Origin of the sequence: Acinetobacter sp. 8I-beige, assembly GCF_902505955.1 — a bacterium.
Classification (GTDB): Bacteria; Pseudomonadota; Gammaproteobacteria; order Pseudomonadales; family Moraxellaceae; genus Acinetobacter; species Acinetobacter johnsonii.
Genome location: NZ_LR732792.1, coordinates 1 through 57,671, shown reverse-complemented (window position 1 = coordinate 57,671; position 57,671 = coordinate 1). Strand labels below are relative to the sequence as shown.

Below are 57,671 nucleotides of genomic sequence, written 5' to 3'. Positions count from 1 at the left end.
TACACGCATGACTGATCCCTTACACACACTAGTTTATTTCACTAGTATATTTTTAGGTTAATAGTTTTTTTCACTGTTTTTAATATTATAATCTAGGTAAATCGCCATTTTTGTCGCGCTAAAATTCTAAACATAGGAAATTTATAATGCGTAAATTAGATCGGATTGATCAGCAGATTTTAGACATTTTACAGCGCGATGGACGAATTGCGATTAGTGAATTGGCCTCTCGCGTTAACCTTTCAACAACGCCGTGTTCGGAACGCGTCAAACGCTTAGAGCGCGACGGTATTATCATGGGTTACTACGCACGCCTCAATCCACAACTGGTCGATCGAAACTTATTGGTGTTTTTAGAAATTAAGCTATCTGCCAAGTCTGGCGATGTGTTTGATCAAGTGGCACGTGACTTGGTCGAAATTCCTGAGGTTTTAGAATGCCATCTGATCTCAGGTGAATTCGATTATTTGGTCAAAGCCCGTTTAAAAGAAATGAGTGCCTACCGACGCCTATTGGGTGATTTACTGAAAAAACTGCCCTCTTCAGCATCATCGCACAGTTACATTGTGATGGAAGAAGTCAAAGAAAGTTTTTATTTGGACATTCGCTAACAGCTTATTAAAAATACGCATTTTAAAAATGCATTCACTTTAAATATTTAAAACCTATCGATTCCCTATTGGAAGTTCTGCACCATGTTTAACAAACTCATGTCTAGCCTTGGCTTACAAGGCATTCAAGTCGATACTCGTCTACACACCACCGCACCACAAGCGGGTCAAGCCATTCAAGGTGAGGTTATTTTTAAAGGTGCTGCGTCTAATAAAATTATCAACGGTATTTATTTAAAGCTCATGACCACAGCCGAGGTTGAGTCAGACGATGCTGAGTACAATAGCGCGTTAAGTATTGCCGAATGGCACATTAGCGGGGCTTTTGAGTTACAAGCCCATCAGTCACATGCATTTCCTTTTTCGATTCAACTGCCCTTTGAAACACCAGTTACAGATGTGCCTTGCCGCATCAATAAAACCCGAGTGTGGTTACATACGCATTTAGATGTGGACTGGGGGCTCGATGCAACGGATAAAGACTATTTACAGATTTTACCGACACCGGCTATGCAGGCGTTTATTCAAGCCATGCAGCAATGCGGTTTTCAGTTGATGACCGTCGATGTTGAAAAAGGTCAACTACGAGGCAATGGCTTCCACTCAAGCATTGGTTGTTATCAAGAACTTGAATTTAAACCTACGCAATTGTTCAACAGCATCAATGAAGTTGAAGTGTCCTTTGTGGCAGAGCAACATCAAACCCATGTACTTTTGGAAGTGGATCGTAAATTTCGTGGTGATAGCTTCAACAGCCTTAGCATTCCGCATCAACAGGCCAATCCTGCACTGTTAGCAAATGAAATTAGACGTATGTTAGGCATTTAATTTTTAATCCCTGCGCACGACTGTTTCAATATAGAAAAGTCGTGCGCAGTCGAAAAAGACGTTATTTAAATCCTGTCCGAATTAAATTCTGTCTGCGTTAAATCAAGTCCAAGACATCGGCAAAGGTTTTAATTCGTGCTTTAGGTGCGGCTTCCGTCAACTCTTGATCAGAACCATAACCGTATTCCACCGCAATGGTTTCAATGCCGTTACGACGTGCACCCAAAATGTCATGCTCACGATCACCAACCATCAGACACTCTTCCGCTTTTAACTGCTCTTTTTCTAAAATATAAGCAATCAACTCTCCCTTATTGGTGCGCTCACCGTTCAGTTCACTGCCATAGGGATGGATAAAGTATTGCAGTAAATTGAAATGCTCTAAGATTTGACGTGCATAAATTTCAGGTTTTGCTGTCGCCAAATACAAGTGATAGCCCTCTTCGGTCAGTTTTTTTAAGGTCGGTTCAACATCGGCAAATAAATGGTTTTCATATAAACCTTTCACCGCAAAGCGCTCACGATAGCCCAATAAAGCTTGCTCTGCCAAAACATCGTCCACTGCAACATTTAAGAGTTTTGCCAAAGACGCTTTTAGGGGTGGCCCAATAATCCAGTCAATGTTTAGATCTTCAGCAATGGGGTGTCCGACTTTGTTTAAGCCATAACGCGCACTGGTGGTAATGCCAACTTTCGGATCTGTTAAGGTTCCATCTAAATCTAGCAAAATATGTTTAATCACAGCTGATCCTTCTTGGGCTTTAAATAAAATACTATCGAGAGTTCTGCTAAAGTTGCCTATACTATCGCAAATTTTCGCAACAAGGATATTTCTGTGCGCGCAACCGTACTGTGCTTTTCTGGTTTAGACCCTTCAGGTGGTGCTGGTTTACAGGCCGATATCGAAGCGATTGGTCAAAGTGGTGCGCATGCAGCCATTGCGTGTACAGCACTCACTGTTCAAAACTCGCAACAAGTGTTTGGCTTTGAAGCGACGTCAAAAGAATTGTTATTAGCTCAGGCGCACGCTGTTGTCGGTGATTTACCGATTAAAGCCGTAAAATCTGGCATGTTAGGCACCACAGATAATATTGCAGCACTGGCTGAGTTTCTACGTGAACATCCTGAGTACAAGTATGTACTCGACCCTGTTTTAGTGGCAAACAGTGGCGGTTCATTGGGTGATCAAACAACCTTAGTCAAAGCTTTTGTTGAACTGATCTCATTGGCGGACATTATTACCCCAAATACAGTTGAACTACGAGCGTTAACAGGTCTTGATGACTTAGATGCCGCAACACAAAAACTGTTTGAAATGGGTGCCAAAGCGGTACTGGTCAAAGGTGGTCATGAAGACACACCAGACTATATTCGTAATGCCCTGTTTGTGAATGGCGAGCTCATTTCTGAAACTCGCTGCCCGCGTTTAGCAGGCGAATATCACGGTTCAGGTTGTTCGCTGGCGAGTTTTATTGCAGGTCGTTTGGCGCAAGGTGACAGTGTTAAAGTCGCAGTACATCATGCCGAAACATGGCTCTTTGGCGTATTAAAACAGGCTGAAACACCTGTTGAAGGCGGTCAAAAAATTCCAAAGCGTTTTTAAGTTAGAAAAAAACTGCAAAGATAAAAGCCAGTCCATGAAGAAATGGACTGGCTTTTTTTAAATTCTAGATTTTATTTTCGGCACAAAATGAATCAGTCAGCTTTGAAATGGAGTATTTAACTATCTTGATGGCGTTGTTTTAAATGTGCCACATGCCCACGGTTGGTTTTCCATGACTTTTCTAACACTTCTTTTTCAATCCGAAGCTGAATCCGTTTCAGTTTCATCGCTGGAATCACTTCTGTGTTACATGGTTTACCACAAAAATTGTCTATGTATGCAACATTATGACGATGAAAGTTTCATCAGTACAAGTCCAGAAATGATTAAAACCGCTGCGAGCATCCGCATGGCATTGGCAGGTTCACCTAAAATCAAGATACCAACCAAAAATGAACCAATCGCGCCAATCCCTGTCCAAACCGTATAGGCAGTGCCCAAAGGTAAGGTCTTCATGGCATAAGACAGCAGCGCAAAACTGGCCACCATAAATACGAGGGTTAAAATACTCGGTGTCAGTTTAGTAAAACCATCCGATACTTTCATTGCATAGGCCCAAACCACTTCGAGTAAACCTGCAACTATTAAAATCACCCACGCCATACGCAAAACACCTTTTATTCCGAGCAGAAACAACAAAGCTTCAAACGAAGGATCGCTTGAAGCTCTACATATTTAAATGAATTTAGCTGGATGAGAGTTTCATCAAAATCAGTCCCGATACAATCAGCACCGCAGCAAACATCCGCATAGCTGTCGCGGGCTCACCTAAAATAAAAATCCCCACCAAGAAAGACCCTATCGCACCAATTCCAGTCCAAATGGTATACGCAGTCCCTAGCGGCAATGTTCGCATTGCATAGGCCAGTAAACCAAAACTTAAAATCATGAACACAATGGTGATAATGCTGGGTGTAAGTTTGCTAAATCCTTCAGACAGTTTCATTGAATATGCCCAAACGATTTCAAACAGACCCGCAAAGATAAGAAAAACCCAAGCCATGATACTGACTCCTCTTCACTAGAGTCAGGCCGTCCTGACGAATTTTCTCAATATGAGGGAGGTCGTTCCTCCTAAATATGCCTCAAATTATAGCAAAGAGCGCACCAAAATGAATTATTTTCATACTTAGAAATCATTAAAGCGCAAAAAAGAGTGATCCGAACCAGCAGATCACTCTTTCAGCACAATATTGGTGCAATCTCAGATATTTACTTTAAACCTAAACGTCCGACTTAAAACTTAAAGCGAATACCCATTCCATACTGCCAACCTTTCTCTTCGTCACTTTCAGCCTGCCAAGCCGTCGCTTCATTGCCTTTGCTATATTCATAGGCAATGTCCACATAAGGCATGACTTTTTTGCTGATCTCATAACGTGTCTCAAGACCAACGGCTGCACTACTGAGACCCGATTTTTTGGCATATTTAGAGTCATCACTGAAAATAATATTCATATCTAAATAAGGCTTGAAAATCAGCTTTTGGGTCAGTAACAAGTCCCGCTCAGCTTCTAAACTAAACGCAGCATAATTGTCTGCACCAGCATATACGTATGCATCAGTTTCAAAGAAATACGGCGCTAAACCATGTAAGCCAAGCACCCCATCCACTTTTTCTTCCGTATCCCATTCCTGCTGTTCATGCTCCACTTTTTCAGCTCGGTAACGTGCACCCGCCTGTACATCCCAAAAGTCTGAGATCATACGGCTATATAGCACTTTGGCATCATACTCAGCCTTATGCGATTCCTGCTTATCTGCATGTACTTTGATAAACAGCTTATTTTCATCTGTCCCGATACGGGTTTCAAACTCAGACTTTAAACCACCATCGCCGTCTTCATTCAGCAACCATTTGTTATCGACAGTGGTGACCGCATAAATTTGCGCGCCATGCTCTTTGCGGTGATCATGCGTATGTGCTGTTGAATCATGATTCATCTGCTGTACATGTTGTGCACTAGCCTGTGGAGCAGCTTGAGTTGGAGTAGTCATCGCCTGATGCTGTGTATGTTGTGACATCACAGGCTCAGTGGTCATGGGCATATTTGCATTTGCTTCAGCAGGCATATGATGCCCTTCATGCGCCATAGCCGCAGCACTCATCAACACGAAAGAACTGCTCACTATGCTTTTAGAAAAAAGATTAATGGTGTACATGATGATCTCCTTTCTGAGCCTTCGACTGTTTGCTTGATTGAGTCTGAGCTTGCTTCTCCGATGAAGACTGACTAACCGCATTTTTCTGTTTCAGCATCTGAGTATGCTCATCGGCACTATGCTGATGATGCTCATATGCCATATCTTTGGACTGAACTTGGCTTGTAGATTTGGCTTTTTGTTTTTCATGCTGTGCATGAGATTCGGCAGCCATAGCAAACGAACTCAATAAGACACTAACAACTAGGGCAAAACCTGAAAAAAGATTAGTGATGCGCATGTTCATCTCCTTTTGGTTCAGCTTGAGCTGCTGTTTTTTGCCCTTGAATTGGGGTGGTGGACACTTGACTATCACTCACATTGGCCACAATCAGTTTATTCATCATGCCTGAGCTCATGTGATACAGCAGATGACAGTGAATGGCCCATTCGCCTAACTCATCAGCAGTTAGTAAAGCAGTCACTGTTTTGCCCGGTGGCACAATCAACGTGTGCTTATTCGGCATATTAACGGCGGCTTGCCCATTTTCCAGTTGCATAAACATACCGTGCAAATGCATCGGATGCGCCATCATACTGTCATTAATAAATTTGATCCGAATACGCTCGCCGTACTTTACTTTCAACGGTTCAGCGTCGCTAAATTTTTTCCCGTTGATGGTCCACAAATAGCGTTCCATAGTTCCACCCAAACGAATCACCAACTCGCTCGTCGCCTCACGGGTATCTTTTTGAGGCTCTAAGGATTTCAGATCGCTATATTGCAATGCCTTGTCGCCTTTAGGGGTAGAGGCATTCGCCCAACCATACACTGGTGTAACAGCTTTCTGTACCGAACTTGCTGTCGTATTCTGTTGCACATGACCCATCTGTGTATGATCCATCTCAGACATGGTCTTATGATTCATCTTTGAATGATCCATACCAGCCATCGCCGCATGATTCATCTTCGAATGATCCATTTTAGGCATTGTTTCATGGTTCATCTGTGAATGATCCATACCTGAATGTTCTGAGCCGTGTCCCATATCGTCCATGGTCAACAATGAGCGTGGACGTGGCGCAGGCATATCTATGCTCTGTGCCATTGGGGTCAACTCATTGTGTAAAGTCCCAATGGCGTAGCCTGAACGATCAATAGACTCTGCTTCAATTTGATAATGCCCTGCTTTCGGCTCCACAATCACATCATAAGTTTCAGCAGTTCCAATCCGAAACTCATCCACTGGAACGGGCTTGACGGGTTGGCCATCTGCACTGACCACGGTCATTTTTAAATTAGGAATACGGATATCAAAAAAAGACATGGCGGAGGCATTGATAAAACGCAACCGAACCTTCTCATTCGGCTTAAACATACCTGTCCAGTTCTGCTCAGGCGTTTTACCGTTAATAAGGAAGGTATAACCCGTGACATCCGACAGATCAGTTTTTAGCATGCGCATTTGGTTCCACATGGAACGGTCTTGCCACGCAGTTTTTAAACCCTCGCGCTGTACTTGTTTCCACACGTCACCAACGGTTTCACGCTGATTTTGATAATATTCGGCAGAAATCTTCAAATTCTTCTGAATTTGTTCACTACTCTGCTCATGGAAGTCCGACAGCATCACCACATAATCACGCTCGGCTTTTTCATGCTGAGCTAAAGGCTTTTTGTCTTTGGGATAAATAACCAATGCGCCATACAGCCCATCTTGTTCCTGTCCTTTAGAATGCGCATGGTACCAATAGGTGCCACTTTGGCGCACTTTGAACTTATAGACAAATTCGCTCTTCGGCTGAATACCATTAAACCCGTTAAAACCAGGCACACCATCCATCAGCCCGGGCAAAAGCAAACCATGCCAGTGGATCGATGAATCCTGTTTTTTTAAGTTGTTTTTAACCCGAATGACAGCATCGTCGCCCTCCTCAAATTCAAGCAAGGGAGCTGGAAACTGTCCGTTGACACTAATCCGCTTGAGCGACTTGCCTGTTAAATTTACTGGACTTTCATCAATCACCAATTGGTATTCTTTAACTGCGGCAAAGCTCCAAGAAGATGACATCAGACATGCCCCAAGGATGAGGCTTTGTTTAAATTGAATAGACATGACTAAATCCTAATAATTTTAAAAATAAAGTTTTAAAAATCAGAATTAGGCTTTAGGAGGACGTAGAATTTCTTGCCAATAGCCCACTAAATGTTGAGCTTGATAACAAAAATGGGGGGATGATTGTACTAAAGCGGCTTCAAGCTGAACCACTGCAAGCGGTTCAACGTCTAAAAGCGTCAGCGTCGTTTGGCAGTGATACTGTGCACACTCCTGACACTGAACTTGCTTATTTTGCAGCATATCCGAGGCATGGCAGTTGCTCTTCGCTGTTATGTCGGTCTGAGCCATATGCATTTGATGTCCAGAGACTGGACTCGATGATTTCGTTTGATGACAGTCGAGCATGCTTTGCATACCTGCTTCATACGCTGAACTTTGCTCACTGGTTGCAGCCTGCATACTGAGCTGCATCATTTGATGCATCGGCGCTGCCGAAGCTTGGGCAATACCACTCCACCCCATTACCAAGGTAATGAGTAAGACAAACCAAGAATGTGTCTTGAGCAATGAACGCACAATCAATCCTATTTAGTCAGTGAAGAATGATATTTCAACGCAACAAAACGCTCTGTGCATGTAAATGCCTGACCTTTTGTTGCTGATCCCAATCAACAGGATAAGCAAAGAATGGCTTATACACAAGATTATAAATTTAAATTCAATTACTGCGACAGTTTAGCCACTACGCACACTTAAACAATAAAGTTATTTTTTAAACAGCGCTATTTTTAAGTAAAGATGAATAAAGCATCAGTAACAATCAGGCTTTCACACCATAAAAAAGGACTCAAATGAGTCCTTTTTATACATTTAACGTCTAAATACTAAACCATTGCTGTGTAAACGTTTGAATATTAATCAAGTTATCCATATCGTTATCAACATAGATATCCACCAGTTTATCCATAAAGTTATCCACAGTCTGTATAGCATTTATACCTATGAGCTTAAACCTTTACCGCACCCACTTTTGCAAGCTCTGCACGCATATCATCAATCACAGCTTTATAATCTGGTTTTCCAAAAATGGCTGAACCAGCAACAAACATATCTGCACCCGCTTCTGCAATCTCGCGAATATTTGCAGGTGACACACCACCATCCACTTCTAAACGAATATCACGCCCTGAAGCATCAATAATTTTGCGTGCTTCACGCAGTTTGTCTAAAGTCATCGGAATAAATTTTTGACCGCCAAAACCTGGGTTCACACTCATCAACAAAATTTGATCGACTTTATCGAGCACATAATCTAAATAATGTAACGGCGTTGCTGGGTTAAAGACCAAACCAGCTTTTGCACCGCCTGATTTAATCAACTGTAAAGAACGGTCGATATGGTCAGAGGCTTCTGGATGAAAGGTAATAATGTCAGCGCCTGCTTCTAAGAAGTCACCAATCATGCGATCGACAGGTTTGACCATCAAATGAACATCAATTGGGGCTTTGATGCCGTAGTTCTTGAGTGCCTTGCAAATACCCGCACCAAAAGTCAGGTTTGGCACATAGTGGTTATCCATCACATCAAAGTGAACCACGTCTGCACCTGCTGCAAGTACATGTTCAACGTCTTCACCTAAACGGGCAAAGTCAGCAGAGAGAATAGATGGTGCAATTAAATAAGGCTTGGACATGCGTGTACCTGGCTTATACAAAAGGGAATAAAAACATTATAGCAAATTCAGCTTTTGAACTGGGACTTGTGAAAAAAGAAAGCTTTAAGCTTTCTAAATTTGCAACGTAGCGTTGCAACATTCAACTTTTCATTTGGCTTGAAACTGTTATGGTTAATGATCAATCGACGAGGTAAATATGAAAAGTACTGCGGATATTGTCACGACAGATGCGGCTCGAATTGCAAAACGACTGGTGAATCATTGGAAACATAAGTTTGAAATCGAACAAGAACCCAGTAGTTTTACCATTATCATGCCTGAAGCACGGGTCCTTTTAAGTCCTCAAGCCGAACATTTACATGTCAGCATTGAGGCGAGTGAAGAAAAATTGAGTCACTTAGAACACGTGGTCTTAGACCACCTGATCCGTATGGGACAAACGCCACTCACAGCAACATGGACACAAGTTTAAGTCAGCGGCTGAATGAAATTAGTTTGATAACCGTTGCTGTTGGTTAAATTGGCGAATAGCAGCAATACGCTCTTGGGTCGCAGGGTGACTTTGGAAGAATGAACCAATGCCACCTTCCTCCTCTTCTTCAGACTTCCCTTGCGGCTGCTTTTCTTCCTCTTCGGCACGAGCATCGGCTTCCATACGTGCCAAGAAATTCGCTAAATGTAAGCTTGAAATCTGGTTTTTATCCAAGACATGCATGGCATACAAGTCCGCATCACTTTCAAAATTGCGTGAATAACTGGCACCAACCAAAGCCACAGGCAAAGTTGTAAATAAGGCCGAACTGTCCCCCGTCACCGCAATCAACAGCACACTAAAACCTAAACTGGATAAGGCTTGCTGTAAGCTATGTCGCTCGACCAAGTGCCCTTGCTCATGTGCTAAAACCCCAATAATTTCATGATCATCTTTGGCTAAATTAACCAGTTCATCGGTCAAAATAATGGTGTTGTTTGGCAGCGCTAAAGCATTCGTTCCAATTTGTCCACCTGCACGAAACAGTACTTTGGCAGGTTGCCCATTGGCAACAAGGTCTTGATAGCTTTGTATGATTTGTTTTTGACGTGCAAGAGGGATAGTCGAAGGTCCCGTCAGCTTAAACACTTGTTCTTGCGCTTCATCGCCGAGTTTATAGATGGTATCGGCAGGTAGTTGCATCGCGACATAATGTGCTGCGCTTGGAATACCCCATCTTAAAATGGCGAAGATAAAAGCGGCAACAAACACCACACTAAACAAGATGAGACTTGGTGAGCGTTCTAATTTCCAAATCGAATGCTGTACATGCTTTTTGTTCAGCTCAAACCAGTCAGGCAATGCTTGTGGAAATTCAATCCGTGCATCATCTTTCAACTCAATCACAGGTTGAATCTGCCCCAATGCCCCAATCAACTGCATATCTGCATAGTAATAACGACGTTGCTGCTGGTTATAACAGATCAACACCGTTTCGCTATCTATCGGTGCAATCGTGGCTGGATAAGGCTTAGAAATCTGCCCATCATAAAAGGTGATGTTTTGTTCCTGCATTTAAGCCTCGTTACAGCGAAATATCGATGTCAAAAATATCACTCAGCTCTTCAGCTATCGCATTTGGGTCATCTTGAGCCAAATTGTACATACGATCTGGATCATTTTTTAGGGTTAAAGTTAATGACTCAATTTGATACTGATACAAACGCACAGCAGCCCATGCCGATAACAAACCGAGCGAAAGAATTTTTAAAATCCAGTTGGTCATCACGATCCATGCATAATGCATTTGACCACAGTCCGTTTGGAAAGGACTACGCCCCAACGTGGCTTTATTCCATGTGGTAATAAAAATACGAGCCATCATCAGCGGCCAAATCATAAAAGCAGCAATCATATAAATCACCGCCACGATGATCCCAAACTGGGTTGGAGAACTGCTCCCCACTTGAAGGGTGAAGGCAACGAATAATCCTAAAACAAAGACAATTCCAATAAACAAAAACACGGGCACATACATGGCACGCATATAGTCAGGCCAATCGGCATGTAACTCAAAACGTAACTGCCCAAGTTGTAAATTATCCAGCGTATATTTTTTAAAATACCAAAACAGCACAGGGAAAAAGATCCCGAGGGTAAAGATGTAAATCAAAATGCCTTTCAGCGCCAAGATATAGGCTTCTTTGGTCGTGCCTGTAAAATAAAAGCGGCTATTACCAAATTTACTGTTTCTGGCACGAAAGCGAATAGTAGAACGTACCAACCACGGCACAAGTAGAAATATGATGAGGAAACCAATTAAAGAAGCTTGCCAAGATACCTGAGCCAAAGCTGAAGCGCCAAAGTACACGCCCAAAGCAATAATTCGACCAATCAGAATGCGTGTAGGTACACCCGTAAAATCAAACTTGCGGCGATAAAACACCGTGTTGCCATAAAAATAGCGTAAACGTCTAACCTTCGCCCAAGGTGCATATAAACTGAAGGTAACAATGGTCAATAAGATATTCACAATCCAAATGCCAAAGTACTCTCGGGCATTACCACGGAATTGGAAACGAAAGGTCTGTCCCAAATAGGCGTTTGGCTCATCCGTGGGAACGGCTGGTGGAGGTGGCCAGCTTGCTTCAAAAGAAGCCTCTACAGGTGGCAAAGATGCCTCTGAATTTTGCATGTATACCCTATCTATTATTTTACTGTTTTATTTTTTAAGAACAAAAAATCAATCACCCAACCATGTTAATGCCAGTGCTGAATGATTTCTAGTCAAAAATTAAGAATAAATATGACAAATCAAGATTTAAGCTTCGAGCTGTACGGCATGAAACTGTAGGTGATCATCAATAAAACTTTGAATAAAGTAATAACCATGGTCATAGCCTGCATGTTCGCGAAGCGTCAGTGGCTGGCCCACAGCCTGACAAGCTTGCTGAAATAATGCAGGATTGAGCTGGCTATAAAACTGATCACTCAAACCCTGATCAATTAAAATATCGGCAAAATGAGCTGTTTTTGTTTGGACCAAAGCGCTTGCATCATGTTTCAGCCATTCAGCTTGATCTGAACCTAAATAGTTTGAAAACGCTTTTTCGCCCCAAGGACATTGGCTTGGTGCACAAATCGGGGCAAATGCAGACACCGACTTAAACTTCTCAGGATGTTTCAAGGCCAAGGTTAAAGCGCCATGACCGCCCATGCTGTGCCCGAAAATCCCAATACACTCTGCTTGTACAGCAAATTGCTGAATCACTAAATCATATAACTCTTCAGCGACATAGCTTTCCATCTGGAAATGCTCAGCCCACGGCGCTTGGGTGGCATTGATATAAAAACCTGCCCCTTGCCCAATATCCCAATGATCACCTTGCGCAACCTGTTCACCACGAGGAGAAGTATCAGGCGTTACCAAAATCAGACCTAGCTGTGCTGCTAAACGCTGCGCATGCGCTTTAATGGCAAAGGTTTCTTCGGTACAAGTTAAACCTGCCAAATAAAATAATGTTGGGCACGCTTGCCCTGCTAGCGCTTGAGCCGGCAAATAAATGCCGAACTTACTCTCGCCTTGAAGGCTGATGGAATTAAATCGGTAAATACGCTGTTCACCATCAAAACTACGATTAGATTGTACTAATTCCATCAGGGTTCCTTTTTAGATCCAAATTAAGGGGTAGCAACAGCTTTAGGTGGAAACAAGCGCTGTTCAAGTTGTGGAAGCATCAGCTCCATATTTTTACCCATCGACCACTGTGGTTCAGACGGTTCAAAACCTTGTGCTGTTTCCCATTGACTCACAGTCTTTTGTGCTTGGCTAAAAGCAGTTTCTATACTGTTTTGTTCACGCATTGCTTGATCAAAAAACGCCCGACCAAAATAAGTATAATCGGCTTCATTGGTACAACCAAAAGACTGGCGGTCTGCCGCCGAAGCAGTAATGATCAAGGTATTGTCATTTTGCAGTGCTGGTACAAAGCTTCCAGAGAAACACGATGAAATAACAATCACACGCCAGCGAATGCCCGATGCATCTAAGGTTTCACGTAACCATTTCGGGTCGACCTGAGTTAAGTCTAAAGGTGCATTTTCCATTTCGAACTGGTTCGGTAAACCATGCGAGGTCATATATAAAAATAACACATCACTTTCACGGTTCATCTGCTGTCCCATACGACGCAGCGCCATTTCAATACTGTGTTTAGAAGCTATCGGAATTTCTGTCCGTGTAGCAGGGTTATTCACCAACATCATCGAACGGCCCAACGTACCAAAACGCGTATCGAACTGTTCTTTGATTCGCTCGACTTCTGAGCGAAATACATCTTGATAACTCGCTCCCGCCACACCAAGGAAATACCAATGTGACTGGGCAAATTCGCCATATTGCACAGACTCTAGAGCTTTATTCAGTAAGCGACTTTGTGCATAGAAGGCATCTTCTGCAAAGGTTGGTGGCGTTTCTTCTACTTTCCAAATCGGCTGACTGGTCACTGACATTTGCCAAACCACAAGGGTAAACAGCGTGGCCAAGACAATCAGGGCACGCTCCCACCAAGGCCATTTCAGCTCACGCGAAAACACCCACACCACCGCCAAACTCTGCCAAACAAACAGCACCATGAACACATTCGGCAGGTAGTCGTAGAAGAAATACGGCAGAACATCAATCATGCCCAAATATTGGATAAAACTTTGTAATAACGCGATATGCGTATCCAACACCAACCAAAGGAGTGCTGGTACCAACATCAAACGCGGATTATTCACCCGTTGAGACAGAAAAATCCCGACAATCAGGGCAATGAAAGGCCAAAGTGCGTAACTAACCAAACCTTGTGGGTTAAAGTCACCGATCTCTCCTGCGCTCAACCAGCTAAATAAAGTATTGGCTGAGCCACCTAAAATCCCCCAGAAGATGAGCTGCATAATCGAAGGATGGACAATTTGCAAAGAGCGTCGTGAACCTAGAAACAACCACATCCCCGCAGTTTGGTTGCTTTTAAAATCATGCCAAAAGTTGATGGAGGGTTTGAAGTCGATCATAAGATTCTAATTAAATTGTGACTTGCGTAGGGACACACTAAGTTTATGCTTGATCAGCATTTTATCAATGATGTTTTTAACTATATAACAAATCTTTGCATACTTTTGAAGCAATCTTCCACTTCAGTCTAAGCGTTCATGCTGAAAATAGGCATCAAAACGGCATGCATCCCCCAGCCACTGATGGGTGGTTTCTTGATTTGCCAAAAATACGGCCAAGCGAGGACGTTTGACCACCACCCGTTTTGCCACTTTTTGCGCTAAGCCAAGCAGATTATCACCCAAATCCATTTCACCATCTTCAGGCAATAACATATGTAAAAGTTGCATTTGCTTCTTCACTTGTGCCTGTTTTTTCACCGCTTGCTGATTTTGATCCCGTTGCGGAAACATCGGATCTAGATAAACCACATCGACCGTATTGCCCTGCTCTGCTTGTTGCTGCAAATACTGTGCGGAATCTGAAAAAACCAAGTCAATTCGAGTCACCACAGGGTTTAAGAATGCATCCTGTAAAGCCTGTTCCTTACTTGACTCTAGCAAGGTGAATAAAATGGGATGGCGTTCTACCAAAGTGACATTGGCTCCCAAATGTGCCATGAGCAGTGAGTCATGCCCAAGCCCTGCCGTTGCATCAATGAGCTTAGGTTTTTCAGTCAAGTGGCAAGCACGAGCAATCATTTCAGACTTTAACGATGCACGCTTTAAACGTGGAACTTCAGCTTTCCAATCCGGCTGCATTTTCATGCCATTGGCACACAGCCAAAGCCCATCGGCATCGGCACACAAACCCAGTTCAGGATGAAAACGCAAGAAACGTGCATTTAACTTTTCGGCAACTTCAATACTGACCTCGACACCACGAGAAAAAAGCACAGCAACATAGTGCTGTGCTTTTTCTAAATGCTCTTGTTCCACATATAAGCGCATTCGGCTTACCATAACGTCCAACCCGTAAAGGCAAACAATAGAATCACTAAGCCTGAAGCGATGCGATACCATGCAAAAATCATGAAATCACGCTTCGCCACATAAGCGACTAAAGCACGAATCAACAGTAAAGCCGAAACAAAAGAAACAATAATGCCTGTTGCCAATACGATCCAATCTTGTTGTCCGTCAAACACATGTGCGCTTTGGTATAAATCTAACAGACCCGCACCAATAATTACTGGAATACCCAAGAAGAATGAAAACTCAGTGGCTGCTTTGCGCGATACACCTAAAAACATCGCACCAATAATGGTTGCCCCTGAACGTGATGTCCCTGGAATTAAAGACAGCACTTGAATCAGACCAATCCAAATCGCATCTTTGATACTCAGGTCTTCAACTTCATGCACGCGCTCTTGTGGTGGATGCTTTTCAATCCAAATAATAATCAAGCCACCTACAATCAAGCCGATTGCAATGGCAATATCATTAAATAAAAGCTCTTTCACCGTTTGACCAAATGTCAGACCAATCAGCACAATAGGAATCGACGCTAAAATTAGCCCAATCCCAAGACGGCGACCTTGGGGTTCACCACTAAAAATCCCCGTTGCTGCTCCCCACAAACGTGCCCAATATTCATAAATGACGGCTGCAATTGCCCCCATTTGAATGGCGATCACAAAGACATCACTTTTTTCTTTGGTCCAGAAATTCATGAGTTCTGAAGCTAAAATTAAATGTCCAGTACTCGAAATGGGTAAGAATTCAGTAATACCTTCAACAATACCCATAATTGCCGCTTTGAGCAGCAGTAAAAGATCCATAAAAAACCCTAATTATGCTTTGCCCTGTTCCGGGATTTTTTTCCAAGCGTTATCACGTAAATAGACTGGAAGTGCAAGTTCAGCACTCACCCAGTGTTGTTGCTGTGCATTCTTGCGCGCAATTGTGGCAATATCTTGCGCGGTTGCACTTAAATCTTTGTATTGTATTTGTGATGGGTCAATTAAGGTTGCGCCTGAACCAACTAAAATAAACGGTGTACATTCAGTAGCCGCGGCATAGCTTAAAAGCTGCTCTTCATCAACTGCTTGCATGATGCCATCTGCATCTAATTGAAAGCTTGCAATATAGACTTCACTCATACGAGCGTCTAAAACTGCGGTGACTGTGGTTAGATCATGCACGCGATGTGCGGCTTGTGCGAGCGCTTGTAAGGTTGAGACAGGAACCACAGGCAAATCATTCGACCATGCCAAAGCTTGAGTCACAGCAGCATTAATACGAACACCGCTAAAAGAACCAGGACCTCGACTAAAAGCGATACAAGACAAATCTTCTGTCTTAATATCCAACTGTAAAAACCCTTGTTCAATCATTGGGAGAATCGTTTGCGTTTGTGCTTTTGCGCGCGTATCCAATTGGAAAAAAAGTTCTTGATTTTCATCTACAATAGAGACGGAACACTGCTCATTTGCAGATTCCAATGCTAGCACTTTCATGCACAACCTTAATGATTTAATCTATAAAAACGTGGCTATGATACTCCACTCAAAAGCACTAGGCGAGATGTTCTCAGAACAGAGCTAAAAAAGCCTAGAAAAATCTAGGCTGAATGGGAAAAAATAAGCTTATAACTGTGCCGGCTCTAAATCGATAAATTGTTTAAAGTGTTCTGCATAATGCAGCGCACTCATTTTCAAACGAGCCTCAGCCATTTCATCCAAAGTTTTGACGACTTTACCCGGTGAGCCCATGACTAGAGAATTATCAGGAATGACTTTCCCTTCAGGAATCAGTGCATTCGCGCCAATAATACAATTTTTCCCAATCACGGCATTGTTTAAAACGACAGCATTAATCCCAATCAGACTATTATCTCCCACAGTGCAACCATGCAACATGGCTTGATGCCCAATCGTGACATAATTGCCAATATTCATTTCAATCCCAGCATCGGTATGTAAAACCGCGTTTTCCTGAATATTGGTAAAGCCCCCTAAACGAATTTTACAATTGTCTGCACGTACGACCGCCCCAAACCAAATACTAACCTGTTGTCCCAATTCGACTTGACCGATCACTGTGGCATTTTCCGCAACCCAGCCATTCCATGGTTGATGCATTGCTTGTGGGGCATGACCTTTAAATTTGTACAACATATTTTTTCCTTAAAATACTCAACTTACTTTGGGAACCGAAAAGTCGGTGAATTGACTAAAAATGGCCACTCTTTATGGTAGCCCAGACCATATTGAAATAAGGCAACCAACATCCGTGCTGTCAGCCCCCAAACAATTTCATTTTCCACCCGCATACTCGGGAAATAGAGAGATTGATGGGCAAAACGAACTTCATAAGGCATCGCCGGCACTTCCATCAGCTGTTTGAGTGAAGCAAAGAAAATACGATCAATTTCAGTCGGCTGGGCAACCAGTTCAACTTCAGGCGGAATCAGCCCGACCACAGGTTTGACCAGCATGCCATTACGGGCCTTTTGCATCGGCAAATCACCGAGCAACTGTACATCAAAAGGATTCAGCGCGGTCTCTTCATAGGCTTCACGTAAGGCAACCACGATATTACTGGTATCTTGCGGATCTCTTTTTCCGCCAGGAAAAGACACTTCGCCAGCATGATTAGATAGGTAAACAGAGCGGCGGGTCAATAAAACTTTGGGATCGTCTTCATTGGTGATCGCGATTAACACAGCTGCATCTGCCGATTTAATTTTGCTTGAAAACCGTAACTGTTGCTGCAGTATGCGTGTTAATGAATGTTCATCCATTGAACGTCGTCCCCATCATTCTTTTTTTCATCATAGCTGAATTTGATACTGAAAAAAGAGAAATGATGCCAAAATTTAATTTTTAAGTTATGCTGAGTCTGAACTTTATCATTGATGATGAATATGGACTTTTGCAGCAATTGCGGACAAAAAACAACAGAACAAATCCCTCTTGGCGACCATCAATTGCGTCGTGTTTGCACCTCTTGTAGTTCTATTCATTATGTGAACCCTAAAGTGATTTGTGGTGCACTCGCACTTTGGGAAAATAAAGTATTGTTGTGCCGCCGTGCTATTGAACCGCGTTATGGGCTATGGACTTTACCAGCAGGTTACATGGAATTGTTTGAAACCATGGAACAAGGTGCTGCACGAGAAACCCGTGAAGAAGCTGAAGCGGAAGTTGAAATTGAACAGCTATATTGCATGTACAATATTCCGCGTATTGGTCAAATTTATGTGCTCTTTAAAGCGAACTTAGTGGATGGAATATTCGGTGCTGGTGAAGAAAGCATTGAATGTCGTTTATTTGAAGAAGATGAAATTCCTTGGTCAGAACTGGCTTTCCCAAGTGTCGAACATACCTTACGTCACTATTTTGCCGACCGTAAAAGTAATCAATTTAATCTTCATCTCGAAACCCTAGGTACACGCTTAGACCATACAGGTTAATGTTGCCTAATATCAAAAAAGCCCATCGATGATGGGCTTTTTTGTATTTACAACGATATTATTTTGCTAACACCTTATAGCAATCAGCAATGTCAATTGAAACCTCACCTTCACGGAAGTCCGCGGCCGCTCGATTGGCGATGCTATTTTTTTCATAATAGTTATTCAAATACGCTTTATAGATATTGGTCCACTTTACCCCTGCACCAGAAAAATCACTGAGGGAAATATAAGCACTTTCATTAACATTGGCAGACAATAAATTACCGAGATTAACGCGTGCCCCACCAATCACTGTAGAGGTCTGTTTTCCTTCACTATTCACATCACTCACAATATTGGTATTTGCACCAATAATTGCGCCATCAATTTTATCAAAGATAGGATTTGCCAAGAGGATACGGAAGGTTACAGCTTTATTTGAAGTATCTGTCGCACCCAGTGTTCCAATTCGGTACTGTACTTGATTGTTATCTGTCGTTAAGGTTGCACCCGTTGTTAGTAGTGGTGTACACGCCGTCGTTTTATTACTAGCAGACTGCATATCAGTACGAATATCACCCGATTCATCAATTGCAATGCCTAAAGCTATGGTATCACTAGAGTTTTTAGCCTTAAAAATTAAGTTGGCATACAGTGGAAAAATATACTTCTGTCCAGCCGCTACATTGCTCTTAGACTTAAATACATCATTATCTAAATAGCCAATTGGAAAAATTTTAAAGGCATCAAATGAACCTTTGAAGGTATCTGTGCCATAGTTTTGCTGCCATAAACCATAGGATGATGGGCTAGCATTCGGATCCTTGGTTAATTGTTTATAAAATTTTTCCGTCCCTGCAATCAAATAATCATTAAACAGTTTGCCTTGGGTAATGGTGAAATCATCCGAATTTGGATCTGTCAGATTAAACTTAAACGGTTGCTGAATACTTTTGGTCAAGGGATTAATCCAAGACGTTTGCGCTAAAGCATTCATTTTGGCAGGTTCAATATTTTTCAGTAAATCGACCGTCACACTGGTTGCCAAATCACTGCCTAATTGTTCTTTTAATGGCCCACGCCACTGTACACCTGAACCAAAGGTATAACCTTGTCGATCCGTTAGAATAATAAAGCTTCCAATTAAATGACGAAGATTAGCAGGACTGGTCTTACAGTCTGTAGCATTACAACCATATAAGCCTTGTGGTAAACCAATCCCTGTCTTGTCCGATAGGGCATTTGCAAAAATCGGGAAGTCCGCTTGATAGGTGGCAGAGTTATTCATGAGCACCAATGTTTGGACCACTTTAAAAGCATCCTCATTGCTGACTTGGCTGACATCAATCCATGGTCGGATTTTATCGACATACGCTCCTGAGGCATAATCTTCAGCACTAATTGATGCCAAGAGGAGTGATAAGTCTGCTTTTTTAGAGGCTAAAATACCAAAAGGTTGTACATCTCCAACCACCCCAGCACCACGCTCTAGACCTAAAGCTTGAAAAATTTTCGCCAAAGCCATCGCAATTTTTACGGTCTTATCGTTTGGACTCAAACTGGTTGCAGCCGTTCCACCATTTAACCCTTTTGCCATATCTAAAATACTGAGGCGTGGTAGTGAGGCTGAAACCGTACTCACATTGCCAATTTCAGACAAAGGAACTGTACCGAGTTCGACTTGTTTATCCGAACTTCCAGTCAACAAGAAGTGAATTTTGTCCCCTTCAGAGCATCGGCCTGTTGCCGCATTGGTTTTCGGCTCCATCAGAGTCATATACGTATTATCGGGGTCGCTACTACAGACAAAATTAATCCCATCAACTGGGTAATCCAAGGCAAACTCAACACAGTTTTTATCTTTCAGTAGACAGCTTCCGTTGACAGAATTCACTTGATTCGGCTCTGGATTCACATTGGCACTTTCTCCACCACAACCAGCTAAGGCAACAACCAATGTCGACAAGGTAAATGGCCATAAAATTTGTTTTTTCATTTTCATACTCTATTTATTTTTAGCGAATTGCGATTAATTTTAACTGACCATGATTGGTTAGAACTTTATGTTCGACGTCTACAGCAGAAGAGAGTGGTGTCAACAATAAATAATGACTTTGTTCAGGTACATGTAAAATACCTGCGATCATTTCATGCGATAACATAGAAGGTGAGTTTTCATCATTTTTAAACCCACCTACCCCTTCAAGCACACAGGCATTTTGGTCTAAGAACACAGCAAAAGGCCAATAAAATGTGGGATCATTTTGTGTAGATGCATACGAATTTAATTGAATATTTTGAATATTGCTGTCCACTTTGATGATTTCGAATTCAAAATTTTCTTTGATCGGCTTTTTCGGCCAAACATTAATATCGTGATTGGCTTGTAAGCTTTTTGCTTTTTTCAGCTTTTTATCCTTAAAACAGCTTTGTCCTAAGCTAGCGATCGTGTCTTGTTGTGACATTCGGTAATAGGTCGATGCTAAGGCAATCGGTGCTAAATTGTCTTTTTGCTTGGGTTTAAACATAGCGTTAAGGACAGATTTACTCACTCCTTTTTCTCGCTCAATGACCTGAAAGCGAGTCGCTCCAGTTTTATGATCAATCACCCCTTCAGGCATGGTATAAAAACGGCGTTTGCCTTCTAAGTTAAATTCACGGTCTTCTAAATATTCGTTGCGAACGTAATCAGTTCCATCCATTTGATTAAACATGTTTGAGGATGCAGTTGATTTCTCTGCACTTACCGAATCCGTATGCGTTATGCTTTGAGGCGTTGATGCAGGCTTAATGGTTTGAGTACTACTCACTGGGGCTTGCGGGATCTGCTGAGTGGTTTCAATCACTTTTTGTTGAACCAGCACCTTGGTTTCAGTTTTGCTTAATGGACGCTCAGCCTGAATCACTATAGAAAAAGTGACTTGCTTCTCAGCAGAAAGTTTCTTTTTTGGCGCAGGCTTTGTATCTGGTAAATGTGCCTTCATTTCGGTTACAGGCTGTATCGGCTGTGGTGCAAATTCCTGAGCGGGCATTAGTACTGGTACTCTGACCTCAGAGACTTCACGCGTTCCCTCTTCTTCCTGCTTACGGCCCTGTTTCACTTGCTTTTCTGGGGACTCACTGGCTTTGCCTTGTACCACCATCGGTCTACCATCTGGACCAATAATCGTAAAAAACTCTCCCGCAAAACTTGCACTCGAAATCCAACCCAATAAGCATAGTGATGAGGGCAATAAAATCCTTTTTATTGTATTCAATGTGCTTACCACCGTGTTCTATAGTTCAACCCTAAAATCGTAATGGTTGTATCTGTTTTTACATTTAAACCGGCATACGGGTTTAATAAAATATTATTTACCCCAGTTTGGTTCGCTAAGCTACTAGAATTTGCAGGAATTTTATCTCGGCTTTGCAAAAAACCAATCGATAGATCTAAATCAGTATCTGCATCAAAACGATAACCAACACCCAAACCAAACAAGCGTGCATTGTTAATCGGCACCATCGTATTCCGTTTATCATCAGGTATCGCACTGGTCCGTGGCTCATAGCCTGCACGGAGTTTTAAACGATCTGTTGCTGAATATTCAATCCCAATACCGTAGTTCCATGGTGACTCAAATGCCAAAGGCAAAGCCAAACTACTATCGGAGATATTGGCTGAAAGCAATTTTGCAATTTTGAGCGCCGAAACTTGACGGTCAAATTCAAATTTAAATTTGTCCCATGCTTTATAGTCGGTCCATCCCACATCAACATTGACTTGTAAATCGGGTAAAAGTTTATATTTAATCCCTGCTTGGAAATGTGCTGGATATTCTAAATCCATTGATACCAGACCCGACTCACTGGCTGGCACAGAACTTGGAAAACCTAAAACAGCAGCCAGAATCTGCCCTGTTGGGGAGGACATCAACCCCTTAATGAGTTCTTGTGGTGCTTTAGCATTGTCTATGTGATATTTACCTTTCATCCGCATTTTTGCGGCACTTTGGTAGACCACACCAAAACTAAAATCTTCTGTCGGCTCCCATAGTACACCTAAGTTATAGCTTGGACTCAGAGACTGTTCTGCTGAAAGTTCGAGTTGGCCAAAACGCCCAAAGGGATTCATTCCCTCTTCAGCATTACACATTCCCAGCAAGAGAATGTCGGTAATCACATCTGAGTTTTCTTTGAACGGGGTACAAACGACATCATCAATCATACGCAGCATCCCAATCAACTCATTGGGGAAACGTAAATCATTTTTTAATGCCAAAGCTTGATAAGACATCCCAATTGAACCACCAATGGAAAGCTGATCATTGATTTGGTAGGCCATGGACGGTGATAAATAGGTGATCCGTTCTAGCGCAACTTGTTGTCCCATAAAGTTACCGGGATTGCCATCTTCCGCACCGAATCCTGCAATTAATGGCGCATACATGGCAGTTGCAAATGTCATTTTAGAGCCCGGCGGATTATATGCTATACCCGCAGTCGGGGCAGCCACAGGCATACCTTTACCCAAGTCCACCATTTTCTTCAAACCAGGTACATATAAGCTCGGGTATTCAACATCACCGCGGACTGGCCCTTTAAAGTCGGTACAGATATCGGCATCAACTTCAGGCCCATCATTACAAACAATTGGGTCATCTGAATAGCCAAACACGTTATAACCTGCGGGAACAGAGAACTCACGCTCGATATTAAAATCAGCGAGAATACCTTGCACATCCGTTTGCAAACCTTCAATTTTGGTCAGTGCTGCTGGGTTAAAGTGAATGGCACTGATTCCAGGTGGATCAGCAGTGACCGCATTCCCCATAGCCAAAGAGCGAATATCAACTGATAAGTTTTGCCCTAAAGCAGCAAAGGTAACACTAGAATAGCCCGTTAATAATATGGCAGACACCAAAGGGCTAAGTCGGATATTTTTCATACGACTCCCCTATTATTTAAGCTTTTTTCCAAAACCAAGAATATCTAACGGGAAAGACAACCCTAATGACACATCAGGTGCATCTTCTGTTAAACCAAGGCCAACCGTCCCATTCACAATTGTTTCAGGTGAAACGCGTACACCTAAGGAAATCGCAAAAGTTGAACTGGTTTGATCTGCTGGAGAGTAACTTTCCCCTGAGCTGTAGGTAAATTCAGCCCCAGTATTGAAACTTTGTTGGTATGACATCGTCATCGAGACATCATAGTTAAAGGAATAGGCAAAACCGAAGGCAAAACCACCACTAATCCCTGGTTCAAACTCTTCAATCACACGGCTACCACGGCGCTGATCTAAGCCCGATTCTTTGAAACCATAGTTCGCAGAGACCGATGCAAACAGCACCACGGGATCAATATATTTACGCGTACTTGCCCCAACACCTGCCGAATAATACCCCTTGCCTGTTGCTAAGTCTGAAGTGGCATTAATTTCATAAGGACTATCCCCAGTTTTGGTGGAAACGTTACCAAATAAAATCAAAGGCAAACGGCCAGCTTTGAGTGGAAAAGGTTCCCAACGCGCACCAAAGGAAATGTCCCCAAGACCCGCTGTAGAGGTATCTTTTAATAAGTCCGTTTTGGCAACCAAAGGCAATGATGCTGTTAAGGTTAAGTTATCTCTTAAACCATATTGTGCCGTAAAGGTATTGGTTAGACTGTGCGTAGCATTTTCTTGTACCCGTAATTGATAGAGCTGACCTTGTGCCATCTCTAAATCAAGTTGAGTATCTCGGTAATAGGTATAATCGATGTCGTAATAAGATGAAATATCACCTTGTTTAATCAATGAATACTGACGTTCATTTGAGGTAAAAACTTCTTCTAAGTTAGTTTCTTTAGTTGCATCACCCTCTTGCTGCTGCAATGCAGAAGACGCTGCTTGTTCAACACTTCCAGTAGTTACTGATGCAGATTTTGCTGGTTGCTCAGGTGCACTTGTTTGATCCGATCCAATTTGCTCTTGTGTCTGCTCCGCAGCTTGTTCTACCTCAATGGTTTCACCGACTGTTTCGTATCCTCCTAAACTCGGTTCTTCCGCAGCATAGGCCACCCCAAGAATCATCTGCACACTCACTGCGAGCAGTGTTTTATTCATCCATGTCTTCATCATTGTCCCTTACCCACACCATTGTTCTTGTTTTATTTTTTTCACACTTTATTTGTTTTTATAATAAAGCCTGAGAAAATTGTACGTCGGCTGTCCATAGTATTCCGACTCTTTATTTTTATTACGCTCTAGGCGAATTGTAGATGCACGATCGGCTATTTTTTCCATATAGTGTTGCGGATATTGAATATCGACGAGTGCATAGCGATTGACCGTAGCATCATCTACATGTCGCAGATCGGCTTCCTGTAAAGCCAACATATTTTTACGCATTTCAGTCGGAACATTAATTAAAAACAACGTGTTATTTTCCCAAACATCCTTGAAACGTTGTTCATCAAAACTAATATTTCCTAAGGCAGGATCGGCAACATAGACCCGTCCATCTTTATAGCCCTTATATACCACAAAATGTTTAAAACCAGCATAGGAGATTGGAACAATGGCAGGTTGACCTTGCTTGACCAAATCTTCAAATTCCCCCTTGTAGCCTCCACTTTCTAAACCAAGTGCAGTCACAAAGCGTTTCATGTCCAATAAAGAAAAACTACGACGCTCAATAATTCGCTCATATTCGCCATAGCGAAGCAAGCCATCCATGGTTTGTTGTTCTGTAAGTTGAGCACCGACATAGCCATTGATTAAAGTGGTCAGTGCTGCTGAACCACAACTATAGTCATAAGCTTGACGGACAATGCCTCGAAATTGGTCTTCTACAGCAGGGTTAATTAGGACAGGTTCATGATGCATTCTGGTAAAAGATGCATTTCGAGAGTCTAAAACTTCAGTATAGTAAACCGCTTCCGCTGGTTTTTTCTTAATATCAAAGGCTTCGGTGGCAAAGTAATACATCATTGCTGAGCCTAATGCGATCTCTAACATAGCTTTTTACTTTTTTTTAATAATATAGGCATCCCGCCCATTTTTTGTTTTTAGAGTTAATACTCTATATCCATACATTCAAGAAGATACTGTGTTTTATCTAAAAAAAATAGTCTTTTTTGCATTTTTTATGAATAAATTTTAGAAAAAAAGCGCGTGAATTCACGCGCTTTCTTCAAGGCTAATTTTAGTGACCAGAAATAGTAATCACAGCACCTGGTGTATACACTCCTGCAGCAGGACTAAAGTATGTTTGCATACCTTGAACTTCTACATCACCAATAGATGCAGCATTACGACTACCTAAATGCACACCTTTTACATAAGTATCGTGCGCGCCACTTGTGCTAATCATACGAATATAGCCCTTATTCGCACCCTCTTCACCAATCACACTAATTTTTTGATTCAGTGTTAAATCTAGAGAATTTGCATCTGCAACTTTAATGCTTTCAACAAAGATTTCGCCTGCAGCACGTGTTGCTGTTTTAGTTGAATTATCTAAGATACCTAAGTTTTTAATTTCTAAACCGCCCACCATAGTCGCACTTAATTGGATCATTGCGCCTTGCGGTGCAGCACCCAATTGAATGTTTGCAGACATTGGACCTGTTTTCAGTGATAAACCACTTAAAATCGGATTCACCGTACCTGTACCACCACGGCGGATAGAGGTTGCTCCTGTTGTAGGAACATCAGCCGAAGCAACTACACCAATTTGACCAATTTTAATATCTAAACCTGAAACTTGAGCTGCAATGTTAATAAATGCATTACCACCGTTTGCATCTGTGTCAATTTGCAAATCAGCTAAGTTACGAGAAGGAAGCAAGTATGCTCCTGCATTATCATAGTTTGCACCAATAATAATACCGTGATTTTCTAGCGTATCGCCCGCTATACCATTACCTTGAATAACGATAGCACCAGCAGTTGAAGTACCGCCTAGAGATGTAGTCGCTAAACCATCATTATCATGAACAAAGACTTTACCAATTTCGATTTTAGAAATACCGATACCGATATTTAGACCATCTTGACCTGTAGCGGCACTGAGCGAAGCGTCATCCATTGCTTGCATTGCCATTGCATTTGCACTGATTGCCATTGAAGAAACTAAAGCAAGTTTAGTAATAATTTTCATCTTGTTCCTCTCCTAAGAGCTTTATTTTTGTGATACCAATCACTCGATGTTAACTACTGCTTTTTTTATTTTGACCCAGTATTAACATCTATCCTTGAGTGACTTCATTGCCTGAACTAAGTTATATGCGAGTGATTTTTTGATCAACTGCTGTTGGTCGCAATCCATAGCTTACCGATAAACGGTATTTCCTCTATGCGTACACGTACAATGAGGTAAAATAGCCTGAATTTTTTAATCCTATTTGCGTTAGCATGACTCTAAGCCAATCATTTAAAAAGATAATTTGTGATTCAAGCCTCTCTGTATCTCATATACTACAGGCATTGAATGAGCTCACACAGTTAGTCTATTTACAAAATGTCGATGCACCTGTCATTGCTTTTTTACCCGAGCATTATCAAGTTTTTCAAAAAAACCAGCACTTTTTCTTTCAACGCACTCAGGATTTTTGTTACATCCACGATGACAAAGAAATAGACATTTCCAGTAATATTCAGCCAAGCTCAGAGCAAAAAGAAGCATCTTTTAGTGGCGGACTCATTGGATTCGTCAGTTATGATTATGCCGCCCAGCAACACGTTCCGGTTCAAATTAAGTCACAGCCAAGCCTATTTTTAGGTTTATACAGTAGTTATCTACAATGGACTGATGCAGGCTGGCTATTTTGCAGTAGTGATTCACAAGCCGAACGCATTTATTGCAAAATTGAATCGTATTTATTACAGCCATCTGCCTTAACCCATCCACTCCAACTCGCATCGATCTGCCAAGCACGCTGGACTGAAACCGAATACAAACAAGCCTTTCAGAAAGTACAGGAATACATCAAAGCTGGGGATTGCTATCAAATCAATCTGACACAAGAGTTCACTGCCAAGGCACACGGTCAACTCCTAAGTGCAATCGAAGAATTTTGGCAATTGACCGATGCACCTTACTCGGGGTATCTCCGTATCGATGATTTTGAACTCTTAAGTTGTTCGCCCGAGTTGTTTATTGATTTTCAAACCCATCGAAAAATCATTACCAAGCCGATTAAAGGCACCATGCCGCGCTATGCAGATCCAGTCTTAGATGAACAATCTAAACAACGCTTAATGACTTCTGAAAAAGACCAAGCTGAAAATGTGATGATTGTTGATCTACTGCGTAATGACTTGAGTGTTTACGCAGAAACGGGCTCAGTCAAAACACCTAAACTTTTTAATATTGAAAGCTTTAATCAAGTCCATCATATGGTCAGCGAAGTCGAAGCAACACTGAAAGCAGAAGTTCATCCCTTTCATGTACTACTCTCGGCACTACCTGGCGGGTCTATTACAGGCGCGCCTAAAATTCGAGCGATGCAGATTATTGAAGAACTCGAAGGTGCACCACGTGGAGCGTACTGTGGCTCAATGGGTTATTTTAATTTTGATGGTACGGGTTCTTGGAACATTCTGATTCGTTCTATTCAAAAATTTCAAGATGAGGTTTCGCTTTGGGCTGGCGGTGGAATTACCATTGCATCAGAGTGTGAAGCTGAATACCAAGAATGCTTTGACAAGGTCTCAGCACTGCTTAATTTACTCAATACTTTTGTGCAAACGGACGCTGAATAGTCTCCAAAATAAAAAAGTGAACCTTCACATCAATGAATGTTCACTTTTAAGCGGTCAAATTCTTTGAATGCTTATTTTAAAATATCATTTTTCAATGTATCGACTAAGCGTTGATTTTGTTCATCAGTTCCAACCGTGATACGTAAAAACTGATTAATACGCGGTTTATTGAAATAACGCACAATAATGCCTTGTTCACGTAATTCAGCCGCTAATTCACCAGCATCTTTGCTAGGCAATGATGCAAAGATAAAGTTGGCACTCGATGGCAAAACGTTAAAGCCCAGTGCGGTCAATTGTTCAACCAAATGTTCACGGCTTTGAATTACTTTTTGATTTTGTGCTTCGAAATAAGCTTGATCTTCAAATGAAGCAACCGCAGCAGCTATCGCAAAACGGTCCATCGGGTAAGAGTTAAAACTATTCTTCACCGCTTCAAGTGCCGCAATCAAATGCGGTTGAGCAATCGCAAAACCAACACGTAAACCTGCCAGTGAACGAGACTTAGACGTGGTTTGACACACCACCAAGTTCTCATATTTTTCCACCAAACTGACTGCCGATTCAGCACCAAAGTCTACATAAGCTTCATCAATCACCACCACTGAATTTGGGTTGGCTTGAAGTACTTCCTCAATTGCTGCCAGACCAATATCTATACTGGTTGGCGCATTTGGATTGGTGATAATAATGCCACCATTGGCTTGTTTATAGTCATCCACCACAATTTCAAAGTCATCATTGAGTGGCAAAATTTTGGTTTTGACCCCAAAGAATTGGCTATAAACAGGATAGAAGCTATAGGTAATATCGGGGTAAAGTAAAGGCAGCTCTTGCACAAAAAAAGCTTTAAAAATATGTGCTAAGACCTCATCTGAACCATTGCCAACAAAAATATTTTCAACCGCAACATTTTGTTGTTTCGCAATCGCCTGCTTTAACGCAGAAGCATCTGGATCTGGATATAAACGCAATACATCTGCAGAGTTTTCCAAAACTGCTTGAACAGCCTCCACCACTTTTGGTGAGGGTGGATATGGATTTTCGTTGGTATTGAGCTTCAATAAATTTTGAATTTTAGGTTGTTCGCCTGGTACATACGGTTCTAATTCACGTACTTCAGGACTCCAAAAACGCATTTGTTCTGTAGTAATGTTAGACATTGTCTATCTCATTTATGCACTCAACTTACTTTTATGTAAGCCCTCTCCTTCTAGGAGAGGGTTTGGGAGAGGTTTATGATGTCCCAAACTGAATTAAATATTTTCCCCTCTCCTAACCTCTCCCATAGGGAGAGGAACATTCATTACTGAACAAATGAGGGATCTAAATTTATATTATTGATAACGATAACGTGCCGAACGCGCATGCGCATCTAAGTTTTCTTGTTGCGCTAAGATATCCGCGGTTTTCGCCAAAGTTTTCACACCTTGCTCAGAGCACATAATCAAACTTGAACGTTTTTGGAAATCATATACACCCAGCGGCGAGGAAAAGCGTGCGGTACCTGAAGTTGGCAAAACGTGGTTGGGCCCTGCACAATAGTCACCAATCGCTTCTGGGGTATAACGCCCCATGAAGATTGCGCCTGCATGACGAATATCTTCAGCCATTTCCTGTGCTTCATCTAAGCAAAGCTCTAAATGCTCAGGGGCAACTTGATTAATCAGCTCAACTGCTTCAGCGCGGTCTTTCACAAGCACTAATGCGCCACGATTGGCAATCGATGTACGCGCAATCTCCGCCTTAGGTAAAGCTTGCAAATGCGCTTCAATAGCCAGTTCCACTTCATTTAACAACTGTTCATCCGGTGTAATAAACACCGCTTGCGCCACAGTATCATGTTCAGCTTGAGACAATAAATCCATTGCCAGCCATTCTGCGTTATTCACGCCTTCGGCATAAACTAAAATTTCAGATGGCCCTGCAATCATGTCGATACCGACTTGTCCGAATACTGCACGTTTCGCTGCAGCCACAAAACGGTTGCCCGGTCCCGTAATCTTATCTACCGCTGGAATCGTTTCTGTACCATAGGCTAAAGCCGCAACTGCTTGTGCCCCACCAATGGTAAAGACACGGCTGACACCAGCCAAATAAGCTGATGCTAATACCAACGGATTCAACTCACCATTCGGTGCAGGCACCACCATAATAATTTCAGGTACACCCGCCACATGCGCAGGTACAGCATTCATCAGTACAGAAGACGGATAAGATGCCAAACCACCAGGTACATAAATACCAACGCGATCTAAAGGCGTTACTTTTTGCCCAAGTGTGTTCCCCAAGGCATCCACATAGGTCCAACCTTCCTGTTTTTGCGCTTGGTGAAACTCACGAATACGGTTTGCAGCAAGCTCTAACGCCTCGCGGACTTCGGTACTCAAACCCTCAAAAGCGGTTCTTAATTGTTCTTGGGTCAGTTCTAAATCTGAGAATTGATGCGCGGGATGTCGATCGAACTGTTGAGTGAGTTTAAGAACATGAGCATTACCATGCTGACGAACATCAGCGATGATTTGATCTACGGTTTTTAAAAGTTCTGGGTCACTCACGGTTTCAAAAGCCAACAAATCAGCAAAGACTTGTTTAAAGTTCTGATCTTGAGTCGATAAACGTCGCATCAATTTATCCACAATGAAAATAAAGGGAAGCTTTAGTTTACCTTGTTTCCTGTATTTTGTGGGCAACAATCCTCCAGCTAAACACGGAGTGTAATGAAAAATTACTTTTAACTTCATCGGGAAATGAATGTGATCATGTTTTTTAAACTAGAATTACTAAACATGACTGAAAAACAGGCGAAAAGATATGACCCTCACGGACATAGCCACATGCTTTTCAACGGGGCAATTTAGCCAAATCCAATCCTATTTCTCAGAAACGATTACATGGGAAATTGTGGGTGAACAACAGCTTTCAGGTTTTGATCAAGTGCTCAAGCATTGCCAGTCTATCGAACATTATTTTACGACCGTCGCGCATGAATTCCATATTCAAGCAATTCATCAAACGGGCCTTCATGTAATTGTTCAAGGTAAAGCGCAATTTCATAACACCAAGCAGACCTCTCGTATTTCTGCTTGTGATGTCTATACTTTTAACAATTTGAATCAACTGGCTCAAATTCAATCCTATTGTATTTCAATCCAATAAAAATATTAAAAAATGAGCAGGTACAAAAAAACCGCCATCATTGATAGCGGTTTCTTAAACAAAAAAGATCAACTTATTTGTTTTTTAACGCTTCACGTTCAGCGACTGCTGTTTCTAACTGTGCAAGAATTGGGTTTAACAAGGCTTGCTTACGTTTGAAACTTGCCTTGTTCACGATCAAACGTGAAGACACTTTACAAATTTCTTCTAAAGGTTCTAAACCATTGGCACGTAAAGTATTCCCAGTATCGACCACGTCAACAATGTAATCGCCCAAACCCACCAACGGTGCAAGTTCCATTGAACCATACAACTTAATCACATCGACTTGCTCACCTAAGCTTGCATAGTACTGGCGGGTTAAGTTCACGTATTTAGTGGCAATTTTTAAACGCCCTTTGGGACGCTCCATGCCAACTTTGCCCGCGGTCATCAGTTTACATACTGCGATTTTTAGATCGAGTGGTTCATAAACGTTTTGTGCGCCATGTTCCATAAGCACGTCTTTACCCGCAACACCAATATCAGCCGCACCATTTTCCACATAGGTGGGTACGTCAGAAGCACGTAAAATTAAAATACGGACTTGTTTATGGGTGGTTGGGAAAATTAACTTGCGTGACTTATCAGGATCTTCCAGTAAGTTAATTCCAGCCGTTTCAAGTAAAGGCAGGGTTTCTTTTAAAATACGACCTTTACTCAATGCCAATGTTAAACCATGATCAAAATTGCCCATTACGTCAAAATTTGGATCATTGTTTCTCATATCGCTCATGAACTTACTCGCTTAATTTGGGCGCCTATACCTTGTAATTTCGCTTCGACATCTTCATAACCGCGGTCAATATGATAGATACGATCAATCAGCGTCTCACCATCCGCAGCAAGCGCAGCTAATACCAGAGAGAAAGAAGCGCGTAAATCTGTTGCCATCACAGGTGCTGCAGAAAGTTTCTCTACACCCGTCACGACAGCATCATTACCTTCGACCTGAATATTGGCACCCATACGTGACAATTCAGGTACATGCATAAAACGGTTTTCAAAAATCGTTTCAGAAATGGTGGCAAAACCACGACCAATGGCATTTACCGCCATAATCTGTGCTTGCATATCAGTTGGAAAGTCTGGATGTGGAAGCGTTTGGAAACTCACTGCTTTCGGGCGTTTACCCATCATATCAAGCTCGATCCAATCATCACCACGAGTCACTTCCGCGCCCATTTCTTCAAACTTTTCTAAGACCGATTCCATTAAAGTTGGATCAGTATGTGTAGTTTTTACACGACCACCGGTAATGGCCGCAGCAGCCAAATACGAACCCGTTTCAATACGGTCAGCAACTACAGCGTATTCACAGCCATGTAGTTTTTCAACACCTGTGACCACTAAGGTATCTGTGTCTAAACCTTCAATTTTTGCCCCCATCGCGATCAACATTTTCGCAAGGTCCGTAATTTCAGGTTCACGTGCCGCATTACGAATCGTAGTCACTCCTTCTGCCAATGCCGCAGCCATTAAGATATTTTCGGTACCACCCACGGTCACCATATCAAAAATGACTTCACCACCTTTCAGACGGCCATCAACTTTAGCGTGTACATAACCCGCTTCAACTTCAATCTCTGCACCTAAAGCTTCTAAAGCTTTTAAGTGTTGATCAACTGGGCGCGAGCCAATCGCACATCCACCCGGCAAAGATACTTTTGCACTACCATAGCGCGCCACCAATGGGCCCAGCACTAAAATAGATGCACGCATGGTTTTCACCAGCTCATACGGTGCAAACTGATTATCCAGTGTTGAGGTATCTGCAGTAACCGTATCCCCTTCGTAGGTCATGGTAATACCTAGACCACCAATTAACTGCACCAAAGTATTGACATCTTTTAAATGCGGCACGTTGGTGAGCTTGGTTGGAGTTTCAGGCAAAATCATTGCTGCAAGCAACGGCAAGGCAGCATTTTTAGCACCCGAAATACGAACTTCGCCTTCGAGCTTAGTGCCACCTTGAATTAAAAATTTATCCATCTAATTTTAAGCTCCGAATAAGCTTGCTTTACGCCATTCTTCTTTAGTCATTGCACGAATAGTCACCGCATGCACTTCGCCACTTGCGATATAAGAATTTAATGGTGCATAAACAGCTTGCTGACGTGCAACAGGACGTTTGCCTTCGAATTGGTCGTCGACAATACGTAAGTCAAACTTTCCGCCTTGCCCACTAACTGCAACTTCAGCTTCAGGAAAAGCAGCTTTTAAAATTTCAGTGAGCTGTTCACTATTCATCACAAAGACCTCTTATAGGACCAACGGTGTAAAAACCTGCCATTTTACTATAAATCTGAAAAATAAATCATAAACCCGCACACTTTATATATAAAAAAAGAGGTTTAAAAAAACCTCTTTTTGCATAAAAAACAAACTAAATGGCGATCGGTTGGTAAACCTGCTGCATTTTACGGTGCTTATCGAGCTGTCTTTTTAGTTTTTCTGATAATTTTTTAATCGACGTATACATATCATCTGCTGAAGCCTGAGCAAAAAATTCAATGCCCGGTAAACGGATAATTGCTTCTGCAATATGATTGCTACTGCCTTTTTTAGTATGTTTATCGACCTGATGATCCTTGGTTAACTTCACCTGCATACTGTTCACCTGATCAATATGCTTGGTCATTTCTGCAAATTTGCAGCGAATGGTATCTTCAATAGCTGGGGTAATGCTCAAATGATGTCCACGAATTGTTATTTGCATATATCTATCCCTCACCTTCATTAGGATTAATGAGGAAAAGCCAAAACGATTTAATGACTGCAAAACAACCAACGCGCATAGAAACATCAAATCATTTTAGCCATTCCTTAAAGAAAAAAGAGGTTCATTATGTTGTCATAATGAACCTCTAGAATAGTCAGATTTTAAATTTTAGATCAAGACTTTTCGTTCAGAAGATGACGGAATATGTAACGATTCACGATACTTTGCCACTGTCCGACGCGCTACATCAATTCCATCGTCCTTTAACAGATTGGCAATTGCGTTATCAGACAAAGGCTTACGTGCATTCTCTTCAGCAATCAATTTTTTAATCTTGGCGCGAATTGCAGTTGAAGATGCTTCACCGCCTGACGTAGTCCCCACATGGCTTGAAAAGAAATATTTCAACTCGAACAAGCCGCGTGGCGTCAGCATATATTTGTTGGTGGTCACCCGAGAAACGGTCGACTCATGCAATTCAACTTCTTCTGCAATATCTCGAAGTACCAAAGGCTTCATCCCCTCAGCACCAATTTCTAAAAATGCACGTTGATGTTCAATGATACACGTCGCCACTTTCAGTAAAGTTTTATGACGTTCATCGACACTTTTAATAAAGTTTTTCGCATCCAACATTTGATTACGTAAGTATTGATTATCTTCACTTTGATCAGCACGCTTAATCATATTGGCATAAAACGAGTTCACACGAAGTTTCGGCATCACATCAGGATTTAAAGCCACTTGCCATTGTTCATTTTTCTTCATTACCACGACATCTGGAATTTGATAATCCGAGTCTTTATCTTCAAACTCAAGCCCTGGATGCGCTTTTAGCGTTTTCAATAAATCAACTGCACACTTGAGCTGCTCTTGATTTAAACCCGTTTGTTTAATCAGTTTCGCCAGTTCATTGCTGATCAATAGTTCATAGTTTTTCAGCAGATTCATGGCATCATTTCGACAAGCGGTCTGCGTTGGTAAGGCTTCCAACTGCACCATTAAACACTCTGCAAGATTCCGGGCCCCAACGCCAAGTGGGTCTAAACGCTGAATATGCTTGAGCACCACAACCACTTCGTCATCTTCAACTTCATCGTCATAGTCCATGCTTGTTAAAAGATGTTGAACTGAAGTCGTTATTTCTGAAATATCACTGTCTAAAAAACCTTTATCGTCCAAAGAGTCAATAATGCAATAAGCAATCAACATATCTACTTGTGAAAAATGCAACAGATTGATTTGCTCGAGCATATGCTCTTTTAAGCCCAAATGACCTTGACGATTATCCTCTCGCTCTTCAAATTCTGCTGCACCCAAACTGGTCGGTTGATGGGTGTAAACATCATCCCAGTCGGTATCGACCGGTAAATCATCGGGTAAATGATCTGCATTGAGTTCGTTGGTTAAATCCTTCTTATCCTGTTCTTGCTCTTGCACACTGGATAAGCTTTCGATAGATGACTGTTCTTCTACTTTTTCTAAGAGCGGGTTACTGTCGAGTTGAATCTGAATTTCTTGTTCAAGTTCAAGGCTCGACAATTGAAGCAATCTAATAGCTTGTTGTAATTGGGGGGTTAACGACAAAGAGTTCGAAACTTTCAATCCAACCGATAACTTCATAAAACTCTACTCATCAATACAACTATTTTTAAAGCACGCTTTATAAGCAATTTTTGTGCCGTTTTATTTTTTATAGCATAGAAAATTTAAAAAACCTACATTTTTTGAGCAGATTGTTTTTCATTTCCTGCCTAGTTTTAGATTTTATGGATATATTAATGCATATCAATTATTGAAAAGGATCATTAAGACCTTCACACAGTCTAAAGTTACACGAAACACTACATCGGCTACTTTCACTTACTTACAAGAGTCCGTTAAATCAAAACATCGGTATCATTCTGCTTTGTTAGGCTAAAGCATAGACATTTTTTAGGTGATTTACATGACTCAAAAAGTATTGTTCATAACCTCAAATATAGGCGTAGAGCATGATGAGCTAATTGATCCTCTCCATTTTCTACAGTCCAAAGGCATAGAATGCATTCTTGCCGCGATTGAAGCTCGTGATGTTCGAACTGTCAAAATGGACTCAGACTCGGCAGCAAGCTATCCTCCAGACGTCGATTTGGATCATGTTCATTATGACGACTACGGTTTACTGATTATCCCTGGCGGTGCAGTTAATGTTGATCTATTACGCCACCATCCTAAAGCGCTCGAAATTATCCAAAGTTTTAGCAACCAAGCCAAACCAATAGCTGTGATTTGTCATGCGGCTTGGGTTTTGATTAATGCTGAACGGATTCAAGCTAAACAACTGACTTCGCATCAAAGTATACGACTCGATCTGGAAAATGCAGGTGCTATATGGGTCGATGAAGCCGTTCATAAATGTGATGCAGGTGGTTGGACGCTCATCAGCTCACGTAGTTCAGAGGATCTTCTCGCTTTTAATCAAGCGATATTAAAAGAACTTGAATCCAATTCGTCCATTTAAGATGCCATAAAATAAAAAGAGCCTGATATTGAGCAGGCTCTTTTTATTCATTTTTTAAAAGTTACAGACTTTTTAAGTATTCAATAATTTCTACTTGTTCCGCCATTTCAGCCAGTTGAAGCGCAGTATATTCACCTTTGTAGTGGACATTCGCACCTTTTTCAACCAGTAGTTTTACCACATCTAGATAGCCATTTTCAGCCGCCGCTTGGAGGGCGCTATAACCGTCATCATCGGTGGAGTTCACATCTACACCATCGGCGAGACTTTTTTCCACTTCAGTAAGTTCACCTAAAGATGCCCAATACACCAGTTCAGGTAAATGCAGTTCATCATCGTTTTCAGGAATTGGGGAGAATGAGGTAAGTTTCATAAATGTCAAAGCTCTTCAGTTTATCTAAATTATAAAATTAAATAGCATATTAAACCGTATCACTATCAATTTTTTCTGGAACATCAAGCACAGCGTGTATCCTTTTCTTATGTTTTGGCAACTCCGCAAGTTGTAGAAGCTGAGCAATAAATATTTCACGCTTCCTTCTACTCACATGTTCTTTATTAAAAGAGTTATCAAATATGAAATCAAAAAAGTTTACTATCATAAATATTGTATATTTTAATATATAAAATAAACCAAACAAAGAAAGACTTACAAGCAATACCACAAGAAAAGATTCCAATATTTCTATCGAATCAAAAATATCAAAAATATACTCAATATTAACACCTGTTGAAATTAGCATCGCTGTAAACAAAGCAACAAGCCCCATAAACATCGCTAATATACGATTCTTAGAATCAGTTGAAAAAATAAAGTCAAAAAACTTTTCTCTACTAAATTTTTTCCCACTATATTTAGAGTGAGTTATATAATATTTTTCTAACTTTTCAACCAAAGCTAAATATTCCTCTCTAGGTACTGCTAAGAAATCACGAAACCACCTCTTTTTAATCTGGAACAAAGATAGATTTTTATTTTTATAAATTTTTTGAAATTTTAGCTTAACGATTTCATTCCTTTGCCGCTCAACGGCATAGAATAGATAAAGAACTAATACTTCTAATAGCAATATTAAAGACATATAGAGTTTTTCAAACTCTTTATTTTCCACATTCAAGACAAAAAGCCAAAGAATAATACCTAGCAAAAATAAACTCAAAGAAATAATTAGCCATACAAATAAGGAATTTTTTAGTACCCATACCTCATGATATGATTCGAAGTCCTGAAAATATTTTTTAATTAAATAATTCAATAAATTTTTTCCAAATAATTATGTTTTTCTTATTCTTATCATATTCTTGATCGTCAGAGAAGCCTCCCTCCTTATGGAGGCTTCTTTTAATTTCATATTTTAAGCTTTCGAAATCGCAGGCTGACTTGCACCAATCTTTTCAGATTCATCCTCATGCATAATCAGTGCAACCGCAATAGCAGTAACCAACACAGGTAAACCCACTGCAATAAAGTTAAAGTGTGCAGGCAAATTCATTCCCAACAAACTACCAATTAAAATTGGTCCAATGATTGCCCCCATACGACCAATCGCAGACGACCACCCAATCCCCGTTGAACGAACAGCAAGCGGATAGTACTGAGCGACATAGCTATAAAGCAGCATTTGCGAACCAATTGATGCAGCACCCGCCAAGAATACTAAAATATATAAAAGGAATTGATTCGATTGAAAGCCCATCAAGCTCATTACAACAGCACCCATCATGCCCAAGCACATCAGTACAGGTTTCAAATGGAAGCGATCAGCTAAGATTCCTCCACCCACAATACCAATCACAGCACCAATGTTCATCACCATCATAAACATCAAGCTATTGTCCATTGAGTAGCCTGCCGCCATCATTAACTTCGGCAACCAACTGCTTAAAGCATACATAGTCAATAAGCAGGTGAAGAATGCCAGCCAAAACAACAAGGTATTTACCGCACGCCCACGCTTAAATAAGCTCACAACATTTGCAGACTCTGGCACATCAACCTGATGCAACTCAAAAGTTGTATCTTCTTTTACTGTCACCGTTGGTGCTAAGCGACGAACAATTTTACGTGCTTCCGCCTGACGGTTTTGTTGCACAATAAAAGTCAAAGACTCGGGCAAAAACTTCCAAATAATAGGTAATAACAACAAAGGAATACCCGCAATAAAGAACATAATTTGCCAACCAAAACTTGGAGTAAACCACACACCTAGCAATGCAGCCATTACACCACCCACAGCATAACCACTAAACATTGTGGTTACTAAGGTACTACGCATTTTTTGTGGCGCATATTCAGATGTCAGCGCAACAAGGTTTGGCATTACCCCACCAATTCCTAGTCCCGCAAGGAAACGTAGAATCGCAAATTCCGTTGGGTTTGATGCAAAACCACCTGCACAGGTAAGCCCACTAAAAAGCACAATACAGATCATAATGACTTTTTTACGGCCAATTTTATCTGCTAAAGAGCCAAATATCATTGCACCAAACATCATGCCGGCTAGGGCAGTACTGGCAAGCATACCCGCCTGCACAGCACTTAAGCCCCAGTCTTCCATTAATAATGGCAATACCACACCATTAATTGCCAAATCATAACCATCAAATAAAATAATTAGCAAACACCAAGCAACAACTTGAAAATGGAAACCGGAAAATTTTGCACGATCAATAATATCATTCACATTCACTGCTTTAGCTGACATTATTCACCTCTTATGAGCTATTGTTTCATTGCACTTTAACTAGCGCCCTTCAGTTTTTATAATGTGCTAATTCAGCCCAAACAGAAGTCATTCACCAAAGTAATTTGGTGTTATATTCACACAATTTATAGTGATATAAAAATTCAACATTAGTCTAAATAAATGATTTAATTCGCATTAAAAATAAATAAAACCAACCATTAACACTTGACTTTTTGATATAAAATAAAATAAAAATTAATAATAAAAACCTAATTTAAATTAGATATAAATATGATACTTAATTCATAACTAAAAAATTAAATAGATATGGAAAGTTTCATTTAAATAATAATTATGGCTATTTAGAGCATTTTATTTAATTAAGATAAACGCCAAAGTACGTAAGATTCCTACCTTCATCTTTCATTATTATCTTTTTTATCTTCCTGCATAAAAAAATCCCCCTCAGCTATAAGCGGAGGGGGATTTGAATTAATGAGCTGGCGATGACTTACTCTCACATGGATAACTCCACACTACCATCAGCGCTAAGAGGTTTCACTTCTGAGTTCGGGAAGGGATCAGGTGGTTCACTCTTGCTATTGTCGCCAGCACAACTGTTTATGACTATTCGTTGGGTCTTATTTACACATTGTGTATGCCTAACTTTCATCNATAATAATAATGTATTTTAAATACTATTTTTAAGTAATTGTTTTTAATTGATTTAAATATTAAATATACTGTTTTAGTTGGTTTTTAATTAATAACGGAAAATCAAAATAAATATATTTTAATTCCAACCTTTTTAATCCGAATTAACATTATAAACCCGATTATTTTAATCTGAATAAATAATAAAAAAGGCGATTTAAAATCGCCTTTTTATAATCATTGGATTTTTAATTACAACACCATGGCCGCAATCCAACCGAAAATCATGAGTGGAATATTAAAGTGAATAAAGGTCGGGATCACACTGTCTTTCATGTGATCATGCTGACCATCCATATTCAAACCCGAAGTCGGTCCCAAAGTGGAGTCAGAAGCTGGAGAACCCGCATCACCGAGTGCCGCAGCCGTACCAATAATCGCAATGGTTGCCGCTGGACTGAAACCAAACTGGATACACAAAGGCACATAAATAATTGCTAAAATTGGAATGGTAGAGAACGAAGAACCGATTCCTAAAGTAATCAGTAAGCCAATCAATAGCATCCAAAATGCAGCAAGTCCTTGGCTAGAACCAATCCATTGCACTGATGCTTCTACCAATGCTGGCACTTGATTGGTCGCAGAAATAACAGATGCAAAACCTTGTGCTGCAATCATAATGAAACCAACTAATGCCATCATTCGCATACCGCTAATAATCACATCATCTGCTTCTTTCCATTTAAAAATGCCCGCACAGCTCAAAATCGCAACACCAACCAAACCAGCTAAAATCATGGAGTCTGATGCAATTTGCACCCAAAGCGTAGCAACTACCGCAATGAGAGCCATAGATAACGTAAACTTTGAAATTTCGGGCTTAGACTTCTCACCCGTGATATCAAGTTCAGAAGAAATACTTTGCTGCACTGGTTCCACATGCACTTCTTCGTATACACGTTTCTTTCGGTAACTAAAGAATACAGCAACCAATAAACCGACAAACATACCAGAAACAGGAATGGCCATTGCTGAAGGGATATCGGCATAATTGATTTTAAAACCGTAGGGTTGCCCAAAAGTATTAATATTTTGACCTAAGATGTCATTCAGGAAAATCGCACCAAATCCAAATGGTACCAGCATATAAGTGGCAACCAAGCCAAAGGTTAGAACACAAGCAATTAGTCGACGATCTAACTGAAGATGGTTAAACACACTTAATAAAGGAGGAATCAGGACTGGAATAAACGCAATATGCACAGGAATGACGTTTTGTGAACAAATGGCTGCTAACGCGACGGTTATAAAAATCAGATATTTAACCCGATTTTGCGCTTTTTCATTGCTCGAACCTTTCAATGTTTTAATAAGCTTATAAGCCAACAAGTCAGGTAAACCTGAGCGTGCCAAAGCCAAAGCAAATGCACCTAAAACCCCGTAAGCCAACGCAATTTTTGCGCCGCCCCCAAGTCCATTGTTAAATGCTTCGAGGGTACCGTGTAGCCCTAAACCAGCCAATAAACCACCTGTGACAGCACCAATAATTAATGCAAATACTACAGGCACACGAGCTAATGAAAGTCCAAACATGACCCCAATAGCGGCAAGAATTGCGAACATAGTGAAAAGAGTGACTTGGAAGAAAGGCGCATTTTATCAGAAAATAACCAAAAAATTCTGCCCTTACAGGTCGCTAGCGCCTTTCTCTTTCACAGATCATTTCAGCTGGCTTCAACACAACGCCAGTTTTGAACAAACCTTTTGATTTCTTTAGCAATTACCTCAGGCTGGCTCAAGATTGCCCAGTGGTTGGCATTTACATTCACCCGTTGAAAATCCTCGACCCACTTCGGCATTTCATCGATTAACGCTGGACTCACAAACTGATCTTGCTCCAATACAATCGCTAGTACGGGACAAATTGCAAAGCGTTCCCGAGGTTTCGTCAGGCGTGGGATAAAGTTCGCGCGGTAGAGCGCAACCCCGTGCTTACCATCGGCAGCAATGTGATGATTCAGCGGTAAGTCTGAGCGTCCTTCTAAACGCGATAAAACTTTGCCCCAATGCTCGGGACTAAAAAACTGCCATACGGTTGGTGCTAAAAAAGGCAACTGAAAGGCCGCAATATACCAAGACTTCGTTAACTGCTTAAAAAATTGAGGCTTATGTTGTTTGAACTGTTCACGCATCCAAAATGCGGCATGGTCTAAACATGGGCCTGAAATGGTGGTAAATGACAGCATACGCTCTCTAAATTTTGGCTCAGTCGCGGACTCCCATGACTGAATCGACCCCCAGTCATGCGCAACCAGATGAAAACTACGCTGCGGAATCACACTATTCACCACACTTTCCAAATCAAGCGATAGCTGAGGCAAGGCATAGGCCCGTGTACGACGCGGCACACTCGACATACCTGCACCGCGAACGTCATAGGTTACAATATAATAATCTTGCACCAAATGCCCAATGACAGGCTCCCAAACCTCTTGATTATCTGGATAGCCATGCACCAAGACCAGCACAGGATTGTTCGCATTGCCCCATGTTTTCACATAAAGTCTTTGCTGATCTGTGGTTTGTACCCAGTAACTTTGCTGCTCCATATTCAGCTCCTTATTGTTATTGACTGTTTTTTATACTTTAGTGGCAAAACGATCAATGCCAATTAATTTGATCTTCTCTAGTATGGATAGAAGTTCATCAGATACCATTGACCGAAATGAGCATTTTAAAAAAACTTGTGACACAGCCGATTGTCGCGAAATACTTTCTCAATCATTTTGCCCCCTTTAAAGGTGCAGGGATTCAAATTGAAAAATTTGACCTTAAACACTACCACATTCGCGTCAAAATGCCCCTCACTCGACAAAACCGAAACATTGTCGGCGTACATTTTGGCGGGAGCTTATATGCAATGGTCGACCCGTTTTATATGACCCTACTGATGCACCACTTAGGCAATAAGTATATTGTCTGGGACAAAGCCGCCTCTATCCAATTTCTCAGCCCAGGGCGAAGTACAGTCTATGCAGACTTTCACCTCGATGCCCAAGAAATCGCGACTGTGAAACAACTGGCCGACAACTATGCCCCCGTACATCGTATTTATACCTTAAATATTTATGATGAAGCTGGCGTTCGAATTGCAGCAGTGGAAAAGACTTTATATATCCGTCGTAAAAAACCTAAACCCGCACAGCTATAAAAAAAGCACTTCCATGAAGTGCTTTTTTTTGGAAATTTGAACTTAAAACATTATTTACGTTCTTCAATTGCAGCGCCTGCACCACCGCCGATGGCACCACCAATGGCTGCTCCGGTATTACCACCAAACACGCTTTTACCCACTGCTGAACCAATCGCACCGCCAACACCACTGTAGGTTGCACTACGGTTTGAGCCACCTTGAGCTTTACTGCCCACAGCTGCACCAGCACCACCACCAACGGCTGCACCTACACCGCCACCGAGGCTATTCCCCGCAGCACCACCTACTGCGCCGCCTAAAGCCGCTGTCCCAATACGTTGCTCAGAAGCGCTCATATTTTCACAACCTGCCAACAGCATCGTCGAAAGAGATGCCACTGCAATAATGCTCATATACTTTTTCATGAGATTTGTCCTTATTGGCTATTTCTTACAGCATAAAAGATCAGTATGAACTTAAAACTCGTAAAATGTTACGATTACAGCTGCTATTGCTGAAAATTTGTAAGCAAGAAGCCCTCCTTAGAGGGCTTTATACCGTATTCAACTCAAGCTTATTCAGGCTCTTTCACCACAACCACATCTTTGGTGGTGGTGCCATTTTCTTGGAGCACCGCACGCGTCACACTTTCTTTACTGTTTGGATCTTTCACTTGATCCAGTTTCAGCTCCTTACGTACAGGTTGCTGCCCTTTCTTAAACTCAATCCCTTGTGCATCAACTTGCTTACCTTCTGCAAGGACAACACCACCTTGACTCAAGGTCGATTTCACTTCAACTTTGGATGTCGGAACAATCACGCTACCCTTTTGCACAATCGGTGCCGACATTTTTTTATCTGAAAATTGGCTGGCATTTTCCTCGAGAACCACTTCACGTGCCACAATATCTTTACCGCCATTTTTCACTTCAAAAATAGTCGCTTCGGTCGTCCGCACTGGGTCTTGACCCGCGACACTGCGAATAATCTGTGTTTTGACAATCGGTACAACAGCCTTATCCTCCACGGTGATGGTATTCGGCATCGGTGCTGCCATCGTTTGGCTCACAAATGCGAAGATGCTTAAGCCCAATAGTTTTGATGTCAATTTCATGTGGAACCACCTCTATTTTTTAATCGTTAATGAAGTAAGGAGATTTGTGTACTTATATTTTTAATATAGGAAAAATGTGAAATTTATAAAAGCTTAAATCCTCTTTTGTAACAAAAGGACAAAAAAAAGCCACTCGAAGGTGGCTAAATCAACGAAATGGTTTTTGTGAAATTTTGACTTTGATTGCATCTTTACCTGTTATAAAGTGCCCTAATCAATGATCCATAACCGATTTAAACGCATTTCATTTTTCTACATTGGATTTATATAAACTTTCTTTCACATTAACTCCAAAAGCTTAGGTTTTAAACCGCGCAGTGGTTTTACTGGCCATATCTTAATTTTTCTCTCATAAAATCATATGCCCCATAACCTGATATGAAGATTGCTAACTGACTAAATATCAATAAAAAACTAAAAAACAACTCACCGAAAATAATGCCCAGTTTATATTGATATAAATTCTGAAACAGGTAACCATTCCGACCTAATCCCACAGTCATATCGTGTTTAGAAAAATGCCATTGCATCATCGAAAAGCTAAAATAAATCAGCCCAATGAACAATATTCCTATAATTAAGCCATCCCAAAACTTAAATTGCGCAATGCGGGGAATATTTTCACGCTCTTCTTGCCAAATCATCCAGAATAAAACAGCAGCCCAGATTGTACTAAATACAGAAAAATAGGCAGTAAGCGCTACGGTATAAAAGGGAAATGGCCCAGAAATGCCCGTATTAATATTTAGTTCTTGTGTGATGAAGTGCCATACCGCATGTTGCCAGTGCATTTCAGGCTGTGGAGCCAAAAACATCATAAGCAAAGCTGGAAGGAACATAACTGTCAGTAAAACAATTACGATCTGTCTAATTTGAAACGCCATTTCTAATATGTATAGACTTAATTATCATCAGTATATAAAAAAGCCACCCGAAGGTGGCTTTTTAATGCATTTAAAGGGCTAATTACAGACCGTTAAACTCATCGCTAAATGCTTGGCTTAATGCTTGATCCACATCAGAGAAGTCATTTACAAGCTCATGCTCTGCAGCTTCAGCTTCTTGACGACGACGTTCTAAGTGATACGCAAGACCAGTACCTGCAGGAATCAAACGACCTACAACCACGTTCTCTTTCAAGCCACGTAAATCATCTTCTTTACCTGTTACAGCCGCTTCAGTTAACACACGTGTGGTTTCCTGGAACGATGCAGCAGAGATGAACGAGTCAGTAGAAAGCGATGCTTTCGTAATACCCATCAATTGACGTTCAAACTTCGCAGGGAACTTGTTTTGCGCAAGAACAGCTTGGTTCTCTTGCATCACACGGATGTAATCCACTTGTTCGCCTTTGATGAAGCTTGTATCACCGCCATCAGTGATATCAACTTTACGCAACATTTGACGTACGATGACTTCAATGTGCTTGTCGTTGATTTTTACACCTTGCAGACGGTATACGTCTTGAACTTCGTTCACGATGTAGTTGGTCAGCGCAACTTCGCCTTTCAAGCGTAAGATGTCATGTGGGTTCTGTGGACCATCAGAAACAGTCTCACCACGGTTCACATGTTCGCCTTCGAACACGTTCATGGTACGCCATTTTGGAATCAGTTCTTCGTAAATCTCAGAACCATCATCTGGAGTAATTACTAAACGGTTCTTACCTTTAGTCTCTTTACCAAAGCTTACAACACCTGAAATTTCAGCAAGAATCGCATGCTCTTTCGGTTTACGTGCTTCGAACAAGTCAGCTACACGCGGTAGACCACCGGTAATGTCACGCGTACGTGAAGTTTCTTGAGGTACACGACCAATAACGTCACCCACACCAATTGTTTCGCCATCACGGACAGAAAGAATCGTGTTTTGTGGTAGGAAGTAGAACTGCTCACCACCATCCGTCGTATCAAGAACAACCGCAGGACGTAAATCTTTACCAGACGCAGGACGTGCAGTCACAGGTAAGATTTCAATCGTCGTCATACCCGTTGCATCATCAGTCTTCGAGGTAACAGTAACGCCATCAGCAATTTGGCTGAAACGTACTTTACCTGCAACTTCTGTTACAAGTGGGTGGGTGTGCGGATCCCAAGTCGCCACGATACCGCCAGCTTCCACAGATTCGCCATCTTTCAAGATGATCGACGCACCGTATGGAATTTTGTAGCGTTCGCGTTCACGACCTAAATCATCCGCAATACCGATTTCGCCTGAACGAGAAGTCGATACCAAGTGACCTTTGGCATGTTGTACTGTTTTCACATTGTGGAAACGTACAGTACCTTTGTTACGTACTTGTACGCTGTTTGCAGCAGACGTTCGGCTTGCAGCACCACCTACGTGGAAGGTACGCATTGTTAACTGTGTACCCGGCTCACCAATCGATTGTGCAGCCATAACACCCACAGACTCACCAGGGTTCACCTGATGACCACGCGCAAGGTCACGACCATAACATTTCGCACATACACCGAATGTTGATTCACACGCAACCACTGAACGTACTTTAACTTCATCGACACCTTGCTCTTCTAGGAAGTTTGCAAGTTTCTCATCAATCAAAGTGTTACGTGGCAGGATAACGTCGTCAGAACCTGCTTTCTTCACATCTTCAGCAACTACACGGCCCAGTACTCGAGTACCTAAGTTCTCGATCACGTCACCGCCTTGAATGAACGGAGTCATTACAAGACCGCCCAAAGTACCACAGTCAGGTTCAGTAATTACCAAGTCTTGCGCTACGTCTACAAGACGACGTGTCAAGTAACCAGAGTTTGCTGTTTTCAGTGCTGTATCGGCCAAACCTTTACGTGCACCGTGTGTTGAAATGAAGTACTGAAGTACTGTCAAACCTTCACGGAAGTTCGCTTTAATTGGAGTTTCAATGATCGAACCATCTGGTTTCGCCATCAAACCACGCATACCCGCTAACTGACGAATCTGAGCTGCCGAACCACGGGCACCTGAGTCAGACATCATATAGATCGAGTTGAATGATTTTTGCTTCTCATCTTCACCCTGTTTGTTTTTAACAGTGGTAAAAGACAAGTTGTCCATCATCGCTTTCGCTACTTGGTCGTTGGTACGTGCCCAAATATCGACAACTTTGTTGTAACGTTCGCCCGCAGTTACGAAACCTTGTTCGAACTGTTGCTCAATTTCACGAACTTCAACTTCTGCTTTTTCAATAATTGAGTACTTCGCAGGTGGAATCACCATGTCTTCCATACCAACCGATACGCCTGAACGTGTCGCTTGACGGAAACCTAAGTACATCAATTGGTCAGCAAAGATCACTGTATCTTTAAGACCTAATTTACGGTAGCAAGAGTTAATCAATTTAGAGATGTTTTTCTTGGTCATCTCAACGTTGATTTGTTGGAAATCCATACCTTCTGGCACAACTTCCCAAAGTAAGCAGCGACCTGGTGTGGTATCCACAACAATGGTTTGCTGTTCACGGTTACCATTTTCATCAATCACAGTCTGGTGTACACGTGCTTTTACGCGAGCGTGTAAATTTACCTGACCTGTTGCAAGTGCACGGTTAACTTCGTGAGTATCTGCAAACACCATGCCTTCACCTTTGGCATTGATCGCATCACGAGTGATGTAATACAAGCCTAAGACAACGTCCTGAGACGGTACGATGATTGGTTCACCGTTCGCTGGAGACAAGATGTTGTTGGTCGACATCATTAACGCACGCGCTTCTAACTGCGCTTCAAGTGTTAATGGTACGTGTACCGCCATTTGGTCACCGTCGAAGTCGGCGTTAAACGCAGCACAAACGAGTGGGTGAAGACGGATCGCTTTACCTTCAATCAGGATCGGTTCAAATGCTTGAAGACCCAAACGGTGAAGTGTAGGCGCACGGTTCAACATCACTGGGTGTTGACGAATCACGTGAGCAAGAACGTCCCAAACTTCTGGCGTTTCGCGCTCAACCATTTTCTTCGCAGCTTTAATGGTTGTTGCTTGGCCAGATGCTTGTAGTTTCGCGAAAATGAATGGCTTGAATAATTCAAGTGCCATTTTCTTCGGAAGACCACATTGGTGCAAACGTAAAGTAGGACCTACAGTAATTACCGAACGACCTGAATAGTCAACACGCTTACCAAGTAAGTTTTGACGGAAACGACCTTGTTTACCTTTGATCATGTCAGCCAAAGATTTCAATGGACGCTTGTTCGAACCCGTGATTGCACGACCACGACGACCGTTATCAAGCAATGCATCGACAGACTCTTGTAACATACGTTTTTCGTTACGTACGATAATGTCTGGCGCTGCAAGGTCAAGAAGACGCTTCAAACGGTTGTTACGGTTGATCACACGACGGTAAAGGTCGTTCAAATCAGAAGTCGCGAAACGACCACCTTCAAGTGGTACTAACGGACGAAGATCTGGTGGAAGTACTGGAAGTACATTCATCACCATCCATTCTGGCTTGTTGTTTGACTCTTTAAACGCTTCCATCAACTTCAAACGCTTAGACGCTTTTTTAAGCTTAGTCTCAGACGTTGTGTTTGGAATTTCTTCACGTAAACGTGAAATTTCGTTTTCAAGATCGATGTCTTTTAACAGGTCTTGAACGGCTTCTGCACCCATTTTCGCAGTGAATTCATCACCGTGTTCTTCTAAAGCGTTGAAGTATTCTTCATCGTTTAAAAGTTGGTATTTCTCAAATGGAGTCATACCCGGGTCAGTTACTACGTAAGATTCAAAATACAATACACGTTCGATATCACGTAAAGTCATGTCTAATAATAGACCGATACGGCTCGGAAGTGATTTTAAGAACCAAATATGTGCAACTGGAGAAGCCAGCTCGATGTGACCCATACGCTCACGACGAACTTTCGCAGTTGTTACTTCAACGCCACATTTTTCACAAATGACGCCTTTGTATTTCATACGCTTGTATTTACCACACAAGCATTCGTAATCTTTGACTGGGCCAAAAATTTTGGCACAGAATAAACCATCACGTTCTGGTTTGAACGTACGATAGTTAATGGTTTCAGGCTTTTTAACTTCACCATGAGACCATGACTTAATCATTTCTGGTGACGCAAGACCAATACGGATGCGATCAAACTCAACTGGAGCATGACCGTCTGAATCCGTCTTTTTGCGCATGATATCGAGCAAGTCTTTCAATTTTTTTCTCCGTGTGTTGTGGAGACTTTCACTACACAACTGGGTCACAAATATTGTTTTTACTGAACAATCCTCCCTCAATCCCTCCTTTTTCTAAGGAGGGAAGCTCCTACTCTTTTAAAGTGGGAACTCCCCCTTTCTCAAAGGGGGTTGGGGGGATTAAATGGAACTAATTAGTCACCATTTTTCAGTTCAATGTTGATACCTAAAGAACGGATCTCTTTGGTCAATACGTTGAACGATTCAGGCATACCTGGATCCATATAATGGTTACCATCTACAATGTTCTTATAGATACGGGTACGACCTTCAACGTCATCCGACTTAACAGTAAGCATTTCTTGAAGCGTGTAAGCTGCGCCATATGCTTCAAGCGCCCAGACTTCCATCTCACCGAAACGCTGACCACCGAATTGTGCTTTACCACCAAGCGGCTGTTGAGTTACTAATGAGTAAGAACCAGTAGAACGCGCGTGCATCTTGTCGTCTACCAAGTGGTTCAGTTTCAACATGTACATGTAACCCACAGTTACAGGACGGTCAAACTGTTCACCTGTACGACCATCATACAATACTGTTTGACCAGTACGTGAAATGTTCGCAAGCTCTAACAAGTCTTTAATTTGAGATTCTTCAGCACCATCGAATACCGGCGTTGCAAGTGGAACACCCGCACGTAAGTTACCCGAAAGCACCAAAATTTCATCATCAGTTAAGCTATCAAGATCTTCTTGCTCGCCACCAACTTTGTTATAAATCTTGTCTAAGAATCCACGAAGCTCAAGTACAGTACGTTGCGCTTTTAACATCTTGTCGATTTCTTCGCCAAGACCTTTCGCTGCCATACCTAAGTGAGTCTCTAGAATCTGACCCACGTTCATACGTGACGGCACACCCAGTGGGTTCAATACGATGTCGACTGGAACACCATTGGCATCGTGCGGCATGTCTTCAACAGGTAAGATGTTAGAAACAACACCCTTGTTACCATGACGACCCGCCATCTTATCACCCGGTTGGATACGACGTTTAACAGCCAAGTAAACCTTAACAACTTTCAATACACCTGTTGTTAATTCATCACCTGTAGAAAGTTTGCGTTTTTTCTCTGCAAATTTCTCATCAATTTCGAAGCTCTTCTCTTTCAAGAACACTTGAATTTGAGTTAAACGCTCTGCAATAGCTTCATCAGTCGGTTGGATTTCAAGTAAATCAACCAACTCTAAACCAGATAATACGTCTGCAGAAAGCTTATCGCCACGCTTGGTTGTACCACCACCGTTAGACTCTTGACCTGTCAACAAACGAACAATACGTTCACGTGCTGCTTCTTCGAAGATTTTGTATTCTTCTTTCAAGTCTTTACGATATGAATCTAGCTGAGCTTTTTCAATTGCTTGCGCACGTTCGTCTTTTTCAAGACCGTCACGTGTAAACACTTGAACGTCAATCACTGTACCTTTGGTACCTGATGGAACACGTAAAGATGAGTCTTTTACGTCAGCTGCTTTTTCACCGAAGATTGCACGAAGCAATTTTTCTTCTGGTGTTAACTGCGTTTCACCTTTAGGCGTTACTTTACCTACAAGGATATCGCCCGCAGTCACTTCAGCACCGATATATACGATACCTGATTCATCAAGCTTAGACAGTGCAGCTTCACCTACGTTAGGAATATCCGCAGTAATTTCTTCTGCGCCTAACTTCGTATCACGAGCAACACATGATAATTCTTGAATATGAATTGAAGTCAAACGGTCTTCTTGAAGTACGCGCTCTGAAAGTAAGATCGAGTCTTCATAGTTGTAACCATTCCACGTCATGAATGCAACGCGCATGTTTTGACCGAGTGCAAGCTCACCGCCATCTGTTGATGGACCGTCAGCCAATACATCACCACGACCGACTTTATCACCAAGTTTCACAAGAACTTTTTGGTTAATACAAGTGTTTTGGTTCGAACGTGTATATTTGATCAGGTTATAGATATCTACACCTGCCTCGCCTGCAACCATTTCGTCTTCGTTGACACGAATCACGACACGTGAAGCATCGACAAACTCGATACGACCACCACGACCCGCAATCACACACACACCAGAGTCATGCGCTACATTTGCTTCCATGCCTGTACCTACAAGCGGCTTGTCAGCAATCAATGTAGGCACAGCTTGACGCTGCATGTTTGAACCCATCAATGCACGGTTGGCGTCATCGTGTTCAAGGAATGGAATCAGTGATGCAGCAACAGAAACAACCTGCTGTGCAGAAACGTCCATATGCGTCACTTTTTCAGGCGGCATACGTACGAAATCACCTTGGTGACGTACAGAAACAAATTCTTCTGTTAAGTTACCGTCTTTATCTACGCCAGAATCGGCCTGCGCAATCACAGTACCTACTTCTTCAATTGCAGATAAATACTCAACTTCATCCGTTACACGACCATCAACCACTTTACGGTATGGTGTTTCTAAGAAACCGAAATTGTTACATTTCGCATAAACAGAAAGCGAGTTGATCAAACCAATGTTTGGACCTTCCGGCGTTTCAATTGGACATACACGACCGTAGTGAGTTTGATGTACGTCACGTACTTCAAAGCCCGCACGTTCACGTGTCAAACCACCGGGACCAAGTGCCGACACACGACGCTTGTGCGTAATCTCAGATAATGGGTTGTTTTGGTCCATGAACTGAGATAATTGGCTTGAACCAAAGAATTCTTTGATTGCAGCAGCTACTGGTTTCGCATTGATCAAATCTTGAGGAGACAAGTTATCTGTTTCAGCTTGGCTTAAACGCTCTTTAACAGCACGTTCTACACGAACTAGACCAACACGGAATTGGTTTTCAGTCATTTCACCTACTGAACGCACGCGACGGTTACCCAAGTGGTCGATATCGTCGACTTCACCTTTACCGTTACGGATTTCAACCAATGTTTTGAGTACATCAGTGATATCTTCGTTCGACAAAATGCCTTCAACTTCACGAGACTTCTGGTCCGTACCCACTTCGTAAGGACGACCCAAACGACGGTTGAACTTCATACGACCTACTGGAGAGAGGTCATAACGTTCAGAAGAGAAGAACAAGTTGTTGAATAAGTTTTCAGCCGCTTCTTTCGTTGGTGGCTCGCCTGGACGCATTACTTTGTAGATTTCTACCAATGCTTCTTCACGACCTGTCGTGGTGTCTGCACGTAAAGTATCTGCAACGAATGAACCACGGTCGATGTCATTGGTGAATAGAATGTTAAATTGTTTAACACCACCTTCAGCCAATTTCACCATCACTTCATGGCTTAACAAGGTATTTGCTGCAATCACATCACCATCTTTAAGTGGGATGTCTTCTGCAGTAATACGCTCGTACAAGTACTCATCTGGCACAGAAAGCTTTTCTAGGCCAGCAGCTTCCATTTGACGCACATGACGCGCGTTGATACGCTTGCCTTGCTCAACAATGGTTTTGCCATCATTGTCTACGATGTCAAATTGTGCCATTTCGCCACGCAAGCGTTCTGGAACAAGGTCAATCTGGTAGCTACCCATGTCTAGGTATACAGGCACTTTTTCATAGAACAAGTCTAAGATTTGCGCATTGTTATAACCCAAAGCACGCAGAACCACAGTCGCGAGTAATTTACGACGACGGTCAATACGCACAAATACAAGGTCTTTAGCATCAAATTCGAAGTCCAACCATGAACCACGGTAAGGAATAATACGCGCAGAATAAAGCACTTTACCACTAGAGTGGGTTTTGCCTTTATCGTGGTCAAAGAACACGCCTGGTGAACGGTGTAATTGAGATACGATTACACGCTCAGTACCATTAATAACGAATGTACCGTTATCGGTCATGAGTGGCATTTCACCCATGTACACTTCTTGCTCGCGCACGTCTTTAATTGATTTAGTTTCGCGATCTTTTAAGATCAAACGAATTTTTACGCGCATTGGTGCTGCATAAGTTGAGCCACGAAGAATACATTCGCGTACATCAAACTCAGGCTTACCAAGACTATACTCAACAAATTCTAAAGCAGCATTGCCAGAATAACTTTCTATAGGAAAAACTGAACGAAACGCGGCTTGCAGACCGATATCTTCGCGGTTTTTTGGTGATTTGCCATCTTGTAAAAATGTTCTGTACGAGTCGACTTGAATCGCGAGCAAGTACGGAGCATCCATAACACTAGGCAATTTACCAAAATTCTTACGGATCCGTTTCTTTTCGGTATATGAGTATGCCATCTGGAGTCCTCGGAAAGTAAACCGAGCCCGCCTGCAGAACGGGCTCAGAAGGAATTACGCAGGCCGATATGGCCACCACTTTTTACAAATGCTGCAATTTTCAGTGGTATTGAAACGCTTACCAATATTTTTAAATTTGAAAAATATTGGTAAGCGTTTGATTCTTTTCTTTATTTTAATTTGATGGATTTTCCACCAAGCAAACAAAAATCGAGCCGATTATTGTAACGCAAAAAGGCTGATGACCCAAGAGCCATCAGCCAATTTTTGGGGTGAAATTAATATTCCCCCCCTGGTAACATTACTTAATAGTAATAGTAGCACCAGTTTCTTCAAGTTTTTTCTTAAGTTCTTCAGCTTCTTCTTTAGAAACTGCTTCTTTAAGAACTGAAGGAGCGCCTTCAACCATATCTTTAGCTTCTTTCAAGCCAAGACCAGTGATTTCACGAACTGCTTTAATCACAGCTACTTTGTTCGCGCCGAAAGAAGTCAACTCAACGTTGAATTCTGATTGCTCTTCAGCAGCAGCAGCAGCAGGACCTGCAGCTACAGCTACAGCAGCAGCAGATACGTTGAATTTTTCTTCGAAAGCAGAAATAAGTTCAACAAGTTCAAGAACAGTTTTTTCAGCAACTGCGTTTAAGATTTCTTCGTTTGTTAAAGCCATGAGAGTAACTCCAAATGGGTATTGAATGATGTGTGTTTAAGTTTGAGCTTATGCAGCTTCTGACTCGTTTTTCTCTTGAAGCGCTGTAAGTAAGCGACCCAATTTCGAAATAGGAGCTTGAAGAACGTTTGCAAGCATAGTAAGCGCTTTCTCTTGGTTTGGAAGATTCGCGATAACGCTAACTTCTGCGCCTTGATAAAGTTTGCCTTCAAATGCAGCAGCTTTAAGTTCAAATGCTTTGTTAGTTTTCGCAAATTCTTCGAATAAGCGTGCCGCAGCACCCATATCATCTGCAGAAGTTGAGAAAGCTAAAATTGTTGGGCCAACAAGGTTGTCGTTCAAGATATTGAATGGAGTATCTTGAAGAGCGCGTTTAGCCAAAGTATTACGTACAACACGTGTAGCAACACCTAACTTACGAGCTTCAACACGAAGAGCAGTTAATTGCTCAACAGTTAAACCTTGGTAGTCAGCAACAACAGCAGCAAACGCAGTAGAAGCAACTTCAGTTACTTCAGCAACGATCTGTTTTTTGCCTTCGATAAGAAGAGCCATTGTAAAACCTCCTAACGGTGATTTATGTACTTACGCGAAGTACACTCCCAATTCGCAAGTTCATCACTGAACTTACACGCGGAGGATGAACAAATCACACCACCGCGTCTACTCAGGCTGGGAAATTAAGAAAGTAATCGAAATTACTCTCGCCTGAGGTCTTTGACGCTGATAAATCTACATTTACCAATTCAAAGTTTGCCTAAGTTTGCAATATACGACAGAGCGTTTCTTGCGTAAAAATCAAAGCAGCGCTTTGATTTTTACTCAGGGCTTTAAAATTCTGTCTAAGTTAAACTTAGTTAGAAACGTTGCTTACATCAACAACAAGACCAGGACCCATAGTTGAGCTCAAAGTGATCTTTTTGATGTATACCCCTTTAGATGTCGCAGGCTTTAACTTTTTCAAGTCTGCAATCAAAGTTTCAACGTTTTGACGAACAGCTTCAGCAGAGAAATCTACTTGACCGATCGCAGCGTGGATAATACCCGCTTTGTCTACACGGTAACGTGCTTGACCAGCTTTTGCATTTTTAACTGCACCAGCTACGTCAGGAGTTACAGTACCCACTTTAGGGTTTGGCATTAAGCCACGTGGACCAAGAATCGTACCCAACTTACCAACAACGCGCATTGCATCAGGAGCAGCAATCACTACGTCAAAGTCAAGGTTACCCGCTTGAATGCTTTCAGCAAGGTCATCAAAACCAACTACGTCCGCGCCTTCAGCTTTAGCAGCTTCAGCAGCAGCGCCTTGAGCAAACACAGCTACACGTACAGTTTTACCAGTACCTGCAGGAAGTGTAGTCGCGCCACGAACAACTTGGTCAGATTTACGAGGGTCAACACCTAGGTTTACCGCAACATCCAAAGATTCTTTGAATTTCGCAGCAGGAAGACCAGCAAGAACAGCTACTGCTTCTTCTAAAGTGTAAACTTTGTTTGCTTCAATAGCAGCAGCAATGGCTTTTTGACGTTTAGTTAACTTTGCCATGTCTTATAGCTCCACTTCCAAGCCCATAGAACGTGCAGAACCAGCGATGGTACGAACACGTGCGTCTAAATCAGCACCAGTTAAATCTGGTTCTTTAGTAGTCGCGATTTCTTCCAATTGAGCACGAGTCAACTTACCAACTTTAGTTTTGTTAGGTACAGCAGAACCCTTTTGGATACCAGCAGCTTTCTTAAGAAGAATAGATGCAGGAGGAGTTTTCATGATGAATGTGAACGACTTGTCGTTGTACACAGTGATCACGACTGGAATTGGTAAACCAACTTCAAGTTTTTGTGTCGCAGCATTGAATTCTTTACAGAATGCCATGATGTTAACACCACGTTGACCCAATGCAGGACCAATCGGTGGAGATGGATTCGCTTTACCAGCTGGAACTTGCAGCTTGATATAGCCGTCAATCTTCTTAGCCATTTCAAATTACCTCTGGGTACAAACGCCGATGAAGGCTCCCCAATTTCTAAGTAACGATACCGTTACAACAACAATGCCTGACTTATAAATAAGCCAGGCGTTTTTCAACCACTTCGAATTAAACTGATTTTTCGACTTGGCGAAATTCCAGCTCAACCTGAGTTGGTCGATTAAATACATTAATGGTCAACGTTAAACGTGACTTTTCGTATAGAACTTCTTCCACCACACCTTTAAAGTCTGTGAATGGACCGTCAATTACGAGTAATTCTTCGCCTGGTTCAAACATCGTCTTCGGACGTGGTGCTTCACCAGTATTGCGTACACGCGCAAGAATCGCATCTGCTTCACGTTGGGTAATTGGCGCCGGTTTCTCAGCCGTACCACCAATAAAACCTAAAACTTTTGGACATTCTTTAACAATGTGCCAAGTTTCATCATTCATTTCCATTTCGACCAATACATAGCCTGGAAAGAACTTACGTTCAGATTTACGTTTCTTACCATCCTTCATTTCTACCACTTCTTCGGTAGGAACAAGGACTTCACCAAAGCTATCGGCTACAGCGCTACGCTGGATTCGATCATTAAGTGAACGCATCACTTGTTTTTCATAACCTGAATAGGCATGAATAATGTACCAACGTTTCATAGCTCTCTTACCCGATAATAAACTTCATTAACCAGCCCAAAATGTAGTCAAAACACCATAATAAAATGGATGCAACAACTACAACCGCAAGCACCTGCCAAGATGTGGTCATGGTCTCTTGCTTCGTTGGCCAAGTCACTCGACGCAGCTCAATTCGTGAGTCTTTCAACAAACGAGCAAAGCCTTTGCCTTGATGGGTGGCGTATAATAAACCGAATGCCACGATGATACAAGCCAAAATTACCCCAACGCGCACCCAGATATCGTTGGCTGGTGCCCAATACGCTGGTAGGTGTTGATTCACCATGGTCGCACCAATTAATAAAATCAATGCGATAATCCATAAGACGACGTCTAGGGGAGAACCAGATTTAACTACTTCAGCAGAATTATTTCTTTGAGGGATTGCCGCGTCGCTTTGTGCGTCGCGTAATTTTTCATTCGACATTTTTGTACTCGTCGTAGGTTTCGCGACTTATTATATGACCAGTTTTGCCGACATCAAGCGTCTTTTATAAAAAAGTTGGCAGGCCAGGAGGGACTCGAACCCCCAACATTCGGTTTTGGAGACCGACGCTCTACCAATTGAACTACTGACCTGCAAAACAAATTGGAGCCGAAACCCCAATTTGTAATTTTATTTTATAATTATGCAGTTACTTTAGCAACTACACCAGCACCAACTGTACGACCACCTTCACGGATCGCAAAACGTAGACCTGGGTCCATTGCGATTGGGTGGATTAATTCTACTGACATTTCTACGTTGTCACCAGGCATAACCATTTCAACGCCATCTTGTAATTTGATCGCGCCAG

56 protein-coding genes, 1 tRNA gene, 1 rRNA gene and 2 pseudogenes (1 of these 60 running past the window's edge) are annotated in these 57,671 nt (G+C 41.8%); 9 read left to right on the top strand and 51 right to left on the bottom strand.

All coding sequences use genetic code 11. The features are described 5' to 3' along the window. A protein-coding gene (locus GVX98_RS10645; protein ID WP_004694945.1) for a D-amino acid dehydrogenase crosses the window boundary here: on the bottom strand, positions 1-9 show its 5' portion. The gene continues 1,251 nt to the left of window position 1, outside the view; 9 of the gene's 1,260 nt are visible here — the first part of the coding sequence; the start codon lies at positions 7-9; its stop codon lies off the left edge, out of view. A gap of 137 nt (positions 10-146) precedes the next feature. Here GVX98_RS10645 and GVX98_RS10640 point away from each other — a divergent pair, with 137 nt between their 5' ends. After that, positions 147-611: an Lrp/AsnC ligand binding domain-containing protein gene (locus GVX98_RS10640; protein ID WP_004694947.1), complete on the top strand. Its 465-nt coding sequence runs from the start codon at positions 147-149 to the stop codon at positions 609-611. An 84-nt stretch (positions 612-695) separates the two neighbouring features. Then, the gene (locus tag GVX98_RS10635; protein ID WP_004984245.1) at positions 696-1,439 is read left to right on the top strand and encodes a sporulation protein; all 744 of its coding nucleotides are present in this window, start codon (positions 696-698) and stop codon (positions 1,437-1,439) included. Positions 1,440-1,536: 97 nt separating this feature from the next. On the opposite strand, the gene GVX98_RS10630 is transcribed toward GVX98_RS10635, so the two are convergent. After that, positions 1,537-2,181 (bottom strand): HAD-IA family hydrolase, encoded by a 645-nt coding sequence (locus GVX98_RS10630; protein ID WP_004984242.1) that lies wholly within the window; start codon positions 2,179-2,181, stop codon positions 1,537-1,539. Between the two features lie 93 nt (positions 2,182-2,274). On the opposite strand from GVX98_RS10630, the gene GVX98_RS10625 reads away from it, so the two are divergent. After that, complete coding sequence (locus GVX98_RS10625; protein WP_004984240.1) at positions 2,275-3,042, top strand: hydroxymethylpyrimidine/phosphomethylpyrimidine kinase; 768 nt, start codon at positions 2,275-2,277, stop codon at positions 3,040-3,042. A 116-nt stretch (positions 3,043-3,158) separates the two neighbouring features. Here GVX98_RS10625 and GVX98_RS10620 read toward each other — a convergent pair. The 8 genes and pseudogenes from GVX98_RS10620 to rpe all read right to left on the bottom strand — a co-directional run. Beyond that, positions 3,159-3,290, bottom strand: a pseudogene (locus tag GVX98_RS10620) (NERD domain-containing protein); the annotation flags it as partial. A gap of 37 nt (positions 3,291-3,327) precedes the next feature. Then, positions 3,328-3,645, bottom strand: coding sequence for a quaternary ammonium compound efflux SMR transporter SugE (gene sugE / locus GVX98_RS10615; protein ID WP_010325989.1), 318 nt, complete (start codon positions 3,643-3,645; stop codon positions 3,328-3,330). A gap of 82 nt (positions 3,646-3,727) precedes the next feature. Next, complete coding sequence (sugE, locus tag GVX98_RS10610) at positions 3,728-4,045, bottom strand: quaternary ammonium compound efflux SMR transporter SugE (RefSeq protein ID WP_005400191.1); 318 nt, start codon at positions 4,043-4,045, stop codon at positions 3,728-3,730. Positions 4,046-4,278: 233 nt separating this feature from the next. Next, positions 4,279-5,205: a copper resistance protein B gene (locus tag GVX98_RS10605; protein WP_159128053.1), complete on the bottom strand. Its 927-nt coding sequence runs from the start codon at positions 5,203-5,205 to the stop codon at positions 4,279-4,281. Then, complete coding sequence (locus GVX98_RS10600) at positions 5,192-5,485, bottom strand: hypothetical protein (RefSeq protein ID WP_159128052.1); 294 nt, start codon at positions 5,483-5,485, stop codon at positions 5,192-5,194. Before GVX98_RS10600 ends, GVX98_RS10605 begins: the two co-directional genes overlap by 14 nt. Beyond that, positions 5,472-7,301, bottom strand: a complete 1,830-nt coding sequence (locus GVX98_RS10595; RefSeq protein ID WP_159128051.1) for a copper resistance system multicopper oxidase — start codon at positions 7,299-7,301, stop codon at positions 5,472-5,474. The genes GVX98_RS10600 and GVX98_RS10595 overlap by 14 nt, the downstream gene beginning before the upstream one ends. Positions 7,302-7,346: 45 nt before the next feature. Then, positions 7,347-7,820, bottom strand: coding sequence for a hypothetical protein (locus GVX98_RS10590; RefSeq protein ID WP_159128050.1), 474 nt, complete (start codon positions 7,818-7,820; stop codon positions 7,347-7,349). Between the two features lie 431 nt (positions 7,821-8,251). Continuing rightward, positions 8,252-8,938, bottom strand: coding sequence for a ribulose-phosphate 3-epimerase (gene rpe / locus GVX98_RS10585; protein WP_004694978.1), 687 nt, complete (start codon positions 8,936-8,938; stop codon positions 8,252-8,254). 178 nt (positions 8,939-9,116) lie between these two features. Between rpe and GVX98_RS10580 the strand changes: the two genes are divergently transcribed. Then, the gene (locus GVX98_RS10580) at positions 9,117-9,392 is read left to right on the top strand and encodes a DUF2218 domain-containing protein (protein WP_004984216.1); all 276 of its coding nucleotides are present in this window, start codon (positions 9,117-9,119) and stop codon (positions 9,390-9,392) included. Positions 9,393-9,410: 18 nt separating this feature from the next. On the opposite strand, the gene GVX98_RS10575 is transcribed toward GVX98_RS10580, so the two are convergent. From GVX98_RS10575 to GVX98_RS10535, 9 genes are all read right to left on the bottom strand, one after another. Continuing rightward, the gene (locus GVX98_RS10575; protein ID WP_159128049.1) at positions 9,411-10,466 is read right to left on the bottom strand and encodes a M48 family metallopeptidase; all 1,056 of its coding nucleotides are present in this window, start codon (positions 10,464-10,466) and stop codon (positions 9,411-9,413) included. A gap of 10 nt (positions 10,467-10,476) precedes the next feature. Beyond that, positions 10,477-11,586, bottom strand: coding sequence for a YjgN family protein (locus tag GVX98_RS10570; protein WP_004694984.1), 1,110 nt, complete (start codon positions 11,584-11,586; stop codon positions 10,477-10,479). A gap of 126 nt (positions 11,587-11,712) precedes the next feature. Further along, positions 11,713-12,549 carry an S-formylglutathione hydrolase gene (fghA, locus tag GVX98_RS10565; RefSeq protein WP_159128048.1) on the bottom strand — a complete coding sequence of 279 codons (837 nt, stop codon included), beginning with the start codon at positions 12,547-12,549 and terminating at the stop codon, positions 11,713-11,715. 23 nt (positions 12,550-12,572) lie between these two features. Further along, positions 12,573-13,949, bottom strand: coding sequence for a C13 family peptidase (locus GVX98_RS10560; RefSeq protein ID WP_078426258.1), 1,377 nt, complete (start codon positions 13,947-13,949; stop codon positions 12,573-12,575). A 123-nt stretch (positions 13,950-14,072) separates the two neighbouring features. Continuing rightward, entirely contained in the window at positions 14,073-14,879 is an 807-nt protein-coding gene (locus tag GVX98_RS10555) for a class I SAM-dependent methyltransferase (protein WP_171065430.1), read from the bottom strand. A gap of 5 nt (positions 14,880-14,884) precedes the next feature. Then, entirely contained in the window at positions 14,885-15,709 is an 825-nt protein-coding gene (locus GVX98_RS10550) for an undecaprenyl-diphosphate phosphatase (protein WP_004984206.1), read from the bottom strand. 12 nt (positions 15,710-15,721) lie between these two features. Beyond that, positions 15,722-16,387: a tRNA (adenosine(37)-N6)-threonylcarbamoyltransferase complex dimerization subunit type 1 TsaB gene (gene tsaB, locus GVX98_RS10545; RefSeq protein WP_004984205.1), complete on the bottom strand. Its 666-nt coding sequence runs from the start codon at positions 16,385-16,387 to the stop codon at positions 15,722-15,724. A 129-nt stretch (positions 16,388-16,516) separates the two neighbouring features. Further along, the gene (locus GVX98_RS10540) at positions 16,517-17,047 is read right to left on the bottom strand and encodes a gamma carbonic anhydrase family protein (protein ID WP_004984202.1); all 531 of its coding nucleotides are present in this window, start codon (positions 17,045-17,047) and stop codon (positions 16,517-16,519) included. A gap of 23 nt (positions 17,048-17,070) precedes the next feature. Further along, positions 17,071-17,673, bottom strand: a complete 603-nt coding sequence (locus GVX98_RS10535) for a CoA pyrophosphatase (protein ID WP_159128047.1) — start codon at positions 17,671-17,673, stop codon at positions 17,071-17,073. A gap of 123 nt (positions 17,674-17,796) precedes the next feature. Between GVX98_RS10535 and GVX98_RS10530 the strand changes: the two genes are divergently transcribed. Beyond that, positions 17,797-18,345, top strand: a complete 549-nt coding sequence (locus GVX98_RS10530) for an NUDIX hydrolase (protein ID WP_004984198.1) — start codon at positions 17,797-17,799, stop codon at positions 18,343-18,345. A 58-nt stretch (positions 18,346-18,403) separates the two neighbouring features. Here GVX98_RS10530 and GVX98_RS10525 read toward each other — a convergent pair whose 3' ends face one another. From GVX98_RS10525 to GVX98_RS10500, 6 genes are all read right to left on the bottom strand, one after another. Beyond that, positions 18,404-20,323, bottom strand: a complete 1,920-nt coding sequence (locus tag GVX98_RS10525; RefSeq protein ID WP_159128046.1) for a flagellar protein FilF — start codon at positions 20,321-20,323, stop codon at positions 18,404-18,406. A gap of 19 nt (positions 20,324-20,342) precedes the next feature. Further along, a complete protein-coding gene (gene filE / locus GVX98_RS10520; protein ID WP_159128045.1) occupies positions 20,343-21,560 on the bottom strand; it encodes a putative pilus assembly protein FilE in 1,218 nt (405 codons plus the stop codon). A 29-nt stretch (positions 21,561-21,589) separates the two neighbouring features. After that, a complete protein-coding gene (locus GVX98_RS10515; RefSeq protein WP_004984191.1) occupies positions 21,590-23,254 on the bottom strand; it encodes an OmpP1/FadL family transporter in 1,665 nt (554 codons plus the stop codon). Positions 23,255-23,266: 12 nt separating this feature from the next. Further along, positions 23,267-24,427, bottom strand: a complete 1,161-nt coding sequence (locus GVX98_RS10510; RefSeq protein ID WP_171503341.1) for a hypothetical protein — start codon at positions 24,425-24,427, stop codon at positions 23,267-23,269. Positions 24,428-24,472: 45 nt separating this feature from the next. Continuing rightward, positions 24,473-25,306: a C39 family peptidase gene (locus GVX98_RS10505; protein ID WP_004695004.1), complete on the bottom strand. Its 834-nt coding sequence runs from the start codon at positions 25,304-25,306 to the stop codon at positions 24,473-24,475. Positions 25,307-25,493: 187 nt separating this feature from the next. Further along, the gene (locus GVX98_RS10500) at positions 25,494-26,450 is read right to left on the bottom strand and encodes a DUF6160 family protein (protein ID WP_004984187.1); all 957 of its coding nucleotides are present in this window, start codon (positions 26,448-26,450) and stop codon (positions 25,494-25,496) included. A 254-nt stretch (positions 26,451-26,704) separates the two neighbouring features. On the opposite strand from GVX98_RS10500, the gene pabB reads away from it, so the two are divergent. Further along, positions 26,705-28,054, top strand: coding sequence for an aminodeoxychorismate synthase component I (gene pabB / locus GVX98_RS10495; RefSeq protein WP_159128044.1), 1,350 nt, complete (start codon positions 26,705-26,707; stop codon positions 28,052-28,054). A gap of 71 nt (positions 28,055-28,125) precedes the next feature. Here the strand turns inward: pabB and hisC are convergent, their stop codons facing one another. Further along, complete coding sequence (hisC, locus tag GVX98_RS10490) at positions 28,126-29,217, bottom strand: histidinol-phosphate transaminase (protein ID WP_159128043.1); 1,092 nt, start codon at positions 29,215-29,217, stop codon at positions 28,126-28,128. Positions 29,218-29,391: 174 nt separating this feature from the next. Continuing rightward, entirely contained in the window at positions 29,392-30,693 is a 1,302-nt protein-coding gene (hisD, locus tag GVX98_RS10485; protein WP_162494660.1) for a histidinol dehydrogenase, read from the bottom strand. Positions 30,694-30,868: 175 nt separating this feature from the next. On the opposite strand from hisD, the gene GVX98_RS10480 reads away from it, so the two are divergent. Continuing rightward, positions 30,869-31,213: a nuclear transport factor 2 family protein gene (locus GVX98_RS10480; protein ID WP_159128042.1), complete on the top strand. Its 345-nt coding sequence runs from the start codon at positions 30,869-30,871 to the stop codon at positions 31,211-31,213. Positions 31,214-31,286: 73 nt separating this feature from the next. On the opposite strand, the gene hisG is transcribed toward GVX98_RS10480, so the two are convergent. The 5 genes from hisG to GVX98_RS10455 all read right to left on the bottom strand — a co-directional run bounded on the left by hisG (position 31,287) and on the right by GVX98_RS10455 (position 35,597). Further along, positions 31,287-31,988, bottom strand: coding sequence for an ATP phosphoribosyltransferase (gene hisG, locus GVX98_RS10475; protein WP_159128041.1), 702 nt, complete (start codon positions 31,986-31,988; stop codon positions 31,287-31,289). Next, entirely contained in the window at positions 31,985-33,244 is a 1,260-nt protein-coding gene (gene murA / locus GVX98_RS10470; RefSeq protein WP_005400214.1) for a UDP-N-acetylglucosamine 1-carboxyvinyltransferase, read from the bottom strand. Before murA ends, hisG begins: the two co-directional genes overlap by 4 nt. 6 nt (positions 33,245-33,250) lie before the next feature. Further along, positions 33,251-33,502: a BolA family iron metabolism protein IbaG gene (gene ibaG, locus GVX98_RS10465; RefSeq protein WP_004695019.1), complete on the bottom strand. Its 252-nt coding sequence runs from the start codon at positions 33,500-33,502 to the stop codon at positions 33,251-33,253. A gap of 136 nt (positions 33,503-33,638) precedes the next feature. Beyond that, positions 33,639-33,971 (bottom strand): ribosome-associated translation inhibitor RaiA, encoded by a 333-nt coding sequence (gene raiA, locus GVX98_RS10460; protein ID WP_004695021.1) that lies wholly within the window; start codon positions 33,969-33,971, stop codon positions 33,639-33,641. 171 nt (positions 33,972-34,142) lie between these two features. Next, positions 34,143-35,597, bottom strand: coding sequence for an RNA polymerase factor sigma-54 (locus tag GVX98_RS10455; RefSeq protein ID WP_004984164.1), 1,455 nt, complete (start codon positions 35,595-35,597; stop codon positions 34,143-34,145). A 325-nt stretch (positions 35,598-35,922) separates the two neighbouring features. On the opposite strand from GVX98_RS10455, the gene GVX98_RS10450 reads away from it, so the two are divergent. Beyond that, on the top strand, positions 35,923-36,477 hold the full coding sequence (locus tag GVX98_RS10450) for a DJ-1/PfpI family protein (RefSeq protein WP_159128040.1): 555 nt from the start codon (positions 35,923-35,925) through the stop codon (positions 36,475-36,477). A gap of 61 nt (positions 36,478-36,538) precedes the next feature. Here the strand turns inward: GVX98_RS10450 and GVX98_RS10445 are convergent, their stop codons facing one another. From GVX98_RS10445 to GVX98_RS10420, 6 genes are all read right to left on the bottom strand, one after another. Beyond that, on the bottom strand, positions 36,539-36,850 hold the full coding sequence (locus tag GVX98_RS10445) for an ankyrin repeat domain-containing protein (RefSeq protein ID WP_159128039.1): 312 nt from the start codon (positions 36,848-36,850) through the stop codon (positions 36,539-36,541). 49 nt (positions 36,851-36,899) lie between these two features. Beyond that, positions 36,900-37,733: a hypothetical protein gene (locus GVX98_RS10440; protein WP_159128038.1), complete on the bottom strand. Its 834-nt coding sequence runs from the start codon at positions 37,731-37,733 to the stop codon at positions 36,900-36,902. Between the two features lie 99 nt (positions 37,734-37,832). Beyond that, a complete protein-coding gene (locus tag GVX98_RS10435; protein WP_159128037.1) occupies positions 37,833-39,182 on the bottom strand; it encodes an aromatic acid/H+ symport family MFS transporter in 1,350 nt (449 codons plus the stop codon). A 480-nt stretch (positions 39,183-39,662) separates the two neighbouring features. Then, positions 39,663-39,777, bottom strand: a 5S ribosomal RNA gene (gene rrf / locus GVX98_RS10430). Between the two features lie 293 nt (positions 39,778-40,070). Beyond that, complete coding sequence (locus tag GVX98_RS10425; RefSeq protein WP_058868765.1) at positions 40,071-41,441, bottom strand: Na+/H+ antiporter family protein; 1,371 nt, start codon at positions 41,439-41,441, stop codon at positions 40,071-40,073. Positions 41,442-41,542: 101 nt separating this feature from the next. After that, on the bottom strand, positions 41,543-42,427 hold the full coding sequence (locus GVX98_RS10420) for an alpha/beta fold hydrolase (protein WP_159128036.1): 885 nt from the start codon (positions 42,425-42,427) through the stop codon (positions 41,543-41,545). Positions 42,428-42,543: 116 nt separating this feature from the next. On the opposite strand from GVX98_RS10420, the gene GVX98_RS10415 reads away from it, so the two are divergent. Continuing rightward, positions 42,544-43,029, top strand: a complete 486-nt coding sequence (locus GVX98_RS10415) for a DUF4442 domain-containing protein (RefSeq protein WP_159128035.1) — start codon at positions 42,544-42,546, stop codon at positions 43,027-43,029. Between the two features lie 50 nt (positions 43,030-43,079). Here GVX98_RS10415 and GVX98_RS10410 read toward each other — a convergent pair whose 3' ends face one another. The 13 genes and pseudogenes from GVX98_RS10410 to GVX98_RS10350 all read right to left on the bottom strand — a co-directional run. Then, complete coding sequence (locus GVX98_RS10410) at positions 43,080-43,436, bottom strand: hypothetical protein (protein WP_004692761.1); 357 nt, start codon at positions 43,434-43,436, stop codon at positions 43,080-43,082. A gap of 149 nt (positions 43,437-43,585) precedes the next feature. After that, entirely contained in the window at positions 43,586-44,125 is a 540-nt protein-coding gene (locus GVX98_RS10405) for a hypothetical protein (protein WP_004692762.1), read from the bottom strand. A 323-nt stretch (positions 44,126-44,448) separates the two neighbouring features. Then, a complete protein-coding gene (locus GVX98_RS10400; RefSeq protein ID WP_004692763.1) occupies positions 44,449-45,009 on the bottom strand; it encodes a hypothetical protein in 561 nt (186 codons plus the stop codon). A gap of 82 nt (positions 45,010-45,091) precedes the next feature. Next, complete coding sequence (rpoC, locus tag GVX98_RS10395) at positions 45,092-49,291, bottom strand: DNA-directed RNA polymerase subunit beta' (protein ID WP_159128034.1); 4,200 nt, start codon at positions 49,289-49,291, stop codon at positions 45,092-45,094. A gap of 173 nt (positions 49,292-49,464) precedes the next feature. Continuing rightward, complete coding sequence (gene rpoB / locus GVX98_RS10390; RefSeq protein ID WP_010325733.1) at positions 49,465-53,553, bottom strand: DNA-directed RNA polymerase subunit beta; 4,089 nt, start codon at positions 53,551-53,553, stop codon at positions 49,465-49,467. Positions 53,554-53,854: 301 nt separating this feature from the next. Next, positions 53,855-54,220 carry a 50S ribosomal protein L7/L12 gene (rplL, locus tag GVX98_RS10385; RefSeq protein ID WP_004692767.1) on the bottom strand — a complete coding sequence of 122 codons (366 nt, stop codon included), beginning with the start codon at positions 54,218-54,220 and terminating at the stop codon, positions 53,855-53,857. A 48-nt stretch (positions 54,221-54,268) separates the two neighbouring features. Then, positions 54,269-54,775: a 50S ribosomal protein L10 gene (gene rplJ, locus GVX98_RS10380; protein ID WP_010325732.1), complete on the bottom strand. Its 507-nt coding sequence runs from the start codon at positions 54,773-54,775 to the stop codon at positions 54,269-54,271. A gap of 298 nt (positions 54,776-55,073) precedes the next feature. Further along, a complete protein-coding gene (rplA, locus tag GVX98_RS10375; RefSeq protein WP_004978645.1) occupies positions 55,074-55,769 on the bottom strand; it encodes a 50S ribosomal protein L1 in 696 nt (231 codons plus the stop codon). A 3-nt stretch (positions 55,770-55,772) separates the two neighbouring features. Further along, positions 55,773-56,201, bottom strand: coding sequence for a 50S ribosomal protein L11 (gene rplK, locus GVX98_RS10370; RefSeq protein ID WP_004668262.1), 429 nt, complete (start codon positions 56,199-56,201; stop codon positions 55,773-55,775). A gap of 118 nt (positions 56,202-56,319) precedes the next feature. After that, on the bottom strand, positions 56,320-56,853 hold the full coding sequence (nusG, locus tag GVX98_RS10365; protein WP_004692772.1) for a transcription termination/antitermination protein NusG: 534 nt from the start codon (positions 56,851-56,853) through the stop codon (positions 56,320-56,322). Positions 56,854-56,860: 7 nt separating this feature from the next. Continuing rightward, the gene (gene secE / locus GVX98_RS10360) at positions 56,861-57,301 is read right to left on the bottom strand and encodes a preprotein translocase subunit SecE (RefSeq protein WP_004692774.1); all 441 of its coding nucleotides are present in this window, start codon (positions 57,299-57,301) and stop codon (positions 56,861-56,863) included. 76 nt (positions 57,302-57,377) lie between these two features. Beyond that, a tRNA-Trp gene (locus tag GVX98_RS10355) sits at positions 57,378-57,453 on the bottom strand. 48 nt (positions 57,454-57,501) lie between these two features. Beyond that, positions 57,502-57,671: pseudogene (locus GVX98_RS10350) on the bottom strand (elongation factor Tu); the annotation flags it as partial.

Excerpts from the sequence above, each read along its gene's own strand:
- GVX98_RS10640 (WP_004694947.1), top strand. The coding sequence starts at position 147 with ATGCGTAAATTAGATCGGATTGATCAGCAGATTTTAGACATTTTACAG.
- GVX98_RS10635 (WP_004984245.1), top strand. The coding sequence starts at position 696 with ATGTTTAACAAACTCATGTCTAGCCTTGGCTTACAAGGCATTCAAGTC.
- sugE (WP_010325989.1), bottom strand. The coding sequence starts at position 3,645 with ATGGCGTGGGTGATTTTAATAGTTGCAGGTTTACTCGAAGTGGTTTGG.
- sugE (WP_005400191.1), bottom strand. The coding sequence starts at position 4,045 with ATGGCTTGGGTTTTTCTTATCTTTGCGGGTCTGTTTGAAATCGTTTGG.
- GVX98_RS10605 (WP_159128053.1), bottom strand. The coding sequence starts at position 5,205 with ATGTACACCATTAATCTTTTTTCTAAAAGCATAGTGAGCAGTTCTTTC.
- GVX98_RS10600 (WP_159128052.1), bottom strand. The coding sequence starts at position 5,485 with ATGCGCATCACTAATCTTTTTTCAGGTTTTGCCCTAGTTGTTAGTGTC.
- GVX98_RS10595 (WP_159128051.1), bottom strand. The coding sequence starts at position 7,301 with ATGTCTATTCAATTTAAACAAAGCCTCATCCTTGGGGCATGTCTGATG.
- rpe (WP_004694978.1), bottom strand. The coding sequence starts at position 8,938 with ATGTCCAAGCCTTATTTAATTGCACCATCTATTCTCTCTGCTGACTTT.
- GVX98_RS10580 (WP_004984216.1), top strand. The coding sequence starts at position 9,117 with ATGAAAAGTACTGCGGATATTGTCACGACAGATGCGGCTCGAATTGCA.
- GVX98_RS10575 (WP_159128049.1), bottom strand. The coding sequence starts at position 10,466 with ATGCAGGAACAAAACATCACCTTTTATGATGGGCAGATTTCTAAGCCT.
- GVX98_RS10570 (WP_004694984.1), bottom strand. The coding sequence starts at position 11,586 with ATGCAAAATTCAGAGGCATCTTTGCCACCTGTAGAGGCTTCTTTTGAA.
- fghA (WP_159128048.1), bottom strand. The coding sequence starts at position 12,549 with ATGGAATTAGTACAATCTAATCGTAGTTTTGATGGTGAACAGCGTATT.
- GVX98_RS10560 (WP_078426258.1), bottom strand. The coding sequence starts at position 13,949 with ATGATCGACTTCAAACCCTCCATCAACTTTTGGCATGATTTTAAAAGC.
- GVX98_RS10555 (WP_171065430.1), bottom strand. The coding sequence starts at position 14,879 with ATGCGCTTATATGTGGAACAAGAGCATTTAGAAAAAGCACAGCACTAT.
- GVX98_RS10550 (WP_004984206.1), bottom strand. The coding sequence starts at position 15,709 with ATGGATCTTTTACTGCTGCTCAAAGCGGCAATTATGGGTATTGTTGAA.
- tsaB (WP_004984205.1), bottom strand. The coding sequence starts at position 16,387 with ATGAAAGTGCTAGCATTGGAATCTGCAAATGAGCAGTGTTCCGTCTCT.
- GVX98_RS10540 (WP_004984202.1), bottom strand. The coding sequence starts at position 17,047 with ATGTTGTACAAATTTAAAGGTCATGCCCCACAAGCAATGCATCAACCA.
- GVX98_RS10535 (WP_159128047.1), bottom strand. The coding sequence starts at position 17,673 with ATGGATGAACATTCATTAACACGCATACTGCAGCAACAGTTACGGTTT.
- GVX98_RS10530 (WP_004984198.1), top strand. The coding sequence starts at position 17,797 with ATGGACTTTTGCAGCAATTGCGGACAAAAAACAACAGAACAAATCCCT.
- GVX98_RS10525 (WP_159128046.1), bottom strand. The coding sequence starts at position 20,323 with ATGAAAAAACAAATTTTATGGCCATTTACCTTGTCGACATTGGTTGTT.
- GVX98_RS10515 (WP_004984191.1), bottom strand. The coding sequence starts at position 23,254 with ATGAAAAATATCCGACTTAGCCCTTTGGTGTCTGCCATATTATTAACG.
- GVX98_RS10510 (WP_171503341.1), bottom strand. The coding sequence starts at position 24,427 with ATGATGAAGACATGGATGAATAAAACACTGCTCGCAGTGAGTGTGCAG.
- GVX98_RS10505 (WP_004695004.1), bottom strand. The coding sequence starts at position 25,306 with ATGTTAGAGATCGCATTAGGCTCAGCAATGATGTATTACTTTGCCACC.
- GVX98_RS10500 (WP_004984187.1), bottom strand. The coding sequence starts at position 26,450 with ATGAAAATTATTACTAAACTTGCTTTAGTTTCTTCAATGGCAATCAGT.
- pabB (WP_159128044.1), top strand. The coding sequence starts at position 26,705 with ATGACTCTAAGCCAATCATTTAAAAAGATAATTTGTGATTCAAGCCTC.
- hisC (WP_159128043.1), bottom strand. The coding sequence starts at position 29,217 with ATGTCTAACATTACTACAGAACAAATGCGTTTTTGGAGTCCTGAAGTA.
- GVX98_RS10480 (WP_159128042.1), top strand. The coding sequence starts at position 30,869 with ATGACCCTCACGGACATAGCCACATGCTTTTCAACGGGGCAATTTAGC.
- hisG (WP_159128041.1), bottom strand. The coding sequence starts at position 31,988 with ATGAGCGATATGAGAAACAATGATCCAAATTTTGACGTAATGGGCAAT.
- murA (WP_005400214.1), bottom strand. The coding sequence starts at position 33,244 with ATGGATAAATTTTTAATTCAAGGTGGCACTAAGCTCGAAGGCGAAGTT.
- ibaG (WP_004695019.1), bottom strand. The coding sequence starts at position 33,502 with ATGAATAGTGAACAGCTCACTGAAATTTTAAAAGCTGCTTTTCCTGAA.
- raiA (WP_004695021.1), bottom strand. The coding sequence starts at position 33,971 with ATGCAAATAACAATTCGTGGACATCATTTGAGCATTACCCCAGCTATT.
- GVX98_RS10455 (WP_004984164.1), bottom strand. The coding sequence starts at position 35,597 with ATGAAGTTATCGGTTGGATTGAAAGTTTCGAACTCTTTGTCGTTAACC.
- GVX98_RS10450 (WP_159128040.1), top strand. The coding sequence starts at position 35,923 with ATGACTCAAAAAGTATTGTTCATAACCTCAAATATAGGCGTAGAGCAT.
- GVX98_RS10445 (WP_159128039.1), bottom strand. The coding sequence starts at position 36,850 with ATGAAACTTACCTCATTCTCCCCAATTCCTGAAAACGATGATGAACTG.
- GVX98_RS10435 (WP_159128037.1), bottom strand. The coding sequence starts at position 39,182 with ATGTCAGCTAAAGCAGTGAATGTGAATGATATTATTGATCGTGCAAAA.
- GVX98_RS10425 (WP_058868765.1), bottom strand. The coding sequence starts at position 41,441 with ATGTTCGCAATTCTTGCCGCTATTGGGGTCATGTTTGGACTTTCATTA.
- GVX98_RS10420 (WP_159128036.1), bottom strand. The coding sequence starts at position 42,427 with ATGGAGCAGCAAAGTTACTGGGTACAAACCACAGATCAGCAAAGACTT.
- GVX98_RS10415 (WP_159128035.1), top strand. The coding sequence starts at position 42,544 with ATGAGCATTTTAAAAAAACTTGTGACACAGCCGATTGTCGCGAAATAC.
- GVX98_RS10410 (WP_004692761.1), bottom strand. The coding sequence starts at position 43,436 with ATGAAAAAGTATATGAGCATTATTGCAGTGGCATCTCTTTCGACGATG.
- GVX98_RS10405 (WP_004692762.1), bottom strand. The coding sequence starts at position 44,125 with ATGAAATTGACATCAAAACTATTGGGCTTAAGCATCTTCGCATTTGTG.
- GVX98_RS10400 (WP_004692763.1), bottom strand. The coding sequence starts at position 45,009 with ATGGCGTTTCAAATTAGACAGATCGTAATTGTTTTACTGACAGTTATG.
- rpoB (WP_010325733.1), bottom strand. The coding sequence starts at position 53,553 with ATGGCATACTCATATACCGAAAAGAAACGGATCCGTAAGAATTTTGGT.
- rplL (WP_004692767.1), bottom strand. The coding sequence starts at position 54,220 with ATGGCTTTAACAAACGAAGAAATCTTAAACGCAGTTGCTGAAAAAACT.
- rplJ (WP_010325732.1), bottom strand. The coding sequence starts at position 54,775 with ATGGCTCTTCTTATCGAAGGCAAAAAACAGATCGTTGCTGAAGTAACT.
- rplA (WP_004978645.1), bottom strand. The coding sequence starts at position 55,769 with ATGGCAAAGTTAACTAAACGTCAAAAAGCCATTGCTGCTGCTATTGAA.
- rplK (WP_004668262.1), bottom strand. The coding sequence starts at position 56,201 with ATGGCTAAGAAGATTGACGGCTATATCAAGCTGCAAGTTCCAGCTGGT.
- nusG (WP_004692772.1), bottom strand. The coding sequence starts at position 56,853 with ATGAAACGTTGGTACATTATTCATGCCTATTCAGGTTATGAAAAACAA.
- secE (WP_004692774.1), bottom strand. The coding sequence starts at position 57,301 with ATGTCGAATGAAAAATTACGCGACGCACAAAGCGACGCGGCAATCCCT.